The sequence below is a fragment of the Micromonospora sp. CNZ297 genome (assembly GCF_007827625.1).
On record NZ_VISU01000012.1, the window covers coordinates 1 to 53,848 of the forward strand.

61 protein-coding genes and 1 pseudogene (1 of these 62 cut by a window edge) are annotated in these 53,848 nt (G+C 73.0%); 42 read left to right on the plus strand and 20 right to left on the minus strand.

Going from position 1 to position 53,848, the window contains the following annotated elements; translation table 11 throughout:
- Positions 1 to 272 precede the first annotated feature (272 nt).
- From secA2 to FB454_RS20700, 4 genes are all read left to right on the plus strand, one after another.
- Positions 273 to 2,567, plus strand: coding sequence for an accessory Sec system translocase SecA2 (secA2, locus tag FB454_RS20685; RefSeq protein ID WP_145823298.1), 2,295 nt, complete (start codon positions 273 to 275; stop codon positions 2,565 to 2,567).
- A gap of 179 nt (positions 2,568 to 2,746) precedes the next feature.
- Complete coding sequence (locus FB454_RS20690) at positions 2,747 to 3,487, plus strand: GAF and ANTAR domain-containing protein (protein WP_013286038.1); 741 nt, start codon at positions 2,747 to 2,749, stop codon at positions 3,485 to 3,487.
- Between the two features lie 76 nt (positions 3,488 to 3,563).
- Complete coding sequence (locus FB454_RS20695; RefSeq protein ID WP_013286039.1) at positions 3,564 to 4,067, plus strand: DUF2231 domain-containing protein; 504 nt, start codon at positions 3,564 to 3,566, stop codon at positions 4,065 to 4,067.
- Between the two features lie 51 nt (positions 4,068 to 4,118).
- Entirely contained in the window at positions 4,119 to 4,871 is a 753-nt protein-coding gene (locus FB454_RS20700; RefSeq protein WP_145755613.1) for a class I SAM-dependent methyltransferase, read from the plus strand.
- On the opposite strand, the gene FB454_RS20705 is transcribed toward FB454_RS20700, so the two are convergent.
- Both FB454_RS20705 and FB454_RS20710 read right to left on the minus strand, forming a co-directional pair.
- On the minus strand, positions 4,849 to 5,829 hold the full coding sequence (locus FB454_RS20705) for a DUF3500 domain-containing protein (protein ID WP_049800121.1): 981 nt from the start codon (positions 5,827 to 5,829) through the stop codon (positions 4,849 to 4,851). The two genes, FB454_RS20700 and FB454_RS20705, sit on opposite strands and share 23 nt — an antisense overlap.
- 23 nt (positions 5,830 to 5,852) lie before the next feature.
- A complete protein-coding gene (locus FB454_RS20710) occupies positions 5,853 to 6,245 on the minus strand; it encodes an ankyrin repeat domain-containing protein (protein WP_145755614.1) in 393 nt (130 codons plus the stop codon).
- Between the two features lie 70 nt (positions 6,246 to 6,315).
- Here FB454_RS20710 and FB454_RS20715 point away from each other — a divergent pair, with 70 nt between their 5' ends.
- The 19 genes and pseudogenes from FB454_RS20715 to FB454_RS20805 all read left to right on the plus strand — a co-directional run bounded on the left by FB454_RS20715 (position 6,316) and on the right by FB454_RS20805 (position 19,152).
- Positions 6,316 to 6,693 (plus strand): cupin domain-containing protein, encoded by a 378-nt coding sequence (locus FB454_RS20715; protein ID WP_120570125.1) that lies wholly within the window; start codon positions 6,316 to 6,318, stop codon positions 6,691 to 6,693.
- Positions 6,694 to 6,797: 104 nt separating this feature from the next.
- A complete protein-coding gene (locus FB454_RS20720) occupies positions 6,798 to 7,250 on the plus strand; it encodes a cysteine dioxygenase (RefSeq protein WP_145755615.1) in 453 nt (150 codons plus the stop codon).
- A 38-nt stretch (positions 7,251 to 7,288) separates the two neighbouring features.
- Positions 7,289 to 7,780: a rhodanese-like domain-containing protein gene (locus FB454_RS20725; RefSeq protein WP_145755616.1), complete on the plus strand. Its 492-nt coding sequence runs from the start codon at positions 7,289 to 7,291 to the stop codon at positions 7,778 to 7,780.
- Between the two features lie 52 nt (positions 7,781 to 7,832).
- Positions 7,833 to 8,405, plus strand: coding sequence for a winged helix-turn-helix domain-containing protein (locus FB454_RS20730; RefSeq protein WP_145755617.1), 573 nt, complete (start codon positions 7,833 to 7,835; stop codon positions 8,403 to 8,405).
- Between the two features lie 293 nt (positions 8,406 to 8,698).
- Positions 8,699 to 9,310 (plus strand): winged helix-turn-helix domain-containing protein, encoded by a 612-nt coding sequence (locus tag FB454_RS20735; RefSeq protein WP_123110435.1) that lies wholly within the window; start codon positions 8,699 to 8,701, stop codon positions 9,308 to 9,310.
- Positions 9,311 to 9,408: 98 nt separating this feature from the next.
- Positions 9,409 to 10,039 (plus strand): annotated as a pseudogene (locus FB454_RS20740) (nucleoside/nucleotide kinase family protein).
- A 182-nt stretch (positions 10,040 to 10,221) separates the two neighbouring features.
- Positions 10,222 to 10,620: a TraR/DksA family transcriptional regulator gene (locus FB454_RS20745; protein WP_123110437.1), complete on the plus strand. Its 399-nt coding sequence runs from the start codon at positions 10,222 to 10,224 to the stop codon at positions 10,618 to 10,620.
- A 47-nt stretch (positions 10,621 to 10,667) separates the two neighbouring features.
- Positions 10,668 to 11,543, plus strand: coding sequence for a DUF72 domain-containing protein (locus FB454_RS20750; RefSeq protein ID WP_145823299.1), 876 nt, complete (start codon positions 10,668 to 10,670; stop codon positions 11,541 to 11,543).
- Between the two features lie 57 nt (positions 11,544 to 11,600).
- Positions 11,601 to 12,512 (plus strand): tyrosine-type recombinase/integrase, encoded by a 912-nt coding sequence (locus FB454_RS20755; protein ID WP_145823300.1) that lies wholly within the window; start codon positions 11,601 to 11,603, stop codon positions 12,510 to 12,512.
- Between the two features lie 69 nt (positions 12,513 to 12,581).
- Positions 12,582 to 12,887 (plus strand): hypothetical protein, encoded by a 306-nt coding sequence (locus FB454_RS34955; RefSeq protein WP_222433934.1) that lies wholly within the window; start codon positions 12,582 to 12,584, stop codon positions 12,885 to 12,887.
- Positions 12,884 to 13,123, plus strand: coding sequence for a hypothetical protein (locus FB454_RS20765; protein WP_145823301.1), 240 nt, complete (start codon positions 12,884 to 12,886; stop codon positions 13,121 to 13,123). Before FB454_RS34955 ends, FB454_RS20765 begins: the two co-directional genes overlap by 4 nt.
- A gap of 178 nt (positions 13,124 to 13,301) precedes the next feature.
- Complete coding sequence (locus tag FB454_RS20770) at positions 13,302 to 14,561, plus strand: AAA family ATPase (RefSeq protein ID WP_120568635.1); 1,260 nt, start codon at positions 13,302 to 13,304, stop codon at positions 14,559 to 14,561.
- Positions 14,562 to 14,689: 128 nt separating this feature from the next.
- A complete protein-coding gene (locus FB454_RS20775) occupies positions 14,690 to 15,115 on the plus strand; it encodes a hypothetical protein (protein ID WP_145823302.1) in 426 nt (141 codons plus the stop codon).
- A gap of 74 nt (positions 15,116 to 15,189) precedes the next feature.
- Complete coding sequence (locus FB454_RS20780; protein ID WP_120568637.1) at positions 15,190 to 15,603, plus strand: hypothetical protein; 414 nt, start codon at positions 15,190 to 15,192, stop codon at positions 15,601 to 15,603.
- Between the two features lie 299 nt (positions 15,604 to 15,902).
- On the plus strand, positions 15,903 to 17,333 hold the full coding sequence (locus tag FB454_RS20785) for a phage major capsid protein (RefSeq protein ID WP_145823303.1): 1,431 nt from the start codon (positions 15,903 to 15,905) through the stop codon (positions 17,331 to 17,333).
- Between the two features lie 5 nt (positions 17,334 to 17,338).
- Entirely contained in the window at positions 17,339 to 17,683 is a 345-nt protein-coding gene (locus FB454_RS20790) for a hypothetical protein (RefSeq protein ID WP_145823304.1), read from the plus strand.
- Positions 17,680 to 17,889, plus strand: coding sequence for a hypothetical protein (locus FB454_RS20795; RefSeq protein ID WP_145823305.1), 210 nt, complete (start codon positions 17,680 to 17,682; stop codon positions 17,887 to 17,889). Before FB454_RS20790 ends, FB454_RS20795 begins: the two co-directional genes overlap by 4 nt.
- Positions 17,890 to 18,054: 165 nt before the next feature.
- Positions 18,055 to 18,354 carry a hypothetical protein gene (locus FB454_RS20800; RefSeq protein WP_145823306.1) on the plus strand — a complete coding sequence of 100 codons (300 nt, stop codon included), beginning with the start codon at positions 18,055 to 18,057 and terminating at the stop codon, positions 18,352 to 18,354.
- A 54-nt stretch (positions 18,355 to 18,408) separates the two neighbouring features.
- Positions 18,409 to 19,152, plus strand: coding sequence for a hypothetical protein (locus tag FB454_RS20805; protein WP_145823307.1), 744 nt, complete (start codon positions 18,409 to 18,411; stop codon positions 19,150 to 19,152).
- 80 nt (positions 19,153 to 19,232) lie between these two features.
- On the opposite strand, the gene FB454_RS20810 is transcribed toward FB454_RS20805, so the two are convergent.
- Positions 19,233 to 19,487 (minus strand): hypothetical protein, encoded by a 255-nt coding sequence (locus FB454_RS20810; protein ID WP_145823308.1) that lies wholly within the window; start codon positions 19,485 to 19,487, stop codon positions 19,233 to 19,235.
- A gap of 408 nt (positions 19,488 to 19,895) precedes the next feature.
- Between FB454_RS20810 and FB454_RS20815 the strand changes: the two genes are divergently transcribed.
- The 4 genes from FB454_RS20815 to FB454_RS20830 all read left to right on the plus strand — a co-directional run bounded on the left by FB454_RS20815 (position 19,896) and on the right by FB454_RS20830 (position 21,944).
- The gene (locus tag FB454_RS20815; RefSeq protein ID WP_145823309.1) at positions 19,896 to 20,297 is read left to right on the plus strand and encodes a hypothetical protein; all 402 of its coding nucleotides are present in this window, start codon (positions 19,896 to 19,898) and stop codon (positions 20,295 to 20,297) included.
- A gap of 71 nt (positions 20,298 to 20,368) precedes the next feature.
- Complete coding sequence (locus tag FB454_RS20820; protein WP_120568645.1) at positions 20,369 to 20,704, plus strand: hypothetical protein; 336 nt, start codon at positions 20,369 to 20,371, stop codon at positions 20,702 to 20,704.
- 623 nt (positions 20,705 to 21,327) lie between these two features.
- Positions 21,328 to 21,510 (plus strand): hypothetical protein, encoded by a 183-nt coding sequence (locus FB454_RS20825; protein WP_013476990.1) that lies wholly within the window; start codon positions 21,328 to 21,330, stop codon positions 21,508 to 21,510.
- A 5-nt stretch (positions 21,511 to 21,515) separates the two neighbouring features.
- A complete protein-coding gene (locus tag FB454_RS20830) occupies positions 21,516 to 21,944 on the plus strand; it encodes a DUF2267 domain-containing protein (protein ID WP_120573804.1) in 429 nt (142 codons plus the stop codon).
- Positions 21,945 to 22,184: 240 nt separating this feature from the next.
- On the opposite strand, the gene FB454_RS20840 is transcribed toward FB454_RS20830, so the two are convergent.
- Positions 22,185 to 22,928, minus strand: coding sequence for a PIG-L deacetylase family protein (locus FB454_RS20840; protein ID WP_123110439.1), 744 nt, complete (start codon positions 22,926 to 22,928; stop codon positions 22,185 to 22,187).
- A gap of 185 nt (positions 22,929 to 23,113) precedes the next feature.
- On the opposite strand from FB454_RS20840, the gene FB454_RS20845 reads away from it, so the two are divergent.
- Positions 23,114 to 23,416, plus strand: coding sequence for a hypothetical protein (locus FB454_RS20845; RefSeq protein WP_013476987.1), 303 nt, complete (start codon positions 23,114 to 23,116; stop codon positions 23,414 to 23,416).
- Between the two features lie 3 nt (positions 23,417 to 23,419).
- On the plus strand, positions 23,420 to 24,697 hold the full coding sequence (locus FB454_RS20850) for a JmjC domain-containing protein (RefSeq protein ID WP_145755619.1): 1,278 nt from the start codon (positions 23,420 to 23,422) through the stop codon (positions 24,695 to 24,697).
- A gap of 97 nt (positions 24,698 to 24,794) precedes the next feature.
- On the opposite strand, the gene FB454_RS20855 is transcribed toward FB454_RS20850, so the two are convergent.
- From FB454_RS20855 to FB454_RS20875, 5 genes are all read right to left on the minus strand, one after another.
- Positions 24,795 to 25,466, minus strand: a complete 672-nt coding sequence (locus FB454_RS20855) for a hypothetical protein (RefSeq protein WP_145755620.1) — start codon at positions 25,464 to 25,466, stop codon at positions 24,795 to 24,797.
- The gene (locus FB454_RS20860) at positions 25,463 to 28,135 is read right to left on the minus strand and encodes an FtsK/SpoIIIE domain-containing protein (protein ID WP_114920279.1); all 2,673 of its coding nucleotides are present in this window, start codon (positions 28,133 to 28,135) and stop codon (positions 25,463 to 25,465) included. The genes FB454_RS20855 and FB454_RS20860 overlap by 4 nt, the downstream gene beginning before the upstream one ends.
- A complete protein-coding gene (locus FB454_RS20865) occupies positions 28,128 to 29,006 on the minus strand; it encodes a hypothetical protein (RefSeq protein ID WP_145823310.1) in 879 nt (292 codons plus the stop codon). Before FB454_RS20865 ends, FB454_RS20860 begins: the two co-directional genes overlap by 8 nt.
- Positions 29,007 to 29,014: 8 nt before the next feature.
- On the minus strand, positions 29,015 to 29,275 hold the full coding sequence (locus tag FB454_RS20870) for a hypothetical protein (protein ID WP_013286060.1): 261 nt from the start codon (positions 29,273 to 29,275) through the stop codon (positions 29,015 to 29,017).
- Positions 29,276 to 29,450: 175 nt separating this feature from the next.
- Positions 29,451 to 29,828, minus strand: a complete 378-nt coding sequence (locus tag FB454_RS20875; protein WP_013286061.1) for a hypothetical protein — start codon at positions 29,826 to 29,828, stop codon at positions 29,451 to 29,453.
- 112 nt (positions 29,829 to 29,940) lie between these two features.
- On the opposite strand from FB454_RS20875, the gene FB454_RS20880 reads away from it, so the two are divergent.
- The 3 genes from FB454_RS20880 (at position 29,941) to FB454_RS20885 (ending at position 33,073) form a co-directional block, all read left to right on the plus strand.
- Positions 29,941 to 32,490, plus strand: coding sequence for an ATP-dependent Clp protease ATP-binding subunit (locus tag FB454_RS20880; protein ID WP_013286062.1), 2,550 nt, complete (start codon positions 29,941 to 29,943; stop codon positions 32,488 to 32,490).
- A 62-nt stretch (positions 32,491 to 32,552) separates the two neighbouring features.
- Entirely contained in the window at positions 32,553 to 32,723 is a 171-nt protein-coding gene (locus tag FB454_RS34960; RefSeq protein ID WP_186461629.1) for a hypothetical protein, read from the plus strand.
- A complete protein-coding gene (locus tag FB454_RS20885; protein WP_013286064.1) occupies positions 32,723 to 33,073 on the plus strand; it encodes a DUF3140 domain-containing protein in 351 nt (116 codons plus the stop codon). Before FB454_RS34960 ends, FB454_RS20885 begins: the two co-directional genes overlap by 1 nt.
- A gap of 47 nt (positions 33,074 to 33,120) precedes the next feature.
- Here the strand turns inward: FB454_RS20885 and FB454_RS20890 are convergent, their stop codons facing one another.
- From FB454_RS20890 to FB454_RS20900, 3 genes are read right to left on the minus strand one after another with little or no spacing between them, the layout of a single operon-like run.
- Positions 33,121 to 33,357: a hypothetical protein gene (locus FB454_RS20890; RefSeq protein WP_013476980.1), complete on the minus strand. Its 237-nt coding sequence runs from the start codon at positions 33,355 to 33,357 to the stop codon at positions 33,121 to 33,123.
- A gap of 20 nt (positions 33,358 to 33,377) precedes the next feature.
- On the minus strand, positions 33,378 to 34,364 hold the full coding sequence (locus FB454_RS20895; protein ID WP_047893392.1) for a LysR family transcriptional regulator: 987 nt from the start codon (positions 34,362 to 34,364) through the stop codon (positions 33,378 to 33,380).
- 47 nt (positions 34,365 to 34,411) lie between these two features.
- A complete protein-coding gene (locus FB454_RS20900) occupies positions 34,412 to 35,029 on the minus strand; it encodes a hemerythrin domain-containing protein (RefSeq protein ID WP_145755622.1) in 618 nt (205 codons plus the stop codon).
- Positions 35,030 to 35,157: 128 nt separating this feature from the next.
- On the opposite strand from FB454_RS20900, the gene FB454_RS20905 reads away from it, so the two are divergent.
- Together FB454_RS20905 and FB454_RS20910 are read left to right on the plus strand one after the other, a co-directional pair.
- Entirely contained in the window at positions 35,158 to 36,486 is a 1,329-nt protein-coding gene (locus tag FB454_RS20905; protein WP_145755623.1) for a M20/M25/M40 family metallo-hydrolase, read from the plus strand.
- 61 nt (positions 36,487 to 36,547) lie between these two features.
- Complete coding sequence (locus FB454_RS20910; protein ID WP_013286069.1) at positions 36,548 to 37,201, plus strand: hypothetical protein; 654 nt, start codon at positions 36,548 to 36,550, stop codon at positions 37,199 to 37,201.
- A gap of 57 nt (positions 37,202 to 37,258) precedes the next feature.
- Here the strand turns inward: FB454_RS20910 and FB454_RS20915 are convergent, their stop codons facing one another.
- Positions 37,259 to 37,450, minus strand: coding sequence for a DUF5703 family protein (locus FB454_RS20915; RefSeq protein ID WP_030274256.1), 192 nt, complete (start codon positions 37,448 to 37,450; stop codon positions 37,259 to 37,261).
- Between the two features lie 70 nt (positions 37,451 to 37,520).
- The gene (locus FB454_RS20920; protein WP_013286071.1) at positions 37,521 to 38,489 is read right to left on the minus strand and encodes an aldo/keto reductase; all 969 of its coding nucleotides are present in this window, start codon (positions 38,487 to 38,489) and stop codon (positions 37,521 to 37,523) included.
- A 164-nt stretch (positions 38,490 to 38,653) separates the two neighbouring features.
- On the opposite strand from FB454_RS20920, the gene FB454_RS20925 reads away from it, so the two are divergent.
- Together FB454_RS20925 and FB454_RS20930 are read left to right on the plus strand one after the other, a co-directional pair.
- Positions 38,654 to 39,706 carry an LLM class F420-dependent oxidoreductase gene (locus FB454_RS20925; RefSeq protein ID WP_013286072.1) on the plus strand — a complete coding sequence of 351 codons (1,053 nt, stop codon included), beginning with the start codon at positions 38,654 to 38,656 and terminating at the stop codon, positions 39,704 to 39,706.
- Positions 39,703 to 40,539: an undecaprenyl-diphosphate phosphatase gene (locus tag FB454_RS20930; RefSeq protein ID WP_013286073.1), complete on the plus strand. Its 837-nt coding sequence runs from the start codon at positions 39,703 to 39,705 to the stop codon at positions 40,537 to 40,539. The genes FB454_RS20925 and FB454_RS20930 overlap by 4 nt, the downstream gene beginning before the upstream one ends.
- 69 nt (positions 40,540 to 40,608) lie before the next feature.
- Here the strand turns inward: FB454_RS20930 and FB454_RS20935 are convergent, their stop codons facing one another.
- Positions 40,609 to 41,196 carry a hypothetical protein gene (locus FB454_RS20935; RefSeq protein ID WP_145823311.1) on the minus strand — a complete coding sequence of 196 codons (588 nt, stop codon included), beginning with the start codon at positions 41,194 to 41,196 and terminating at the stop codon, positions 40,609 to 40,611.
- An 896-nt stretch (positions 41,197 to 42,092) separates the two neighbouring features.
- On the opposite strand from FB454_RS20935, the gene FB454_RS20940 reads away from it, so the two are divergent.
- The 4 genes from FB454_RS20940 to mshC all read left to right on the plus strand — a co-directional run bounded on the left by FB454_RS20940 (position 42,093) and on the right by mshC (position 45,596).
- On the plus strand, positions 42,093 to 42,806 hold the full coding sequence (locus tag FB454_RS20940) for a histidine phosphatase family protein (protein WP_041799019.1): 714 nt from the start codon (positions 42,093 to 42,095) through the stop codon (positions 42,804 to 42,806).
- 87 nt (positions 42,807 to 42,893) lie between these two features.
- Complete coding sequence (locus FB454_RS20945; protein WP_013286077.1) at positions 42,894 to 43,475, plus strand: DUF3090 domain-containing protein; 582 nt, start codon at positions 42,894 to 42,896, stop codon at positions 43,473 to 43,475.
- Complete coding sequence (locus FB454_RS20950) at positions 43,472 to 44,290, plus strand: SCO1664 family protein (RefSeq protein ID WP_013286078.1); 819 nt, start codon at positions 43,472 to 43,474, stop codon at positions 44,288 to 44,290. Before FB454_RS20945 ends, FB454_RS20950 begins: the two co-directional genes overlap by 4 nt.
- A 67-nt stretch (positions 44,291 to 44,357) precedes the next feature.
- Positions 44,358 to 45,596 (plus strand): cysteine--1-D-myo-inosityl 2-amino-2-deoxy-alpha-D-glucopyranoside ligase, encoded by a 1,239-nt coding sequence (mshC, locus tag FB454_RS20955; RefSeq protein ID WP_013286079.1) that lies wholly within the window; start codon positions 44,358 to 44,360, stop codon positions 45,594 to 45,596.
- A 391-nt stretch (positions 45,597 to 45,987) separates the two neighbouring features.
- On the opposite strand, the gene FB454_RS20960 is transcribed toward mshC, so the two are convergent.
- Both FB454_RS20960 and FB454_RS20965 read right to left on the minus strand, forming a co-directional pair.
- Positions 45,988 to 46,779, minus strand: a complete 792-nt coding sequence (locus FB454_RS20960) for a GntR family transcriptional regulator (RefSeq protein WP_013286080.1) — start codon at positions 46,777 to 46,779, stop codon at positions 45,988 to 45,990.
- A 115-nt stretch (positions 46,780 to 46,894) separates the two neighbouring features.
- Positions 46,895 to 47,764 carry a PAC2 family protein gene (locus tag FB454_RS20965; RefSeq protein WP_013286081.1) on the minus strand — a complete coding sequence of 290 codons (870 nt, stop codon included), beginning with the start codon at positions 47,762 to 47,764 and terminating at the stop codon, positions 46,895 to 46,897.
- A 241-nt stretch (positions 47,765 to 48,005) separates the two neighbouring features.
- On the opposite strand from FB454_RS20965, the gene metH reads away from it, so the two are divergent.
- A complete protein-coding gene (gene metH / locus FB454_RS20970; protein ID WP_186461630.1) occupies positions 48,006 to 51,521 on the plus strand; it encodes a methionine synthase in 3,516 nt (1,171 codons plus the stop codon).
- A gap of 303 nt (positions 51,522 to 51,824) precedes the next feature.
- Here the strand turns inward: metH and FB454_RS20975 are convergent, their stop codons facing one another.
- Positions 51,825 to 52,226, minus strand: coding sequence for a hypothetical protein (locus FB454_RS20975; RefSeq protein WP_013286084.1), 402 nt, complete (start codon positions 52,224 to 52,226; stop codon positions 51,825 to 51,827).
- A 216-nt stretch (positions 52,227 to 52,442) separates the two neighbouring features.
- Between FB454_RS20975 and FB454_RS20980 the strand changes: the two genes are divergently transcribed.
- Entirely contained in the window at positions 52,443 to 52,847 is a 405-nt protein-coding gene (locus tag FB454_RS20980) for a hypothetical protein (RefSeq protein WP_145823312.1), read from the plus strand.
- Positions 52,848 to 52,850: 3 nt separating this feature from the next.
- On the opposite strand, the gene FB454_RS20985 is transcribed toward FB454_RS20980, so the two are convergent.
- Together FB454_RS20985 and FB454_RS20990 are read right to left on the minus strand one after the other, a co-directional pair.
- Positions 52,851 to 53,549 carry a DUF6069 family protein gene (locus tag FB454_RS20985; RefSeq protein WP_013476964.1) on the minus strand — a complete coding sequence of 233 codons (699 nt, stop codon included), beginning with the start codon at positions 53,547 to 53,549 and terminating at the stop codon, positions 52,851 to 52,853.
- Positions 53,549 to 53,848: the final stretch of an RNA polymerase subunit sigma-70 gene (locus tag FB454_RS20990; RefSeq protein WP_071095217.1), read on the minus strand. Its footprint extends 699 nt past the window's final position; only the last 300 of its 999 coding nucleotides appear in the window; its start codon lies off the right edge, out of view; the stop codon is at positions 53,549 to 53,551. The genes FB454_RS20985 and FB454_RS20990 overlap by 1 nt, the downstream gene beginning before the upstream one ends.

Sequence of the window (53,848 nt, forward strand, 5' to 3'; positions counted from 1 at the left end):
CGCTGCCTCAAGCGCTACATCGTCCGCGAGATCCACACCGCCCTCCTCGCCGACTTCACCACCCTCAACACCGCTTGACTTCTATAGGAGCATCCCCCACCCCCACCCCACCCGCCCCCCTTTCCAGGGCGTCGATCATGAGGTTGGCGGCGACAAAACGGACGCCGGACGCCGCCAACCTCATGATCGACCGAAGCGGACGCGAAGGGCGGAACCCGGCGCGCGGCGGGCGGGGGTCACAATCGGCTCCGGTTCGCGTACCGTTGCCGCTCATGGGTGTGTCGCAACGGTTGAAGACCAGGTTCCGCCGGTTCCTCCAGCGCCCGGGGACGACTGTCGACCTGGCGCCGCTGGAGAAGCTGCTGCCGGCGATCGAGGCGCGCGAGGCGGACCTGGAGCAGCTCTCCGACGCCGAGCTGACCGAGGCCGCCGGCCGGGCCACAGGCTACGAGGAGATCTGCGCGATCGGCCGCGAGGCGGCCCGGCGCGGGCTCGACCAGCGCCCCTACGACGTGCAGCTGCTCGGCGCGATGGCGCTGCTGTCCGGCAAGGTCGCCGAGATGGCCACCGGTGAGGGCAAGACGCTCACCGCGACTGTCGCCGCGTACGGGCACGTGCGGCTGGGCAACGGCCCGGTGCACGTGCTCACCGTCAACGACTACCTGGCCCGCCGCGACGCCGAGTGGATGACGCCCGTCTACGACCTGCTCGGGCTGACCGTCGGCTGGGTCAACGAGGCGTCCACGCCCGAGGAGCGGCGCGCCGCGTACGGCTGCGACGTCACCTACGTGTCGGTCAGCGAGGCCGGCTTCGACTTCCTGCGCGACCAGCTCGTCACCGACCTGGCCGACCGGGTGCAGCCGCCGCTGAAGACCGCGATCGTGGACGAGGCCGACTCGATCCTGATCGACGAGGCCCGGGTGCCGATGGTGCTGGCCGGTGCGGTCGGCGGCGAGCAGGACCCGGTGCACGCCGCGGCCGCGCTCGTGCGCGGGCTGCGCAAGGGCAAGCACTACACGGTCGCCGAGGACGGCCGCAGCGTCGCCTTCACCTCGGTCGGCCTGGCCACCGTCGAGGCCAAGCTCGGCGGCATCGACCTGTACGACGAGGAGCACGTCGGGCAGCTCTCCGCGGTGAACGTGGCGCTGCACGCGCACGCCCTGTTGCACCGCGACGTGGACTACATCGTCCGGGACGACTCGGTCGAGCTGATCGACGAGATGCGCGGCCGGGTCGCCCAGCGCCGCCGCTGGCCGGACGGGCTCCAGGCCGCGGTCGAGGCGAAGGAGGGCCTGGACGCCACCGCCGAGGGCGAGGTGCTGGGCACGATCACCGTGCAGGCGTACATCGCGCTCTACCCGACTGTCTGCGGCATGACCGCGACCGCGGTGCTCGTCGGCGACCAGCTCCGCGAGTTCTTCGGCCTCGAGGTCGCGGTGATCCCGCCGAACACCCCCTGCGTCCGCGAGGACGAGCCGGACCGGATCTACGCCACCCGCGCCGAGAAGGAGGAGGCGCTGGTCGACGAGATCACGCGCTGCCACCAGGCGGGGCGGCCGGTGCTGGTCGGCACGCTCGACGTCAAGGAGTCCGAAGGGCTGGCCGCCGCGCTCAACGCCGCCGGCGTCTCCTGCGTGGTCCTCAACGCCAAGAACGACGACGAGGAGGCCGGCATCATCGCGGAGGCCGGCGCGTACGGCGCGGTGACGGTCTCCACCCAGATGGCCAGCCGGGGCGTGGACATCCGGCTGGGCGGCAGCGACCAGGCCGACCGGGACCGGGTGGCGGAACTGGGCGGCCTGTACGTGATCGGCAGCGGCCGGCACGACAGCCGCCGGGTCGACGACCAGCTCCGCGGCCGGGCCGGCCGGCAGGGCGACCCGGGCGGGTCGGTGTTCTTCGTCAGCCTGGAGGACGACCTGGTGGTCCGGCACGCCGGCGACACCGTGCCGGCCTCGCCCCGGATGAACGCCGACGGCCTGGTCACCGACCCGCAGGTCGACTACGCGGTCGAGCACGCCCAGCGCGTCGCCGAGGGCGTCAACCACGAGATCCACCGCAACACGTGGCGCTACAGCCAGGTGATCGAGCAGCAGCGCAAGGCGCTTGCCGAGCGCCGGGAGCGGCTGCTGACCAGCGACATCGCCGCGCTGATGCTGCTGGAGCGGGTGCCGGAGAAGGCCGGCGAGATGGACGAGGACCTGCTCGCCGACGTGGCCCGCAAGATCGCCCTCTATCACCTGGACCGGCTCTGGGCCGACCATCTGGCCGAGCTGTCCGAGGTACGCGAGGGCGTGCACCTGCGGGCGCTGGGCCGGCTCGACCCGCTCGACGAGTTCCACCGCAGCGCGGTGCCGGCGTTCAACGCGCTGGTGCCCGAGATCGAGACGCGGACCGTGGCCACGTTCGAGGAGACCGAGTTCGACGAGGGCTGGGAGCCGGACTCATCGAAGCTGGTGCGCCCGAGCGCCACCTGGACGTACCTGGTGCACGACAACCCGTTCGGCTCGGAGCTGGACCGGCTGATCGCCTCGGTGGGCCGGCGGCTCATCTCCGGGTCGCGCTGACCCGCGCCGAAGGCCCCTTCCGGTGTAACCGGGAGGGGCCTTTTTGCGCGGTTTCGCCCGCGGTCTGCGAGGGTAGTAGGCCGGGGCCCGGCCACAGGAGGGACGGACATGGGACAGGCAACGGTGCCGGACGGGGAGACCGCGTGGACGTACGCGGGGACGGTGGAGGCCCCGGCCCGGTGAACCTCGACACGCGCCAACCCATGATCGACAACCTCGGTGTGCTGGAGACGGCCGCGCTGCTGCGCGAGCTGACCGCCGGTCTGATCGGCGTGGCCGGGTTCGACGAGGCGCTCGACCGCCTGGTCCGGATCGCCCGCGACGCCGTGCCGGGCGTGGACTGCTGCGGCTTCACCGCGCTGCGCGCCGGTGAGCCCGCCGGGGTGGCCGCCTCCGACCCGGACCGGGCCGAGCTGGACGACCTGCGGCACGGCCCGGACACACCGGCCCTGACGGCGATCCGCCGACGGGAGATGATCATCGCGGGTGGGCTGTCCGACGAGACGCGCTGGCCGGCCTGGAGCGAGCGGGCCCGCGTGCTCGGCGTCCACGGGGTGATCTCCGCGCCGGTCGACGTGGACGAGCAGGTCATCGGCGCGATCAACCTGTACGCCGAGTCGCCCGACGCGCTCACCCCCCGGCACCAGCTCACCGCGATGCTGCTCGCCGAGCACGCCGGGCTGCTGCTGGCCGCCGCGCGCGACCGTGAGCGGGCCGCCAGCCGGGCCGGTGAGATCGACGACTCGCTGCTGGCCGAGGGAGTGGTCGGGCAGGCCGTCGGCGTGATCATGACGCAGCGCGGCTGTCCCGCCCCGGAGGCGCTGCGGGTGCTGCGCAGCGCCGCGTCCTCGCTGGACATCCCGCTGCGCGAGGTGGCCGAGCGGCTCGTGCTGACCGTCTCCCGGCCCCGGGACAACTGAGCGACAGTCGTTTCACCCCGCGGTGCCTCGGGTAGCACTCTGGACTGGTGAGCTGCGCCGACCTGGGGAGGAAGCGATGCAGAGCCGACTGCGGGTGCAGGGGCATCCCATCCAACCGATGCTTGTCACGTTCCCGTTCGGCCTGTTCGTCTGCGCCGCGGTCTTCGACCTGGCCGACGTGGCGGGCGGTCCGGCGTTCCTCGGTGAGGTGGGCTACTGGACCGCGGTGGCCGCGCTCGTCGCCGCCGGGCTCACCACCGTCGCCGGCCTGGTCGACCTGTGGGACGTCCGTGCCGGGCGCACCAGCCGGACCGTCCTGACGTTCAATCTCGTGAACGCCGTGATGGCGGGGCTGTTCCTGCTGTCCTGCCTGATCCGGGCGAACGCCCCGCAGCGCGGCGCGAACGGCGCCCTGCTCGCCGCCGAACTCGTCGCGCTCGCCGTCGGCGCGGTCGGGGTGGCCCTGGGCGCGCGGCTGATGCAGCAGTTCGACCGGGCCACCGAGCCGACCGGCTTCGAGACGTTCGGCGACGTGCCCCCCGGGTCCACAGTCGAGATCGCCCGTCCGCGCCCGTTCTGACCCGGCCGAAATCCGTTGCCGCGGCCGTCGGCGGGCGGCAGGCTCGCGGGCATGGTCCGCACGTTCTCCGAACTCGTAGCCGAGGCCGAGGCCGCGCCGGTGGAGGGCTGGGGCTTCGACTGGCTGCGCGGCCGCGCCACCGAGGAGCGCCCGCCCTGGGGGTACGCACGCCTGGTGGGCGACCGGATGGCCGCCGTGAGGGCGGCGCTGGACGTCGACACCGGCGGGGGAGAGGTGCTGGCCGAGGTGCCCGCGCCGCCGCCGCTGCTGGTCGCCACCGAGGCGTGGCCGCCGAACGTGCCGGTGGCCCGGCGCAACCTGCGTCCGCTGGGCGGGACAGTGGTACGGGTGGCCGACCGGCCGCCGCTGCCGTTCCGGGATGCCGCCTTCGACCTGGTCGTGAGCCGTCATCCGGTGCACACCTGGTGGGACGAGGTGGCCCGGGTGCTGCGCCCCGGCGGCACCTACCTGTCCCAGCAGATCGGCCCCGGCACGGTGCGGGAGCTGAGCGAGGCGATCCTCGGGCCGCTGCCGCCACCGGAGCACCGGCACCCGGAGGTGGCGGTCGCCGACGCGCGGGCCGCCGGGCTCACAGTCGTCGACCTGCGCGAGGCGACGCTGCGTACCGTCTTCCACGACGTCGGCGCGGTGGTCTGGTTCCTGCGCAAGGTGGTCTGGACGGTGCCCGGCTTCACAGTCGGCCGTTACACCGACGAGCTGCGCCGCCTGGACGAGCGGATCCGCGCCGAGGGACCGTTCGTCGCGTACGCCCGCCGTTTCCTCATCGAGGCGCACCGGGGCTGAGCGGGCCGGGCCGGTGCGCCTCGGCGTGGTGCGCGGCCAGCACGTCGGCGCCGAAGTCACCGGCGGGGCGGCGCAGCACGGTGTGCGCGTGGTTGCCGTCGTCGGTGGTGTTGTCGTACTCGATCAGCAGGTCGTCGCCCTGCACCCGGTAGTAGTGCCGCCGGCCCGGCTCGACCGGGCCGGCCCAGGCGAAGTGCAGCTCGCCGCCGTCGAGCCGGTCGGCCTCCCGGGCCGCCAGCTCCGGCGGCAGCCGGTCCAGGTAGAGCGCGACCAGCCGGTCGAGCAGCGCCCGGCCGGTGGGCCGCAGCCGCCCTCGGGGTACGCCGGGCGGGTCGAGCCGGCCCGGCGCGGTGGCGCGGGTGGCGCTGATGATGTCGGCCGGCGCCTCCTCGGCGATGATCGCGGCGGACCGGCCGGCCGGTCCGAGCACGTCGAGCAGTTCGCGGGCCAGGTCCTCCTCGGGGCCCAGGGGCCGGGAGACCGGGCGCCCGGAATGCCGGACGGTGGCCGGGTTGGCGCCGAGGAACACCGGCGCGGGGGAGACCCGGTCGTCGGCGACTGTCATGCTCACCGACAGGTGGTGTCCCTCGAACCGCCACGCCCAGTCGTCGTCGCGGGCCGGGTCGCCGAAGACGGCCACCCAGTAGTCGCCGCTGTGCCGGCCGCGCCGCCAGTCCTCGGCCCGGTCCAGCACCTCTTCCAGGGCCATCACGGCCATGGCCTGCGCGTACGCGGCCGGGCTGAGCGCGGTGGCGAGCAGCCGGTGCGCGGCCTTGCGGGCGGTGACGTCCAGGCCGGCGAGCGTGACGCCGGGCCGGGGCCGCGGCCGGTACTCCAGCCACCGGCGGGCCGGCTCGTCGTCGAAGGCGTGCCGGGCGGCGTCGCGGGCCGGCTCGTCCAGTGCCGCCAGGAACGCCGCGGCCGCCGTGCGCATCTGCTCGGGTACGGGATCCTCCACCGTCCCTGTATACCGCCCGCCGCTCACGCGCGGCCGAGCAGCGCCAGCATGTCGGGCAGCTCGAAGAACCGCGCGGTCTCGACCGCGGACGGGGCGCCGTGGTCCGGGTCGGCGCCGGCGTCGAGCAGCGCGCGGACCGCCGCCTCCTGGCGCCGGAACACGGCCGCGGCGAGCGCGGTCTGCCCCCTGTCGTTGACCCGGGCCGGGTCGGCGCCCCGGGCCAGCAGCGCGGCCACCGTGTCCGGGTGGGCGTGGTACGCGGCGAGGATCAGCAGCGTGTCGCCCTTGGCGTTGGTGAGGTTGACCGGCAGCCCGGCGTCCACGTTGGCCGCCAGCTCCTCGGTGGCGCCGGCCCGGGCCAGGTCGAACATCCGGTGGGCGAAGGCGATGGTCTCGGCGTCGAGTTCGTCGGGCATCCGCCCAGGCTATGGCGTCGCGGCCGGACGCGCCTGGTAGCTTGCGCAGCCGGGCACGGGAGGCGCGCGCATGGACGATCGGGTGTACGTGGGCAACGCGGCGGTGGACGGCGCGACCGACGCGGGCTGGCTGCTGGGCCACTTCAAGCCGGCCGGGGACGTGCGGCACAGCACCGACGTCGAGGTGAAGTGGGGCGTGCACCCGGCGGGGGAGACCCGGTCCCGGTGGGCCACCGGTGAGCGGCGTACCGCCCTGCTGGTGCTGATCAGCGGCGCGTTCCGGATCGAGTTGCCGGACCGGACGGTGGTGCTGCGCGCGCCCGGTGACTACGTGGTGTGGGGCCGGGGCGTGGACCACTCCTGGTACGCCGAGCGGGAGTCCACGGTGCTCACGGTCCGCTGGCCGTCGGTGCCGGGTTACAAGGTGGAGCCGCCGGTGCGGCGGTGAGTGCGCACCTCGTCCCAGCATTCGGTATTACCTACTAAACCGATAGGCTTTACCGTCTAAGCTGGGGGAGCACATCCGCTCCGCACCGTGAGGACGTCCCGCCGATGACCAGCACCGTTCCCGCCGACCTGCTCGCCGTCGCCGCCCGCTGGGCCGACCCGGACGGCTGGCCGGTGCCGCTGCGCTTCGGGGCGTCCGAGCGGTGGTACGCCCGGCTGGACGCCGGCGACGAGCACGAGGTGTGGGCGCTGAGCTGGCTGCCCGGACAGGGCACCGGCCTGCACGACCACGGCGGCTCGTCCGGCGCGTTCCTGGTCGTGGCCGGCGTGCTCACCGAGGAGACGGTGAGCGGCGGGCGGCTGCGCCCGCACCGGCTCGCCGCCGGAGCCGGCCGGCGCTTCGGCGCCCGGCACGTGCACCAGGTCACCAACCACGGCGACGAGCCCGCCGTCAGCGTGCACGTGTACCGGCCGGCGCTGACCCGGATGACCCGCTACCACCTCGTCTCCGGCCGGCTCCGGGTCGCCGAGGTGGCCCGAGCCGGTGTGGCCTGGTGAGCCGCACAAGCAACCCCGACGAACGGAAGGACGCCACGATGGCGCAGACCCCCACCCGCACCGAGCGCTGTCCGGTCCCGCCGCCCGGCTCGCGGGGCATCGACGAGATCCTCGCGGCCGCCCGCGCCCGCCTGCGCCGCCTCGACCCGGAACAGGCCCACCTGGCGTGCCGGGGCGGAGCGCTGCTCGTAGACATCCGCCCGGCCGCCCAGCGGGCCGCGCAGGGCACAGTGCCCGGCTCGCTCGTGGTCGAACGCAACGTGCTGGAGTGGCGCTTCGACCCGCGCTGCGCGGCCCGCCTGCCGCAGGCGACCGGCTACGACGTCCCGGTGATCGTGCTCTGCCAGGAGGGCTACACCTCGTCGCTGGCCGCCGCCGCGCTCCAGGACATCGGCCTGCACCGGGCCACCGACGTCGTCGGCGGCTTCGCCGCCTGGCAGATCGCCGGCCTGCCCACCCTCGGTCCCACCCCGCCGACCCGACCCTCGTCCGCCGCGCCCCCGGTCACCGCCGGCGGGGCGCTCCGCTGACCGTCCCGCCGCATCCGGCGGGGCGGGGCGACCGCCCGCACAGGAGGCTCCCATGTCCGTCGTCGCCCTCACCACCCGTCCGGCCCGATCGGGCCGCCCCGACCGGGCCGTGCCGCCCCGGCCGCGTACCGCACCGACGCTCACCATCACGCTCGACCTGGGTACCGGGCCGCTGACGCCGGGCCTCGCGCGCCTGGTCGACCTGCTCGACGAACTGGCCGCCTCCGGCGAGGGACTGGCCGCCTCCGCGGAGGGGCCGGCTGCCCGTACCGTGCTCGACCTGCGCCGCGGCGACGCCGCCGCCCCGGCGGCGCCCGTCCCCGGCGGCGTGCGCATCCTCACCGGCACCCGGCGGGTCCGGCACGGCGGCGCCGAGATCCCGCTGACCCGCATCGAGTACGACCTGCTGCTGTTCCTCGCCGAACATCCCCGCCGCGTGTTCACCCGCCTGCAACTTCTCGCGAACGTCTGGGGCTACGAGCATGCCGTGGCGCGCACCGTCGACGTGCACGTGCGCCGGCTGCGGGCCAAGTTCGGGCCGGACACGCCGCTGGTGACCACCGTGTACGGCGTGGGCTACCGCCTCGCCGACGACGCCGCGATCGTCGTGGACCGCGACGCCTGACCCCCGCCCGGCCGGCACGCGGCGCACCCCGGGATCGGGTGCGCCGCGTTCACGTTCGCCGCTGATCCGCCACTGTGAACCCCCGGGGAGACCCCCCGTACCACCGGCGAATCGGTGCTCTGCTGTAATCAACGGGCCTCGCACGCAGAGCGAGCGCACGGCTGCGATGTGTTCGTCAAATGTCACATTCATGCAACGCGGCCGCCCCTTGACCCTCGCAGAGACGCCGGGAAGCATCGATGAAGCGGCGTCCCGGGCCGTGGGGAGATACCCGGACCAGCCCAAGGAGGACCATGTCGGTCAGCCCCGCCTCGTCGCGCGCCGGATGGCATACGTCCCAACCCGCGGTCCCCGGTCGTCCCCCCGGCGGCCAGCGTCGTCCCGCCAACACCGCCGCCGCGCCCATGCTCACCGTCACCCTCAACATCCCCCTGGCCTGCGAGGAGTCGCTCACCCCGGCCGCCCGCCGGCTGCTCGACGCCGCCCGCGAGATGCTCGAACGCGGCGACGCGGTGGTCAGCGCGGGCACGGTCCCGGCCGAACGCCGGCCCGACGCCGTCCCGGCCGGCCGCGCTCCGGCGCGTCCGCTCGCCCCGACCATCCCGACCCTGCACATCCTCGCGTCGTCCCGGTCGGTGCTGCGAGACGGTGAGCCGCTGCCGCTGACCCGCCTGGAGTTCGACCTGCTGCTGCACCTGGTCGCCCACCCGCGCCGGGTGTTCACCCGGCTGCAACTGCTCAACGCGGTCTGGGGGTACGAGCACGCCGGCGTCCGCACCGTCGACGTGCACGTACGCCGGCTGCGGGGCAAGGTCGGTGTGGACGTCCCGCTCGTCACCACCGTCTACGGCGTCGGCTACCGGCTCGCCGACGACGCCCGGGTCACCATCGACCGCACCGGCTGACCACCGGAACCACCACCCGACGACCGCCGCCGGACGGAGCCCCGACCGCCCGGAGCGATCATGTGGTGACCGGCGCGCCCGCGCGGCACGATGGTCCGATGCGCGTGCGCCCGATCAGCCCCGACCTGCTCGTCATCGAGCTGGCCGGGCGTCTCGCCCGCACCGGGACGCCCGGCCGGCTGCGGGTCGCCGTGGACGGCCCGCCCGCCGCCGCGCCGGACGCGCTCGCCGAAGCGCTCGTCGACCCGGCTGCGCGCCGCCGGCCGGCCGGTGCTGCACGTCCGCGCCGACGACTTCCTCCGCCCCGCCTCGGTGCGCCTGGAGCACGGACGCACCAACCCGGACGCGTACTACGAGGGCTGGCTCGACGAACCTGGACTGCGCCGCGAGGTGCTCGACCCGGCCGGTCCGGACGGCTCCGGCCGGCTGCTGCCGTCGCTGTGGGACGCCGCCGCCGACCGGGCCAGCCGCGCCGCGTACGTGGATCTGCCGCCCGGCGGGGTGGTCCTGGTCAGCGGCGCGCTGCTGCTCGGCGGCGCGCTGCCCTTCGACGTCACCGTCCATCTCGTGCTCTCCCCGGGGGCGCTCGCGCGGCGCACCGATCCCGCGCTGCGCTGGACCCTGCCCGCGTTCGCCCGCTACGCCGACGAGGTCGACCCGGCGTCCTTCGCCGACGTGGTGGTCCGGGCCGACGACCCGCGCCGTCCGGCCCTCGTCGAGGCCGTCTGACCAGCCGCTGCGGACTCACCGGAAACACTCAGGAAACAGCCGGTTTGGCCCGCCGCGGACGGGGGTAATCGCCCGGCTCACAGAGCACGGGTGATCTCGTCGCCCGCGCTTGGACAGTCGGACCGGGTCCGGGGCGCCGGCCGCCCCGGTCCGGTATGAGGACGTAGGAAAGGCAGGCAGCGATGCTCGTCCACGACACGACAGCCACCGGCCGCTCCCAGGCGGAGGTCGACCAGATCCGGCAGTCCCTGCGGTCGCGGTACGACGAGCTGACCGCCGAGTACGAGCACACGCTGGCGCAGAGCCACGTGCTGCGGCTGGTGGAGGTCGGCGACACCGCCGGCGACGACCAGGCCGACAGCGGCACCAAGACCGCCGAGCGGGACACCGCCCAGTCGCTGCTGCGCACCATCCTTGAGCGGCGGGCGCAGTTCGAGCACGCGCTGACCCGTCTGGACGAGGGCACCTACGGCTTCTGCGAGGGCTGCACCGCGCCCATCCCGGTGGAGCGGCTGGAGATCTTCCCGTCCGCCACCTCCTGTGTGGCCTGCAAGCAGACCCGGGAGCGGCGGGCGGCCTGAACGCCGTTCCGGTTGCCGGTCGGTCCCCGACGCGGTGGACTCCTGCCATGGGTGAGATAAAGGTGGGCACCGCCTCGTGGACCGACCGGACCCTGCTCGACTCCGGCTGGTACCCGGCGAGCGCCGACACGCCGGAGAAGCGGCTGTCCTACTACGCCAGGCAGTTCCCGCTGGTCGAGGTGGACGCCACCTACTACTCGCCACCGGCCGAGCGGACCGCCCGGCTGTGGGCCGAGCGCACCCCGGCCGGGTTCACCTTCAACGTCAAGGCGTTCAGCCTGCTGACCGGCCACCCCACCCGCGTCTCCGCGCTCTACAAGGACCTGCGCCCCGAGACCGACAAGCGCAACGTCTACCCGGACGACCTGCCCGCGCAGGCGTACGAGGAGGTCTGGACCCGGTTCCTGTCCGCACTCGACCCGCTCGTCGAGGCCGGCAAGCTGGGCGCGTTGCTGTTCCAGTTCCCGCCCTGGTTCACCATCAAGCGGGCCAACAAGCAGTACCTGCTGGAGGTGGCGCGGCGGTGCGCGCCGCTGCGCCCGGTCTTCGAGTTCCGGCACGCCTCCTGGTTCGACGGCGACAACGCCGAGGAGACGCTCGGTTTCCTGCGCGAGCACGAGCTGCCGTTCGTCTGCGTGGACATGCCGCAGGGACACAAGTCGTCCATTCCCCCGGTGCTGGCGGCCACCGCTGACCTCGCGGTGGTCCGGTTCCACGGGCACAGCGACAAGTGGACCAGCAAGGACATCCACGAGAAGTTCGGCTACGACTACTCCGAGCGGGAGCTGCGCGACTGGGCGCCGAAGCTGCGCGAGCTGGCCGGCCAGGCCGAGCAGACGCACGTGCTGATGAACAACTGCTATCGGGATTATGCGCAGCGGAACGGGCAGCAGCTACAGGCCCTCCTATCTGCGGAAACATAGGTGGGGACACAAAATCGCCCTTGGTACATCGCTGATAGTGCCGATAGCTTCGCGCTCATGCCTCACCCTGATTTCAGCTCCCTCGCCGATTCTTGGGAACTGTCGTTGCGCGCCGACGCCTACTCCGACAACACGATTAAGTCGTACCTGCGGGCGCTGCGCAGCCTGGCTGCCTGGCTGCCGCCCGACACCGCCCCGAACGAGGTGACTCGCGATCACATCCGAGGATGGATCGTCCACCTCCGCGAGGCGACCTCATCCGGCACCGCCCGGTCCTGGTTCGCAGGCGTCCGGCACTTCTACCGCTGGGCAGTTGCCGAAGGCGAGTTCGACACCGACCCCACGGCGGGCATCCGTACCCCACCCCCGAACGACCCGGTGACGCCGACGCTGCCCGCCGACGCGATCAAGGCGCTGTTGGGCACCTGCACCGGGGGCGACTTCACCGCCCGCCGCGACACCGCGATCATCTACGTCCTGATCGACTGCGGCCTGCGGCTGGCCGAGATCACCGCGCTCACCGTCGATGACGTCGACATCCGATCCCGCACCATCACGATCGTCGCCGGGAAGGGCAGCAACAGGTCCGGGCCGCGCCGCCGCACCATCAGCGTCGGCGTCAAGGCCGCGCGGGCGCTCGACCGCTACCTGCGGGAGCGTCGGCGGCACCCGTACAGCGAGCTACCCGCGCTGTGGCTAGGGGGTAGGGGACGGCCGACGCTCACCAGCGACGGCATCAAGGCGATGTTGCAGCGGCGAGCCGCTGCCACCGGTATCGGCCACATCCACCCCCACCAGCTACGCCACACATGGGCGGCGGCGTTCCGCGCCAACGGCGGGGAGGAGGGCGACCTCATGGCGTTGGGCGGCTGGCGCTCCCGGGCGATGCTGGACCGCTACGGGCGGGCGACAGCGGCGGAGCGGGCACGCGCGGCCAACGCCCGACTTTCGCTTGGGGACCGCCTCTGAACCGATGTAGGGTCGCTGCGGCAGACCCGACCAGGAAGCCCTAGCCCCACAAGGAGGGGGGCACCCCTGGTGACGGCTGCGAACGATTCCAACATCGCCCGGATCTCGGGCCGCGCAGGCGGCTACGCATCATGGGCCAACACCGCTGACGCCGACATCCCGGCGCGCATGGCGGCTACCTGGCGCGGGCGATCCGCGCGCTTCGAACGCGAAGTTGATCCCGACGGCACCATGGACCCCGTCGAGCGTGCGCGGCGGGCACGGCAGGCAGAGGCCGCCTACATGGCGCGGCTGGCGCTGCGGTCCGCGCAGGCGCGGCGGGCGAAGGCCGCCGGTAAGCGGAAGCCCGACGCCGAAGGCGGGGCAGCCGCATGACGGCGCAGCGGCGACCCACCGCCACCGCCGACTCGGACGCCTTCCGGGCAGCCGCCTACCGGGCCGCAGCCGCCGTCCGCGACGCGCAGACACTAGCCGCCGACCGGAGCATCCGCCCCCCGCTGATCTTCGAGAGCGACAGGGCGGCGTGGGCGGACCTGCGCGAGGCCGCTGATCGGCTGGTCGCTCTGATCGCCGAGCACGAGCCGGCCGAGGTAATCCCGCAGGCCTCATGAGACACCGCCGCCCTCCCGGTTCACCAGGCCGGGAGGGCGGTCGGATCAGCAACACAGCAGGCGACCCCAGCAGCAGCACGGATCAAGCACTACGAACAGCGGGCGTCACGTCCCAGCGTACCGGCGTGACACCAAGACCAGGAGCTCCGATCGGTGCGCGGGAACGCAGGAGCTCAACATGATCGACTCGTTGCCAGATGATCTGCGCGCCGGGTTCGCTGAGGACGACGACGCCGCGTGGGCGGCGATCGAAGTGCAGGGGTACGCCGAGCTGCAGGCGTCGGAAGCCGCGACCCCGGCTGTGAATGGCACCCGCCCGCCGCAGGATCAGCAGCCGCCCGCCCCCGGCGGGCCGCTGGCACCCCGCCAGGTAGACCTCGGCCCGTACCTCGATGGCACCTACTCTCCGCCGCTGCCATCCGTAGGCGGGCTACGCGACGACAACGCCGCCCTGCTGTACCCCGGCATGTGGCACACCGTCATCGCCCTCAACACCGCCGGGAAGTCCTGGTTCGCCCTCTGGCACACCGTCGCCGTGCTCCGCGCCGGGCAGACCGTCGTCTACGCCCATTTCGAGGAATCGACGCCCGCAGGCACCCTTGATCGGCTGCGCCAGATAGCCCCGGACCTCACCGCCGAGGAGCTACGCGAGCGGTTTGTATGGCTGGACTGCACCCGGCGGTGGGAGCCCGGCGAGTTCGCCATCAACCTGCCCCCTGCCGCCGCCCTGGTCATCCTCGACGGGATCAACTCCGCCTGCGCCAAGCACGGCTGGCCGGTCGATAAGCCCGAGGCGGTAGGCGCATACCGGCAGTTGTTCGTATCACCCGCCGTCCGCCTCGGCGCTGCCGCCCTCAGCCTCGGGCACCCGCCCAAGGCCCGCGACCGGCAGGGAGAGCGGCACGGCTTCGGCTCTACCGCCTGGCTAGACGAGGTAGACGGCGTCGGCTTCCGGCTGGAAGCGTCGCGGCGGACGCCCATCCACCTCGGCGGGCGCGGTTACAGCCGCCTGTTCACCGTGAAGGATCGATACGGGCAGGTTGAGGTACGCGGCACCCTGGAGGCGGCCCGCGAGCCGGGCTGGTACTACATGGGCGCGTTCACCATCGACAGCTCACCCGGCATAGGCAACACCGCCGCGTACTTGATCGCCGCCGACCCGGCGCAGGTAGCCGAGCCGCCCACCGACGCCATCGATGCCCTCGGCGCGGAGGTGATCGACCTCCTGGCGGGCCTCGATGATCACCGCTTCGGGTCACAGCGGAAGCTCGGCGACCTCCTACGTGCCGCAGGGGTGCGCGTAGACGACAAGATCCTCGGCCCCGCCCTGGAACGCCTCGCCATGCGCGGGCAGATCGAGTGGCCGCAGGTGGAGGCCCGCCGCGCCCGCCCCGGCTGGCTGCCCAAGATCCGCACCGCAGTTCAAGTAGATGAGTAGGGCCTGTCGTGCTGCGGTGCTGCGGTGCACCTAAAGGCGTGCACCGCACACCGCAGTTCACGACCCTGCGGTGCACCGCAGCACACCGCAGTTTCACCGCACACCGCAGACGGAGAGGAAGGACCAACATGGCCACACTCACCCTGACGAAGCTGTGGATCAACCACGCCGGAACAGGCGCAGCCATCGCCGCACACAGCGCACCCGGCCGCACCCGCACCATCACCACACCCGGCCAAGTACAGACGTACGCCGCAGGCACCCGCCGCCCCATCGCCGCAGGCACCCGCGACGACACCTACACGTTCACCCTCCGGACCTACACGTTCACCCTCCGGCTGATCACCACCGCCCAGCTCGACACCCTCACTAGCTGGATCGGGCAGCCCGTCCAAATCCGCAACGACCGAGGACTACTCCTCCACGCCACCTACTTCGCCATCGACACCGCCGACATCCGAGGCGAACACCGCTACGACGCAACCATCACCGCCCACACCATCGGCCCACCCGACGAGCCAGGCCCTGGTTCTTTAGACCCCCGCCGGGCTTAGGCCACGCATCGCCTGAGGATTTTTTTACACGCCGCAGTTTTTGTAAAGCATGATCCACAACAAGAGGTTTGATCATGGTCACCATCGAAGTTCAGCTCCCGGAGGCGGTAGCCGCCCGCCTGGCGGATGCCGCCGCTACCGCAGGTGCGCCTGTAGACCGATTCTCGGCGGCGCTGCTGGCGATGCTGCTGGAGCAGGGGGTGTTCACCCCGGACGGGCCGCCACAGGGCGCGACAGGGCCGCGCGCCGGGGCGGGCGGGGCGGAGACGCCGGATGAGGCGACGGTCGCGGCGCTGGCGCTGGCCTTCCTACGCGACGACCGGGAGGGGGCAGCGGTGATCCTGCGGGATACGTCGCTGCCGCTGCTGATCGCCTGTGCGATGGGCTGGTGGAACGGGATCGGCGTCGAGGAGCACGGCGTCGAGGGTTGGGAGGCCCGCCTGGCGGCGTTCCTCGCGGAGGCGGCGGCGCGGCGCGCAGGCGGGTAGCCGCGCTCGCGGTCGGTGATCACTCGGCGTAACTTCGACATCGATCTCGGAGTCACAGCCGAGTTCACCCCTTTCCCGACTCGCTGGGACGGGCTGCTAACGCGGGTGAACGGACCCGCCCGGCCCGGCTGGTTGGGCATGTGCACGGAGCACCGCGTGGGCGACGGATGAGGCGTCGGGCGGGCTCCCGTTGAAGCGCTAGCACCTGGTCACCCACGGATGAGGGGGGTCGGCAGGCGGCAGCCGCTCCGGGATGGCTCGCGGCACACCTCGATCAACTACTCATCACGAGGTGTGACATGACACTGGACGACCTGATCCTTCAGATTGAGGTCGAGAAGGCGATGGCGGTGCAGCGCCGCGACACCGCGACTGCCGCCGTCAAGCGCATCCTGTCCCGGGCGCAGGCCGAGGGACGCGACTACCTGACCCCCGACGAGGACGACGCCATGAAGGCCGAGTCGGAGAAGCGGGAACGCGCCACCGCTGACATCAAGGGCATCGACGCCAAGCTCACCCGCGCCCGGCAGGCGCAGGCCGACGAGGCGCGTATCGAGGCCGACCAGGCGCAGCGACAGGCAGGCGCACAACCGAACGGCCGCGCCTTCGAGGAGACGATCGGCGGGCGGCGCAGCGGCCCGGCCGACACCGGACCGCGGTGGGTGCGCCGCACCGACGACAAGCCCGCCGTCGTAGCGCGCGGCCAGCGGTTCGCCGACCACACCATCGTCTCGGAGTACGCGGCCCGGCGGGCGATGCAGGATCAGCACATCGTCGGCCACCACGGCTCCCTCGGCGAGATGGTGCGCGCCATGTCCACCACGTCCGGGTCGGCGCTGGTGCCTACCGTGTGGGCGGGCAACATCATCGACCGCGCCCGCAACCAGTCGCGGGTGCTCCAGGCGGGCGCGCAGGTCGTCCCCATGGACGCGAAGACGGTGCAGATCGGCCGGCTCGCCGGTGATCCGACGGCGGCGTTCCGCGCCGAGGGGTCGCTGATCGCCACTTCCGATCCGACGTTCGACAACGTGACGCTGGAAGCGAAGACGATGTCCGCGCTGGTCGTCGGCTCGCTGGAATGGTTCCAGGACGCGGAGAACGTAGACGAGGTGGTGTCCAACGCCATCGCGCAGGCCATGGCGACCGAGCTGGACCGGCAGGCGCTGTTCGGTGGCCTGACGACCGGCGGCGAGGTAGGCGCTACCGGCTTCAACGCCACCTTTCCGACGCCGCCGAACCCGCGCGGTGTGCTGGCGACGCTGCTGGCCGTCGCTTCCTCGTCGGTGCTCGGTTCGGGTGCCAACGGAACGGCGATCACAGGCGCGACGCCGTGGAACGAGATCCTGGACACGATCTTCACCGTCCGCCAGTACAACGAGGAGCCCAACGCGATCCTGTGGAACGCGAAGATGGCGCAGAAGCTGGCGAAGACGTACGACACGACGGGGCAGCCGCTGACGATGGCACCCGACGTGGCCGGGCTGGAGCGGTACATCACGAACCAGATCCCCAGCTTCACGCAGGGCACCGCTACGGGCACCGCGACGGATGTGTTCGTCGGCGACTGGACGCAGCTCCTGATCGGGCAGCGCCTGGACGTGACGATTCAGACCCTGACGGAGCGGTACGCCGAGTACGGGCAGGTCGGCATCGTCGCGCACTGGCGCGGTGACGTAGCCCTCGCCCGACCGCGCGCCTTCTCCGTCTACCGCTACCTGATCGGGGCGTGATCAACATGGCTACGGACAACAGCGCGCCGAAGGCGGCGCAGGCCAGCACCGCCGCCGCCCGCGAGGAGCGGGCCGAGGACGCGCGGGCCGAGGAGCTGCGGGAGCTGGCGCAGGAGATGCACGACGCGACCATCCGCCGTCCCCGGGGCGGTGCGCCGGTCGCCCCGGCGCATGTGTACGCGGTGCACCCCGACACCGGCGACGAGGTCGTGTTCGTGCCCGGCGAGCTGCTGCCCGAATGGGCAGCGCAGGCAGCCGCCGGGGAGGGCCGCTACGAGCGCGGCGACGACGGCGTGGTGCGGGTGCACCTGGACGCCCGCAAGGGCGCGAAGGGCGGCGACGCCAAGTGATCCCGTGGCGGCTGGTCGACAAGGTGCGCGGCACCGGGCGCAGTGATCTCGCCGGGGGCCGCTGGCGCGACGAGGCCGTCGGTGCCAGCGGCACCACCGCGCACCCGGGCGGCGTTCTCGTCGATGGCGTGCTGTGGCGGCTGGACGGCGAGCCGCCCCGCGCGGTGTCGAAGGGATGGGGCGACCTGTCCTGGACGCGCCGGTAGGCGCGGGCGCGGCCTGGGCCGTCCTTCCTAGCAGGCTGCGCCCACAGCGGCGGCGTCCCGCCCCGACTTCCTCCCGGGGCGGGACGCCTCCACGTCGCGGAACACACCGCTACCGCCCGCCGTTGCGCGACGCCAGGTGTTGCCCGGCTGCGGGAGAATGGTGGCGTGACACCACGCCTTACCTGCACCATGCTCTGCGTCCTGCTCACTACCCACACGTCGCAGTTCGCCACCTACAAGGGGATTCCCGACCCTGATCCGTTCGACGGTGCCGTGATCATGGCGACCGCCAACGCCCCGAGGTGGCAGGCAGCCGAGTTCCCGGACATCTTCGACTCAGAGGTGCCGTCGCTCGGCGTGACGATCCCGCTGCCCACCAACGCCGCCCCTGCTGCCAGCGGCGCGGCGTTCACCCTCGGCCACGGCGAGCTAGGCCAGCTTGGTCGGAACCTCCTGGGAGGCTGATGTCCTAGCAGCAGCGGCATTTCGGACATAGACGTGGTGTCCTACCCTGGCGCGGTGCTTGCCGCTGAACTTCCGAAGGTCACCGACTGGATGCAGGCGTGGGGCAGTCTCATCGGTGTCTTCGTCTCCGCTCTCGCGGTCATCATCACTGGCCTGCTGCTGCGGCACGAGATGCGCGCTCGCCGCCAAGACAAGGAGGACCGAGACGCCGCGCAAGCCCGGCTGGTTTCAACCCGCCTTGAACTGCCGGAAGTGGGATTGAACGGCTATGTAGAAAACGCCATCGTGACGTTGAAAAACCACAGCGATGCCCCGATCCACGCGCTGACAGTGGTGCTGCGGGAGGGCGGTAGCGATGAGGAGAGAGGCTTTGTCGGCCTCGATGACGCTGACAGCCCTTATCGCTTTGAACCCTACGTGTCGCCCGGCGAAGAACTTCAGTTCGTGTACGGCTTTAACGTCGAAGTGGACCCCGGCGACTTGATGGTGTTCGGCGAAATACACATCACATTCATCGACGCGTCGGGGCTTTCCTGGTCGAAGGTGGACACGAAGGCCCCGGTCCGACTACACGGGCTGAACGGCAAGCCCCGCAGGGGAGACACGTTCTGGTCAGTGCTTTGGGTCTATCTGTGGCCGATATCTGCGCCGGTCGGTGCCGTCGCCCGCTTCCGCGACGGGCTACGTTTGCGGGCGCAGGAGAGCCGCCAGGCAGTGATGCGCCACATGGGGAACAGCATCAACAGGCGCAATTCGAAGCGATATGCGGCGCTCAATAGAAGAGCGGGCAAGTCTTGAGACAGGGCAGGGCGGCCCGCCGTCCTGCATCTCGGAGGCGCGCCGGGCCGACTTCTCTGATCCGAGCCGGACCCTGAGGATCAACCCTGCTGCTGCGTTGCCTTCCGCTTTGCCGCCTGCCGCCGGAACTCCCCGATGGTTGCTACTGCTACCTCCGCTGCACCCAGCCAGCCGTCCGCCTGGTCGTAGCTTGGCGCGGCATTGATCGGTATGCCGTCCACCTCCACCATGCCGTTGTCGTACGCGGTGACGGTGATGGTCAGCGTCAGACCCTTGTCCTTCTTTGTTGGCTGAACCCGCATGAATTCGCGGATGCGCTTGAGTGATGCAGGCATGATCCTCCTCTGCTCCTTATCCCACTCTGTCGGAGGCCCGCCTTCCCCGGCGCTAGGCGTCGCGCTCCCGAGCTGGGCTTGAGTCCTCGCCGGCTCGCTTGCAGTAGCCATGATCGATGTCCTCTCGACCAGCCCTACCGACGGGGGTTACGACAGTAACGCGAGCAGACGACAAGCGGCCGCCCGCTACGTCCGGGTCGCGGCCCGGATCACCTAGCGCTGGCCGGATGCCCTCCAGCACGAACGCCTTGTGATCGTTCTCCCGGCCGACCTCCCGATCGAAGGCCGCCCCGCGCCCGGTGCCGCAGATGGTGCGAAAGTGCGCGGTGCTCCCTTCTACGTCCAATCCGGACAGCCCCAAGCTCGGGACGCACGCACAGCAGCAGCCCAGATCAGGGAGATGACCGGATGGCTACCACGACCCGCACTCGCAAGACCGCCGCCGCTACCCCCGCGCAGGCCGAGACCGCCCCCAAGGCTGCGCCTGCCGCCCCGGCGCAGCGCACCCGCACCCGCAAGGCCAAGGCCGCCCCGGCGCAGCCCGAGACGCCCGCACAGGCCGCCGCTGCCGCCGCGCCCGCCGCCGACAAGCCCGCGCCGACGCCCCGGCTCAACCAGGCCGAGATGGTGCTGGCCTTCCTCACCGCGCACCCCGACGAGAACTTCGGCCCGGCTGCCGTCTCCAAGGCCATCACCCCCAACGGCCGCAAGCCGCTCGGGGTGCGGGACTGCCTGGCGCGACTGGCGCGCGACGGCAAGGTCACGCAGACCGCCGACAAGCCGCTGCGGTACCGGATCACCGCAGCCTGACCCACAAGGCGGCCCCGGGGTAGCGGTGCAACGCCGCCCCGGGGCCTTGATCGCCGCTAGGAGGCGACCCAATGCAACACGCTACGTCCCCGCCCACAGGGCCGGTACCCCGCGCCTACCCGCTGCCCCGCCCCACCAGCCTCGCCATCGACGGGCCGATCCTGTCCTTCGGATTGCTGGTCGACATCGCCGACGCCTTCACCGCCCACGGCTTCCCGCGCCCGCAGGGCCGCGACTTCGTAGCCCTGCGCGAGTGCGTCGCCTGGTTCGCATACGCATCCGACGAGCCCGGCGACCTACGGGACGTCCAGATGCCCGACGGACCGCCGCCGCCCCTGCCCGCAGGCGTTGAAGGCGTGCCGGTAGGGCAGCGGCACCCCAGCAACGAGAGGGGGTACCGGCAGTGATCGCCCTCACCGACGAAGAAGCCCGGATCGTCGCCTGCGCCCTATCCGACTACCTAGAGGAGGTAGTCGCGGAGGGGGATTACCTGGCAGGCGCAGACGACCCCGCCATCCGGGGGAGGGGGCGGGATGTGGACACGCGAGCGCAACAGGTCCGCGACCTGCTGATCAAGCTCGGTGCCCCCGACGAGCACTGGCGCTGGTTCCCGCAGGCACCCGACACCCTGCCCGACAGCCTGGTCTAGCCCCACCCCTGCGGCCCGGTGTGTTCGCGCCCCTGCGGCGCGACCGCCGGGCCGCAGCGCGTGCGCCGCGCACCTGCGGGTACCCCGGCGCGCAGCTACCCGGGATTACCCCGCGTGATGGTCGGGCGGGTAGCGCCGAGCATGGTGCCGATAAATGAGCCGCTTTCGCTGGTCAGCGAGCTGCAAAAAGCCTGATCGCTACATCGCTAGATCGGGCGTACACAACTGCTACCAGGACTACGCGCAGCGCAACGGCACCACACTCGCGGGCCTGCTGGACGCCTGATCGTCTCACCCGGTGCGGGTGAGGCCGGCTCACCCGCACCCGCCGCAGCATGGGTAGTGGGCGCCGGCTCGGGCGCCGCGACGAGGAGGTGGGTCATGACGGTACGGGTGGTGGCGGACCGACGCCGCGGTGGCGTACTGCACGTGGTCGGCAGCTCCGAGGCGGCACGGCGGGGCGAACGGCCCGGCCGGTTCAGCCCGACCCGGCTGTGGCGGGGCCCCAGCGGCCCGCCGCGCCGCGCCGACGACCGACGCTGGGAGACCGAAGCACGGGGGTGAGCCCGATGGCCGAACAGCTTTTGTCCGCGTTCGAGTCCTCGCTGGACAAGACGAACGTGATCCTCAAGGAGATCGAGTCCGCGTACGGCTGGCCGAAGGAACGGCGCAACCAGTCCTACGCCGCGCTGCGTACCGTGCTGCACCTGCTGCGGGACCGGCTGCCGGTGCAGGAGAGCACAGAGTTCGCCCAGCAGTTGCCGGTGCTGGTGCGCGGGATCTACTTCGACGGCTGGCAGCCGGAGAACGTACCGATCAAGCTCAACCGCGACGACTTCCTGTACGAGGTGCGCCAGGGCTTCCCGTACGACGCCGAGGGCGGCGCGCAGCGGGTGGTGCAGGTCGTGCTGGACACGCTGCGGCGGCACGTCACCCAGGGCGAGTGGGAGGACGTGAAGGCCACCATGCCGGGTGACCTGCGTCAGATGATTCCCTGATCCGGCACCGGACCGGCCCGTCCCGCCCCCGGGGGGGGGGGGGCCGCCGGCGTCCGGGACACCGGCAGCCCGCCCCGCCGGGCCAGGAAGCGGGCCACCGGCTCGGCCGGGTCTTCGCAGCCGCTCGACGTGCGTGAGGTAGCGGCTCATCTTCACCGCCACGCAGACGTCGCCGGGCGTACGCTCCCGCCAGTCCCGGTACTGCCAGCCCGACGTGCCGACCAGGAACGTCGCCGCGCCCTACTGAAGGTTGATCTGGAAGACCTCGAACGTGGCGCCGAACCGCGTGCCGAGCCGGCTGCCGGCCGGCCGGGCCATGCCCTCCAGGAACTCCTCGGCGTCGAAGCCGCCGTCGCCGAGCCCGCTCAGGTACGCCCCGTGCGCCCGCAGCGACGCCACGCCCCGGTCGAACGTGCCGGTCACGTCCACCCCGTGCCGGGCCGCCGGCGACCCGGCCGCCCACACCTCACGCACCCGCGACCACGGCTGCGTGCCGTCGGTGAGCTGCTCCGGGAAGATCCACCGGTTGCCGGCGTCGCGGACCGCGTCCAGCGTGGCCCGGCCGCAGGCGATGTGGTCGGCCTGGTTCAGCGCGTACGCCCCGTCCCACGTCTCCCGGAAGTTGTTCGTCAGCACCACGTCCGGCCGGTGCCGGCGCACCACGGCGGCGATGGCCCGGCGCAGCGGCACGCCGTACTCCAGCAGCCCGTCGGGCAGGCCGAGGAACTCGACCTCCGACACCCCGACCACGGCGGCGGAGGCCCGCTGCTCCTCCTCGCGCACCACCCGGGCGCGTTCCGGCGTCATCCCGTCGATGCCCGCCTCGCCGCTGGTGAGCAGGCAGTACACGACCTCCTTGCCCTGCCCGGTCCAGCGCGCCACCGCGGCGGCGGCGCCGAACTCCAGGTCGTCGGGGTGGGCCACCACTGCGAGCGCCCGCTGCCAGTCCTCGGTCAGCGGGGTGAGCGGCTCCGGCTGCGTCACGTGCGTCTCCTCGCGTCGTCCTCCCGCCATCCTGGCATCCACCCGTCCCGGCCGCTTGCCCCGCGAACCGTCCGTACGGCGGCGTCCGGGCGTCTACGGTGTGGTTAGAGAAGATCGGGCGTGGGGTACCACCCGCTGCACACGGACCCCGGCACCACGCGGGGCGGCACACCGAGGGAGCACCCATGGCATTGAACGACGACGACATCCAGAGCAGCGGCGGCAGCGGCCTGGAAGGCCCGGCCGACGGCGGTGCGACCCCGGGTCAGCACGACGGTGGCGCGGACGGCGGCGCGGAGGGTCCGGCTGACGGCGGCGCGACCCCGGGTCAGCACGACGGTGGCGCGGACGGCGGCGCCGAGGGCCCCGCTGACGGCGGCGCGACCCCGGGTCAGCACGACGGTGGCGCGGACGGCAGCGCGGAGGGTCCGGCCGACGGCGGCGCGACCCCCGGCCAGCGCGACGGCGGCGCCGACGGCAGCGCCTGACACATGAGCACCACGCACGTCGACCCGCCGGGTGGCCACGGCCGCCCGGCGGTTCCGTTCTCCGCGACCGAAGCGCTGGCCCGGTGCGTGGCGGTGGAGCCGGCCAAGTTCGCCGCCGACCACTGGGGGCGCAGCCCGCTGCTGTCCCGCGCCGCCGAACTGCCCAACCCGGACGGCTTCACCGACCTGCTCAGCCCCGCCGACGCCGACGAGCTGCTCAGCCGCCGCGGCCTGCGTACCCCGTTCCTGCGGGTCGCCAAGGACGGCCAGCTCGTGCCGGCGGCGCGGTTCACCGGCGGCGGTGGCGCCGGCGCCGAGATCGGCGACCAGGTCGTCGACGAGAAGGTGCTGGCGCTGTACGCCGACGGCGCGACGCTGGTGTTGCAGGGCCTGCACCGCACCTGGCCGGCGCTCGTCGACTTCGCCCGTGACCTGGGCACCGCGCTGGCCCAGCCGTTGCAGGTGAACGCCTACCTGACCCCGGCCGGCAGTCAGGGCTTCGCCACCCACTACGACACCCACGACGTGTTCGTGCTCCAGGTGGACGGGCGCAAGCACTGGCGGATCCACCCGCCCGTGCTGGCCGACCCGCTGGAGCGCCAGCCCTGGGGCGGCCGGGCCGACGAGGTCTCCGCGACCGCCGACGGGCGCCCCGAGCTGGACGTCGTGCTCGAACCGGGCGACGCGCTCTACCTGCCGCGCGGCTGGCTGCACAGCGCCCAGGCGCAGGAGTCCAGCTCGCTGCACCTGACCGTGGGCATCCGGGCGCTGACCCGGTACGCCGTGGTCGAGGAGCTGCTCGCGCTCGCCGCCGAGGACGCGCGGCTGCGCGCGAGCCTGCCGTTCGGGCTCGACCTGGCCGACCCGGACGCGATCGAGCCGGAGCTGACCGAGACCGTCGAGGCGTTGCGCGACTGGCTGCTGCGGGCCGACCCGGCGGCGGTGGCCGGCCGGCTGCGCGCCCGGGTCTGGCCGGCCGCCCGCCCGGCGCCGATCCGGCCGCTGGCCCAGGCGCAGGCGCTGGCCCGGCTCACAGCGGACAGCGAGGTGGCGGTGCGTGGCGGCCTGCGCTGGCAGCTCGCCCCGGCCGCCGACGGACGGGTCACGCTGCGCGTGCCGGACCGGACGCTCACGCTGCCCGGCACCTGCGAGGCGGCGCTGCGCGCGCTGCTGACCGGCGAGGTGACCCGGGTCGGCGACCTGCCCGGCCTGGACGACGACGCCGACCGCCTGACCCTGGCCCGCCGCCTGCTGAAGGAGGCGGTCCTGACCCCCGCCTGACGGGCGCGATCATGAGGTTGACCGGCGGTGCGACGTGGCGTGTCGCGCCGCCAACCTCATGATCGACGGCCCGAGAGAGGGCGTGGGGAGGGGGCGGTCAGCGGGTGTAGGTCACCGTGAGCAGGAGCAGGGTCGTGACCAGGCCGGAGGCGGCCACCAGGATCATCGGGCGTGGGGTCAGCACCGCGTGGCGGCGGTCGGCCAGCAGCCGGGCCGGCGCCAGCCCGATCACCGGACCGAGCAGCGTCACCACCAGCGCCAGCACCGGCAGGCCCACCGCCAGGTCACCGCTGGCACCGGCGGCGAGCGCCCGCGCACCCACCCCCAGCGCGTACGCCAACAGCGCCCCGCCGATGCCGCACGCGACCAGCAGCGGGTTCACCGAGCCGGGCAGCTCGCCCGGCGCCCCGGTGCGGTCCAGCAGCTCCCGGACCGCCCGCAGCAGCGGCACCGGGTCACCAGCCGCGCCGCGTACCGGGCCGGGCGGGTCGCCCAGCCGCCGGGCGCCCACGCCCAGCCGGGCCCGCAACTGCGTCCACAGGTGAGTCACCTCGCCGTCGACGCGCTCCACCAGCAGGGACGCCTCGGCCACCTCCGCCTCGGCCTGCCGCACCTGCTCGGCGGCCTCCGCCACCGCCCGTTCGGCGGCGGCCACCTGCTGGGCGTACCAGGTGTGCGCCTCGGCCCGCTGAGCGGACACCCGGGCGGTCAGCTCGGCGAGCCGGCGGATCTGCGCGTCGTACGTCTCACTGGCAACCGGTTCGTTCATCGGGAGGGACCATAAGGGATGATCACCTGTCCGGTGCGGTGCACCGCCCGGTCGAAGTAGAGACCGCGCCACGGCCGGGGATACCAGTCCGGCCCGCCGCTGCCCGGATACAGCGAGGAGCCCAGCTCACCGCCCTGCACGTCCAGCGCCACCCAGGCGCCGATCTGGTCGGTGCGCGCGCCCGCGCCGCCCAGGTCGACGCGCATCCGGGCCACGCCGCGCCACCACGCCAGCACGTGCGTACGCCGCTCCGGCCCGTCGTGCAGGATCCGGCGCAACTGCTCCAGCCCGGTGCGCGTACCGGCCTTGCCGGCGAGCGCCGCGGCGGCCGCGTCCACCGCGTACAGCAGCAGGAAGTGCGGGGTACGCGCCGCACCCGGCGCGCCGAGTCCGTCGCCCACCTCGGCCATCAGCTCCGGCACCGTCTCCTCGTCGTACCAGGAGGCGTCGCCTTCCAGATCCTCGTACAGGGCGCGGGCGGCCGGGTCGGCGTCCGGGTCCAGGCAGGCGATGGAGAACCGGGCGGTGCCGGGCCGGTACTGCCGGGCCAGCGACCGGGCGGCGGCGTCGAGCACCGCGCACGCCTCGTCCACCCGGGTGCCGAGCACCGCCAGGTTGCGGCCGGGAGCGCGGGGCAGCCGCAGCGCCGCCGAGCGGGACTGCACGTCGATGATCTCGCCGAGCAGCGCCACCGGGCTGCGCGGCACGCCCTGCTCCGGCGCGGTCAGCGCGCGGAAGTCCGGCGCGTCGGCCAGCTTCGGGATCGCGTCGCCGTCGAACAGCCGGGCCGGCGCGGCGTCCTGCGGGCGCATCCGCCACAGCCGGTGCTGAAGCTCGCTCCACGTCTCCCAGTCGCTCGCCGACGGGATCCGGGCCACCTCGTTCCCCTCGGCCAGGCCCGACTCGGCGTTGATCACCGCGTGGTGGCGGGGCAGCGATTGCGCCGCGTCGTTGCGCTCGGCCAGGATGCGCAGCGCCTTCGGCAGCGCGATCCGCAGCGTGAACTGGGCGACCAGCGCCGGCCGCCCCCACAGCGCCTCGATGCCGCGCACGTCCTGCGAGGCCAGCACCAGGTGGATGCCCTGCGACCGGCCCCGCCGGGCCAGGTCCTCCAGCAGGTCGGCGGCCTCCCGGGCGACCACGTCCCGGCCGGCGAGCAGCGCCTGGAACTCGTCGACCACCGCCACGATGCGCGGCCAGTGCCCGTCCGGGTCCACCGCGCGCAGCTCGGCCAGCTTGGTGACCTCGTGCTTCTTCGCGGCGTCGGCGCGCCGGCGTAGCTCCTCGGCGAGGAAGCGCAGCAGCGCCAGGCCGAACTCCCGGTCGGTGTTGACGTTGATGCCGACCAGCCGCATGTGCGGCAGCCAGCTCGGGTCGCGCCGGCCCTGCGCGAACCGGGCGAAGGACACGCCCTCCTTGAAGTCGAGCAGATAGAACTCCAGCTCGGCGGGGGAGTAGCGGGCGGCGAGCGCGCCGATCCAGGCGAAGATCAGGTTCGTCTTGCCGGTGCCCGACGGGCCGCCGATCAACGCGTGCGGCGGGTAGTCGCCGAGCGTGAGCAGCACCTGCCGCCCGTGCGGGCCCTCGCCGATCGGGGCGCTGAGCCCGTGCGCCGAGTCCTCCCGCCAGTACTCGTCCGGCGGCGGGAGCAGGTCGGTGAACGGCGTCGGCGGCGGGCCGGCGGCCACCCGGGAGGCGACGGTGCGGCAGGTCTCGGTGACCAGGGCGGGCGGCGGCGGCGCGTCGAGCACCACCGGCAGCCCGGCCACCCGGGCGTCGTCCGGCTCAACGGTGATCCGGGTGACGGTCGGGTCGTCGGGCAGCTCGATGCCGCGGACCACCAGGTGCACGCCGCAGGCCGCACCGGTACGCACCACCCGGTCGAGCTGGCCGCGCTCGTGCCGGGACAGCTCGTCGCCGCCGAGCAGCACCGCCACCCGCCACGGCTCCGGCCGGCGTCCGGTGGCGGCGGCCAGTTCGCGCAGCGAGCCGTACTCACCGGCGAGCACCGTGGCGTTGATCCGGCGGATCTGCTCCACCAGGTCGTCCAGCAGGCGGCCCAGCCCGCCCGGCCCGACGAACGTGAGCAGCCCGGCCGTGCCCAGCGGCGCGAATCCGGCCAGACCGCCGCCCAGGTGCTCCGGGTCGTACCCGTACAGCCGCACCGCGCCCGGGTCGGCCCGCCCGACCGAGCGCAGCAGCAGCGCGGGGACCACGGCGGCGAGCCCGTCCCGGTCGCCGCCGGCCAGGTGCGCGTGCCCGGCGTCCAGGAGCGGGACCAGCGCCGGCACCGGTTCGGCGCCGTCGAGGCGTACCGTGCCGACCCGCAACGCGCCGGGCGGCTCGGACCGGCCGGCGGACGTGGCCTGCCAGCGGTCCCAGGGCGCGGACGCCGCGCCCGGCGCCTCCCGCTGTGCCGCGGCGGCGGCCCGCCGGGCCAGCTCGGCGAGGCGGGCCGTGTGCCGGGCGTCGATCTCGGCCAGGCGCCGGTCGCGGGCGGCGCCCACCCGGGCGGGCACGGCCGCGGCGGCCCGGCGGGTACGCGCCAGCCGCTCCCGGCTCGCGGCCAGCTCGGCCTCGGCGGCGGTGAGCCGGGTACGGGTGGCGCCCAGGGCCTCGGAGAGCATCCCCCGGACCCGCGTCACCAGTTGAGCGCGGACGTCAGCCACGGGACGGCTCCCGATCGTCGGTGTCCTTGGGCAGGTCCCGGCCGAGCCGGTCGAGCAGCACCCCCGTGAGCACACCCGCGGTGACCGCCGGGTCGGCCGCGTGCGGCTGCTCCGCGTCGTCGTCGCGGCGCGGCGGGGGCATCCGGCACACCCGGGTCAGCAGCGTGTCCAGCACCGGCCGCGGCAGCCCGGGCAGCAGGTCGCGGACCCGGGAGTCCAGCGCGCCGCGCAGCCGGGGCAGGTCGTCCGCGCGGGGCGGATGGCCGAGCAGCTCACCGGCCAGCTCGCGCAGCAGCGGCGGGGTGATCGCGGCCAGCCCCAGCCCCACGTCGGCGTGCGCCCGGTGCAGCTCGCGGTGCAGCCGGTCCCGGTCACCGGAGCGGATCCCGGCGACCACCCGGTGCAGCAGCTCGTGGGAGTCCTCGACGCGTTCGTCCGGCTCGTCCGGCGCGCCCTCCCGGCCGCCGGTCAGCTCCGCCACCCGCACCGCCCACCAGCGCCGTACCGCCGGCTGCTCACCCGGCTCGGCGGCCGGGCCGGCCGCGGGCGGCTCCTCGCCGCGCGGCGTGTCGTGCTTCGGCGGCCGCTCGCCCGGCGGCGCCGGCCGCGCCCCGTCCGGCGCCAGCCCGATCGCGGCCAGGTACGCGGTGAGCTGCTCCTGCGCCACGCGCAGCGCGTAGCCGGCGGTCTCGGCGTGCTCGGTGGCCGAGGACAGCTCCGGTACCCCCATCGGGTCGGACGACTCCTGGCGCACCCAGCGCAGCCGCTCCTGCGCCTGGCCGAGCTTCTCCAGCGCGGCGGCGAGCTGCGCCAGCGGCAGTTCCTCGGCGGCGGCGCGCACCTGCGCGCCGATGTCCTCGACTATGGACACGGCCGGCCTCAGAGCGTCGCGACGTAGAGCTGTGCCTGTTCCACCGCGACCAGTGTCGCGGCCAGACACTCCTCCAGTTCCTGGCCCGCCTGTGTCAGCGAGGCCTGGGCCGCCTCGACCGTCTCGTGACCGCTGCCCTCCAGCGCGCCGGCCAGCGTCTGCTGCGCCTCGGCCAGCTTCTCGCCGGCTGCCTGCACCGCTGTCTGGCCGTCACCGATCTGCTGGAGAGCGACATCGATGGCGGCCTTCAGCTCGGCGACGCTCGCCACGGGGACCTCCTGGGGGCGGAAGAGATCTCCATTACAACCCATCGGAACGGGTGGACGAACATCCACCCTCGCGTGGTTGCGGCCCTCGTGTCCGGTTCCCGCGTTGACGTGCGCGAAGACCCGGCCGGCGGTCCCGCCGGCGGACGCCGTGGTCCCGCTCGCGGGACCGGCCGGGCTAAGGGCGCAGCCAGCGCGGGCCGCGTACCTCCGCGCCCAGCGCGGTCACCCGCTCGCGCAGCTCCCGGTCGGCGGTGACCACCACCCGCCGCCGATCCGGTGCCGCGGCGACCAGCTCGACCATCGTGTCGTCGCCGGAGCCGGGCGCGGAGACCACCTCCACGCCGGGCGCGGGTGCCACGTGCCGGGCCGCGCCCTCCACCACCAGCACCACCTGCACCGGTGGCGGCAGCTCCGGCGGCACGCCCGCCTCGCCGACGGGCGCCAGCGCGTCGCGCAGCCGGACCGCCGCGCCGGCCCGGTCGCGCCACCAGCCGTCCGGGCGCGAGCCCACCACGTTCGCGCCGTCCACGATCAGCAGCGGTCTGCTCTCCATGCCCCCCAGCCTGCCATCCGGTCGCGTTTGTCGCGCCGACCGCCGGGTAGCCACCGCCGACCGTGCCGCGCGTGCCGGGTGCCGGTCGTGCCGACTGACTGCGGAGGACGAGATGATGGGACCGGGTGACTTCGGCAACGACCCCTGGGACGAGTTCCTGGCCCGATACTTCGGCCGGGGCGAGGGGGGACGCCGGCCGGCGCACCGGGTCGACATCACGCGCCTGATGACCGCCGACGCCCGGGAGATGCTCGCCGACGCGGCCCGCCGCGCCGCCCAGAAGCACAGCAACGACCTGGACACCGACCACCTGCTCTGGGCGGCGTTGCAGCGCGAGCCGTTGCGTGACCTGGTCCGTCGGGCCGGCGCCGACCCGGACGCGCTGCTGGGCGCGCTGGGCGGGCGCGGTGAGGGCGCACCGCGCGGCGAGGTGCCGCCGAACCTGTCGCTGACCCCGGCCGCGAAGCGGGCGCTGCTGGACGCGCACCAGCTGTCCCGCGCCATGGGCGCCAACTACATCGGTCCCGAGCACATCCTGATGGCGTTGCCGCTGAACCCCGAGTCGCCGGCCGGCCGGATGCTCGCCGCCGGCCGGATCCAGCCCGAGTCGTTGCAGGCGGCCAGCGCCGAGCGCGGCGCGGCGAACGCCCCGCGCCCGGACCGGGGCACCCCGACGCTCGACCAGTACGGCCAGGACCTCACCGAACTGGCCCGGATGGACCAGATCGACCCGGTGATCGGCCGGGCCGACGAGATCGAGCAGGCGGTGGAGATCCTGTCCCGGCGGACCAAGAACAACCCGGTGCTGATCGGTGAGGCCGGTGTCGGCAAGACCGCGATCGTGGAGGGCCTGGCCGAGCGGATCTGCGACGGGGACGTGCCGCAGACGCTGATCGGCAAACGGGTGATCCAGCTCGACCTGTCCGGCCTGGTCGCCGGCACCCGCTACCGGGGCGACTTCGAGGAGCGCCTGAAGAAGGTGATCGACGAGATCCGCGCCCACCGCGAGGAGCTGATCATCTTCCTGGACGAGATCCACACGCTGGTCGGCGCGGGCGGCGCCGGCAGCGAGGGCGGAATGGACGCGTCGAACATGCTCAAGCCCGCCCTGGCGCGCGGCGAGCTGCGGGTGATCGGCGCGACCACGCTCGACGAGTACCGGCGCAGCATCGAGAAGGACGCCGCACTGGCCCGCCGGTTCCAGCCGGTGCTGGTGCCCGAGCCGACGGTCGACGACACCATCGCGATCCTGCGCGGCCTGCGCGACCGGTACGAGGCGCACCACCAGGTCCGGTTCACCGACGAGGCGCTGATCGCCGCCGGTGAGCTGTCCGACCGGTACGTCACCGACCGGTTCCTGCCGGACAAGGCGATCGACCTGATCGACCAGGCCGGCGCGCGGGTGCGGCTGCGCACCCGTACCCCCGCCGAGGACGTGCGCGAGCTGGAGCAGCAGCTCGACGAGACGCGCCGGGACAAGGAGCAGGCGGTCTCCGACGAGCAGTACGAGCGGGCCTCCGCGCTGCGCGACCGGCTCGCCGAACTGGAGGACCAGGTCCGCCGCGCCCGCGGCGACGAGGGCCCCAGCCACGTGCCCGAGGTGGGGCCGACGGAGATCGCCGAGGTGGTCTCCCGGGCCACCGGCATCCCGGTCACCCAGCTCACCGAGGAGGAACGCGACCGGCTGCTGCGCCTGGAGGGGCACCTGCACGAGAAGATCATCGGCCAGGACGACGCCGTCAGCGCCGTCGCCGAGGCGGTACGCCGCTCCCGCACCGGGCTGGCCGACCCGGACCGGCCGATGGGCAGCTTCCTGTTCCTCGGCCCGACCGGCGTCGGCAAGACCGAGCTGGCCCGCGCGCTCGCCGAGGCGCTGTTCGGCGAGGCGGACCGGATGGTCCGGGTGGACATGAGCGAGTTCCAGGAACGGCACACGGTCAGCCGGCTGGTCGGCGCCCCGCCCGGGTACGTCGGCTACGAGGAGGCCGGTCAGCTCACCGAGGCGGTCCGCCGCCGCCCGTACGCGGTGGTGCTGCTTGACGAGATCGAGAAGGCGCACCCGGACGTGTTCAACATCCTGCTCCAGGTGCTCGACGACGGCCGGCTCACCGACAGCCAGGGCCGCACCGTGAACTTCAAGAACACCGTCCTGATCATGACCAGCAACCTCGGCTCGGAGCTGATCACCGGCACCCAGCGCACCGTCGGCTTCGCCACCGGCGGGCCCGGCGAGCAGGAGAGCGACGAACTGCGGGAGCGGCTGATGCGCCGGCTCCAGGAGAACTTCCGCCCGGAGTTCCTCAACCGCATCGACGAGGTGATCATCTTCCAGCGGCTGGAGGCCGAGCAGCTCCGCCAGATCACCGGGCTGCTGCTGGAGGAGACCCGCCGCCGCATGCACGCCCAGGACATCCAGGTCGACTTCAGTACGGCGGGCGTCGACTGGCTCGCCGAGCACGGCTACCAGCCGGAGTTCGGCGCCCGGCCGCTGCGCCGGGTGATCCAGCGCGAGGTCGACAACCGGCTGTCCCGGATGCTGCTGGAGAACGAGGTCTCACCGGGGCAGAAGGTCACCGTCGACACCCGTGACGACCAGCTCGTCTTCGACGTCGCCGCCGGTGAGCGGGGCTACACGCCGGCCACCACGTCCCATCCCCGATGACCGGCCGGGGCCCGTCCCGGCCGGGCCGGGACGGGCCGTCACCGAAGGACCGGAGGGCGGACATGACCGAACCGGAGGAAGTCCCCGACGACGACGCCGGGGCCGGTGAACCGATCGAGGCGGCCCCGACGGCGAACCCGTCCCGGGTCCGGGTGCCGCCGGAGGGTCTGAAGCAGCACACACCGAACGAGGGCGAGCCGGCACCCGGGCCGCCGCCGGGAGAGGAGGCGTGATGGTACGCGAGGCGCGACTCGACCCCGAGGTCGAGGTGATCTGGGACGACTTCCACGCCGAGGTGAACGTGTCCTCCGAGACGCTGCGGCAGTGGCTGCTGACCCGCGGCTCGGGAGAGGAGGCGTTCGGTCCGGGCCCGGACCTGGACCTGCCCGAGCCGGGCCGGCAGATCCTCGCCGTGCTGCGCAAGCGCAAGGTGGACCTCACGCCGGAGGACATCGAGGTGATGCGGGAGGCGATCAGCCGGATCCGGGAGCTGACCGCGCAGCGGCCACGCCGGGGCAACGCCGACGACGAGTGGCGCCACGCCCTGCTCGACCTCGGTCACGACGTACTCGTCGAACGCTGAGCCGGTGCGGCGGCGCCCGGGCGGACCACCCGCCCGGGCGCCGCGCGCTACTCCGACTCCAGGCTGGGCAGCCGCAGCCCGGCCGCGTCCGCCGCGGCCTGCCGGTCGGCCCGGGCGCGTTCCTCGCGGCTGAGCAGGTTGGCGTACTCGGTCACGTCGGCCGGCCCCGGCACCTCCGGCAACCGGCGCAGGAACGCCTCCACCTCGGCGGAGGCGGTGGTGTGCGCGGTGGCCGCCTGGCGCAGCAGCTCCCGCTGGTCGGCGGCCGGATACAGATCAGTCATGTCGCCGGTGATACCCGGGTTCAGGCGATTCGCACCCCGCCCGAGCCGTTGGGCTGCACGCCGAACTCCGGGTGCGCCAGCAGCCAGCCCAGGTATTCCGGATGGTTCGCCAGCGCGTCCGTGTACGCGGCGACCGCCGCCGCCAGCACCGGCTCGGCCACCGCCGCGGCCGGCACGTCCGGATGCCAGCCCAGCAGCAGCCGCCAGCGCAGCGGCGTGCCGGCCAGCCGGCGGGTGACCAGCCCGGCCACCGGACGGAACGTGGCCTGGCACAACGCCACCGCCTCGCCCGCGTCCACCAGGTCCAGCGCGGCCCGCACGTCCGCCTCGTACACCTTCTTCGGGGTGAAGCCGGCGCGGGCGCAGGCGGCGGCGAAGCAGTCGCCGAAGCAGCCGTCGCCCGGCGCGGCCACCCACCGCTCGCGCCGCAGGTCGACCAGGTCGACCTCGGCGTGGCCGGCCAGCGGGTGGGTCTGCGGCAGCAGCACGCAGATCGGCTCGACCGCCACCTCCCGCCAGCTCAGCCCGAACCCCGCCGACGGCGTCGAGTCGCCGCACACGCCGGTCAGTGCGAAGTCGAGCCGGCCACCGGCCACCATCTGCGCCAGCTCGTCCACCGACCAGGAGCCGTACGTGGTGATCTGCGCGTCCGGCCGCTCGGCGGCGAGCCGGTGCACCAGCCGGCCCAGGATCGGGCTGTTCACCCCGCCGAAGCGGTACCGGCGCAGCGGATCGCCCGCACCGGCCATCCGGGCCGCCTCGTCCCGCAGGCCCTTCATCGCCGGCAGCAGCACCCGCGCCCGGTCCAGCACCAGCTCACCCAGCGCGGTGGGACGGGCGCCGCGGCGGTCCCGTTCGAACAACGGCCCGCCCAGCGCCCGTTCGATCCGCTGAAGCTGGGCGGTCAGCGCCGGCTGGGCCAGGCCGAGCGCCGAGGCGGCCTTGGTGACGCTCCCCGTCTCCGCGATCGCGCAGACCACACGCAGGTGTCGCAGCTCCAGATCCATACCGTGACGGTAGGACCACGAACCGATACACGGAAGGGGCGATCGGCTCACCCCTCGCGCGGATGCTCCAGGTCGCTCAGCCGGGTACGCCGTCCGGTGACCGCGTCGCGCACCTTGTCCAGCACCCCGACCGCCGGTTCGACGATCTTGTTCCAGGGCGGGGTGGCGGGCGTGCCGGGGTGCGGGCGGGTCGGCGCCGCCTCCTCCGCGATCTCCCACCGGTTGCCCAGCCGGATCAGATCGGCGTCGCTGGCCACCTCGCGCAGCGGCGTGACCAGCGCCGCGACACGGCTGACGTGCCGGCGGACCCGCTCGGCCACGTCCGCGACCGCCGGGTCGTCCGCCCCGGACAGCTCCTTGAGCGCGGTCAGCAGCCCGGCGTCGGCTTCGATCTCCCGCTCGACCAGCTCGGCGGCGTCCGGCATCGCGGCGCGGGCGGCCGGGAAGAGGTACTGCTCCTCGGCGGACAGGTGCCGGGACACCGCGGCGGTCAGGACGTCGAGCACCTCGCGCCGGCCGGCCGCGTCCAGCGCCGGATCGGTGACCCGGTCGGCCAGCCCCAGCAGCGCCCGGTGCTCGGTGTCCACGAGGTCGGCGACGCTGCGCCCACCCGGCCGGTACGCGTCGTCGGCGGTGGGCGGCAGCGGCGGCAGGGGGACGGTCATGGTGCCCTCCTCGTGACGGCCGGAGTCGATGTCCGGGCGGTCCGGCGGTACCCGGCGCGGCGATCCGCGAAACCGCCGCCGTGCCACCGGCGGCCCGCGACCACCTCACCTGCTGGTATAAGGAAGCGATGACGAGCGACGCCGCCCCCGCCCGACCCGACGCCACCGACGAGGTCGTCGACCTCTGCCGCGACCTGCTGCGCATCGACACCACCAACACCGGCGACAACGACACCAGCGCAGGGGAGCGGCGCGCCGCCGAGTACGTGGCGGAGAAACTCGCCGAGGTCGGCGTCGACGCCGAGATCCACGAGTCGGCGCCCGGCCGGGCCAACCTGGTCGCCCGGATCGCCGGCACCGAGCCCGGCCGCGACGCGCTGCTCGTGCACGGCCACCTCGACGTGGTGCCCGCCGACCCGGACGAGTGGTCGGTGCACCCGTTCTCCGGCGAGATCCGCGACGGCTACCTGTGGGGTCGCGGCGCGATCGACATGAAGGACTTCGACGCCATGGTGCTCGCCGTGGTCCGCGACTGGCAGCGCACCGGCGTACGCCCCCGGCGCGACGTCGTGCTCGCCTTCACCGCCGACGAGGAGGCCGGCAGCGACTACGGCGCGCACTTCCTCACCCAGCACCACCGCGACCTGTTCGACGGCTGCACCGAGGCGATCGGCGAGGTCGGCGGCTTCTCCTACTCGGTCGACGAGCAGCGCCGCCTCTACCTGATCGAGACCGCCGAGAAGGGCATCGACTGGCTGCGCCTGCACGCCAGGGGCCGGCCCGGCCACGGCTCGATGGTGCACGACGACAACGCCGTCACCGCGCTCGCCGAGGCGGTCGCCCGGATCGGCCGGCACCGCTTCCCGGTGGTGATGACCGACACCGTGCGGGCGTTCCTGGCCGAGGTGTCCGACGTGCTCGGCATCGAGATCGACCCGGACGACCCGGAGACCGCGATCGCCAAGCTCGGCCCGATCGCCAACATCATCGGCGCGACCGTCCGCAACACCGCCAACCCGACCCGGCTGGCCGCCGGCTACAAGGACAACGTCATCCCCGGCCGGGCCACCGCCACCATCGACTGCCGCAGCCTGCCCGGGCAGAGCGAGGAACTGGAGCGGCAGCTGCGCGAGCTGGTCGGGCCGGACATCGCCATCGAGTACGTCCAGCGCCAGCCGGCCCTGGAGACCACGTTCGACGGTGACCTGGTGGCGCGGATGTCGGAGGCGCTGCGCGCCGAGGACCCGGGCGCCCACCCGGTGCCGTACATGCTCTCCGGCGGCACCGACGCCAAGGCGTTCTCCCAGCTCGGCATCCGCTGCTTCGGTTTCGCGCCGCTGCGGCTGCCCGCCGACCTCAATTTCTCCGGCCTGTTCCACGGCATCGACGAGCGGGTTCCGCTGGACGGACTACAGTTCGGCGTGCGGGTTCTGGACCGCTTCCTCCGTACCTGCTGACCGCGCCCGCCGCGGCGCCGCCGGCGCGGAACCTCCCCCCATCGCGAAGGGACTGCCACACATGACCGACCAGCACGGTGAGCTGGACGCCGCCCTCGAGCGGGTGATCGACGCCGCCCGCGCCCACCTGGCCGCCGTCCGGGCCGCCCAGGGCCGGATCGACGACGACGCCGTCTGGCAGGCGTACGTCGCGTTGAACAACGCCTCGTTCGCCTACGACGAGCAGCTGCTCGACGCGTTCGGCGAGGTGACGCCCTGGGACGTGGAGTCGATCGACCCGGACGAGGCCGACGAGCGCTTCGGCGCCGTCGAGGGCGGCGAGCCCACCGACCCGCACCCGCGGGTCATCTCGGTGCGGCAGCGGCGCGACTACCGGGTGCCGAGCGTCGCAGCGCTGCTGCGCGCGGCCGAGGCGGCCCGCCGGGAGGGCACCCCGGAGGAGGACGAGCCGGCGCCGGTCGAGGGCGTCGGCGAGGCGGTGCTGGAGCTGCTGCAGAGCGGCGACGGCTCGCTGTCCGCGCTCGACGTGCCGGAGCTGGAGCCGCTGGACGGTGTGGTGATGGTCAGCGAGGTCGGCACCCCCGTCGACCTGGAGTCGTTCGACGACGACGACCCGGTCGGCCCGTTCCAGCCGGCCGCCGACGACCGGCTGGTCGGCCGGCTCGACGAGCACCCGTTCATGGAACTCGACGAGGAGCACGACCACGCGCACTAGGCCGTGCGCGGCCCCGGGGCGGCGCCGCGTCGCGCGGCCCCGGGGACGGGCCCCTCGTCAGTACGACAGACCCGGCTGCGACTGGTTGACCAGGCGGCGCCGCAGCACCACCTGCCGCGTGCCGTCCCGGTAGAGCCGCACCCGGGCCAGCTCCCAGCCGGAGAACTCGGCCTGGATCGCCAGCTGCGCCGCGGCGGTCAGCCGATCGACGTTCGAGGGCAACCGCAGCGGCGCGTATTCGTAGTCCATGCCCCTATGCTGCCCAGGTCGCGGGCCCTCCGCCACCCCCTGCGGTTGACCCGGATCGCCCTCGTACGGCTCAGCCGTCGCGCTCCGGATAGCCCACCGGCACCGCCGACACGTCGTCCAGCGCCGTGACGATCTCCTCCGGCAGCGTCATCCGCTCCACCTGCAACGCGCCGAGCAGCTGCCCGACGGTCCGGGCGCCCAGGATCGGCGCGGTCACGCCCGGCCGGTCCCGCACCCAGGCCAGCGCCACCTCCAGCGGCGACACGCCGAGCCCGCCGGCCGCGATGGCGACCGCCTCCACGATGCTGGAGCAGCGCGGCTCCAGGTACGTCGCGACGAACCGCTCGAAGTGCGGCGACACCGCCCGCGAGTCGGCCGGGCGGCCGTTGCGGTACTTGCCGGTGAGCACGCCCCGGCCCAGCGGCGACCAGGGCAGCACGCCCAGCCCCATCCCGGCGCAGGCGGGCAGCACCTCCCGCTCCACGCCGCGCTCCAGCAGCGAGTACTCCACCTGCGCGGCGACCACCGGGGCGCGCCCCGGCCAGGCGGCCTGCCAGGCGGCGGCCCGGGCGGTCTGCCAGCCGGAGAAGTTCGACACACCCACGTAGCGGGCCTTCCCGCTGGACACCGCGTGGTCCAGCGCCGAGAGCGTCTCCTCCAGCGGGGTGTCCGGGTCGTACCCGTGCACCTGCCACAGGTCGACGTGATCGGTGCCCAGCCGGCGCAGCGAGGCGTCCAGCGTACGCAGCAGGTGACCGCGCGATCCGTCCCGGCGGCGGCTGCCCGGCCGCAGGCCCGCCTTGGTGGCGATCAGCAGCTCGTCGCGGTCCACCAGGCTGCCCAGCAGCGAGCCGATCACCGACTCGGCGTCGCCGTCGGCGTACACGTCGGCGGTGTCGACGAGGTTGCCGCCCGCGTCGAGGTAGCTCTTCAGCTGGGCGGCCGCGTCGTCGGCGTCGGTGTCCCGTCCCCAGGTCATGGTGCCGAGCGCGAGCCGCGATACCGCCAGCCCGCTTCGGCCGAGCGGTCGCTGTTGCATGCGTGAACCTTATTTCGAACCCGGCGTCACGGATATCCTCGCCGCAGTCAACTTCCCGCGCGAGCTCCACCCGGTGTGACATGTTCGGGGCGAGCCGGACGTCGAGGGCGCCACGCTCATTGCGTAACCTGATGCGACCTGTGGTGCGGACGGTGGGAGGATCAGTGCGACTCGGGCTCAACCTCGGATACCAGACGGCGTGGAGCACGCCCTTCGACCACCTGGCGCTGGCCCAGGAGGCGGACCGGCTCGGCTACTCGGTGGTCTGGGCCGCGGAGGCGTACGGCTCGGACTCGCCGAGCATGCTGGCCTGGATCGCCGGTCAGACGGAGCGCATCGACGTGGGCTCCGCGGTCATGCAGATCCCGGCCCGTACCCCCGCCATGACCGCGATGACCGCCGCGACCATCGACACGCTCTCCGGCGGCCGGTTCCGGCTCGGCCTGGGCGTGTCCGGCCCGCAGGTCTCCGAGGGCTGGCACGGCGTGCGGTTCGCCAAGCCGCTGGCCCGCACCCGGGAGTACGTCGACATCGTCAAGCTGGCGGTGGCCCGCAAGGAGGTCGCGTACGACGGCGAGCACTACACGCTGCCGCTGCCCGACGGCCCCGGCAAGGCGCTGCGGCTGGGCTTCCACCCGCCGCGCGACCACATCCCGATCTACCTGGCCGCAGTCGGCCCGAAGAACCTGGAACTGGCCGGCGAGATCGCCGACGGCTGGCTGGCCGTCTTCTACTCACCGGAGTTCGCCGAGGAGCACCTCGCCTCGGTGCGCGCCGGGCGCGCGGCGGCGGGCAAGGAACTGGCCGGCTTCGACGTGGTGCCGTCCGTGCCGGTCGTGGTCGGCGACGACATCGCCACCTGCGCCGAGCTGGTGCGCTGGTACGCCGCGCTGTACGTGGGCGGCATGGGCAGCCGCAAGCAGAACTTCTACAACCAGCTCGCCACCCGGATGGGCTACGGCGACGCCGCCCGCGAGGTCCAGGACCTCTACCTGGCCAAGCGGCAGCGCGACGCGGCCGCCGCCGTACCGATGGAGTTCATCGACCGCACCTCGCTGCTCGGCCCGAAGGAGCGCATCGCCGAGCGGATGCGGGAGTACGCCGCCGCCGGCGTGACCACGCTGTCGGTGTCGCTGTTCGTGGCCGACCGGGACAGCGGGGTGCAGACCCTGCGTACCGTCGCCGAGGCGCTGGAGCTGTCCGGAGTCGGCGAGTGACCTGGATCGAGGCCATCGTCCTGGGCCTGGTCCAGGGACTGACCGAGTTCCTTCCGGTGTCCTCGTCCGGGCACCTGCGGATCACCTCGGCCCTGTTCTTCGGCCGGGACGCGGGCGCGTCGTTCACCGCGGTGACCCAGCTCGGCACCGAGGCCGCCGTCCTGATCTACTTCGCCAAGGACATCTGGCGGATCGTCCGGACCTGGTTCGTCGGCCTGGTCGACCGTTCGGTGCGGTCGAGCCTCGACTACCGGATGGGCTGGTACGTCATCGTCGGCACCATCCCGATCGGCATCTTCGGGCTGATCTTCAAGGACCAGATCCGCACCGCCGGCCGGAACCTCTGGCTGATCTCCTGCACGCTGATCATCGGTGCGATGCTGCTGGCCTTCGCCGAGTACTGGGGCCGGCAGACCCGTACGCTGGAGAACTTCCGGATGCGCGACGGCGTCATCATGGGCTTCGCCCAGGCCGCGGCGCTGGTCCCCGGCGTCTCCCGCTCGGGCGGCACCCTGACCGCGGGCCTGCTGCTCAACCTCACCCGGGAGACCGCGGCCCGCTACTCGTTCCTGCTGGCGATCCCGGCCGTGGTGATCTCCGGCGTGTTCAGCCTCCCCGACGTCTTCGAGCCGTCCGCGCCGGGCACCGCGGCGCCGAGCGTGGCGCAGATGGTGATCGCGACGCTCATCGCGTTCGCCGTCGGCTACGCGGCCATCGCGTGGCTGCTGCGCTACGTCGCACACCACACGCTGTACGTCTTCGTGCTGTACCGGGTGGCGCTGGGCAGCCTGGTGATCTGCCTGCTGGCGACCGGCACGATCAGCGCGACCTGACGCTGTCTCCTGGTACGCGAAAGGCCGGCACCCCGTTGGTTCGGGGTGCCGGCCTTTCGCTGTTCTTACTCAGCTGTTCCAGTGCTGGGCGACGAGGTCGGCGGCCTGCTGCTCCCACTGGGCGTAGTGGTCGGGGTAGGCGGAGACCTGGACGGTCTGGGCGGCCTTGGTCAGCGGCATGTCCTGCCAGCCGTCGACCTGCTTGAGGCCCTTCAGGAAGGCGGTGGTGGAGTATTCGGGGTCGGTGATCTGCTCGACCGTGCCCCAGCCGGAGGAGGGGCGCTGCTGGAACAGGCCCTGCGAGTCGTGGTCGTTACGGTCGCCGAGGTGGCCGAGGTTCTCCAGCTTCGACTCCTGCAGTGCCGTGGCGATGGAGACGACGGCGGCGCGCTCGTCCATGCCGGCCTTCTTGGTGGCGGCGATGATGGCCTTGACGTTGGCGGTCTGCTCGTCGTTGAGGTCGATGTGGGACTGGGTGCCCTGCACGCCGTGCGGGATGAGTGTGGCGGTGTCGAGCTTCGCGGCGGCGTGAGTGGTGGTGACCGCTGCGTCCCGCGTGGGGGTGGTGGTGTCGTGGTTGAGGGGGCCGGCGGCGAGGCCACCGGCGACGGTCAGACCGGCGATACCGAGGATGCTCTTACGCAGGATCGTGTTCATGAGGGGGCTCCATTCGGGGGTCGACGCCCGCGCCGAAAGGGGATTCGGTGCGGGTGCGAGCACCGTCAGGCGCTCAAGAAAGGTTCTTGGGGGGATCCGGCGTCCTGCTCACACGCGGCCCGCAGCACGCCCGGGGGTGGCGTGCGGGGGTTCGGCTGGGTGGCGCCGGAGACATCCACAACGACCGCGGGCCCAGGATGCATTCCCGGACCCTGCCACCCGCGCTCGCGTGCTGCCGGGGGTGCTGCTGCGGTCGTTCACCAGGTATAACGCCCCGGCCCGGTCCCCGATTCCGCCAGCCGGGTGTCCCCGACCACCCCGAAACCGGACACCCGACGCAGCCCGGACACCGCCCCCATCCACCCGGGCCCGCCATGTCCCCCCGCCACCGACGTCGCGCCCGCCCGCGTCCCGCCCGCCCGCGTCGCGCCCGCCCATGTCGCCCGCCCCGCGTCGCGCCCGCCCGCGTCCCGCCGCGTCGATCATGAACTTAGCGGCATCGTCTGTCCGGTTTGTCTCCGCCAACCTCATGATCGGCCGAGTGGGTGGGTCCGCGAGGGTGGAGCTGGTGGCGCGAGCCCGGCCGGAGCGGGGCACCCGGCATCCGCCCACGCTCGACGGGAGATCTTGGTACGAGAAGGCCCCCAGAGGGGCGCAAACCTTCCAAGTTCTCCGCCGCCACGCACCTGATCCCGGCGAGGCCCGGGCGTCGCCCACGGGACGCCTTCCGTCGGTCGATCATGAAGTTGGCCGGGATTGCCGTCCGATTTGTCCAGGCCAACCTCATGATCGACGCCGAAAGGGGGGCGGAGGGGGCGGAGGCGGGCCGGGAGCCGGGAGCGGGCGGGAACGAGCTGTCGTGGCGGGACGATCATCGGGGGGACGTACCGCCTAGGGTGGTCAGCGTGGCGACCCTTCTGCTTCTGCGACACGGCCGGACCACCGCGAACGCCGACGGCGGCCTGGCCGGGCGGCAACCGGTCGAGCTGGACGACACCGGCCGGGCGCAGGCCACGGCGGTCGGCGGGCGCCTCGCCGGGCTGCCGCTGGCGGCGGTGGTGACCAGCCCGCTCATCCGCTGCCGGCAGACCCTCGACCTGGCGCTTCCCGGCGCCGAGCCGGTCGTCGACGAAGGGCTGATCGAGTGCGGGTACGGCGACTGGGAGGGGCAGTCGCTGAAGAAGCTGGCGAAGGAGCCGCTCTGGCCGGTGGTGCAGCAGCACCCGAGCGCCGCCGCGTTCCCGCAGGGCGAGTCGATGGCGGCCATGTCGGCGCGCGCGGTCGCCGCGGTACGGGCGTGGGACGCCCGGGTCACCGCCGAGCACGGGCCGGAGGCCATCTGGCTGGCGTGCAGCCACGGCGACGTGATCAAGGCGATCGTGGCGGACGCGCTCGGCGTACACCTTGATCTTTTTCAGCGGATCGTGGCCGACCCGGCGTCGGTGACGGCGATCCGCTACACCCCGTTGCGACCGTTCCTGGTCCGGCTCAACGACACCGGCGGTGACCTGTCGGCGCTGGTCCCGCCGCCGCGCAAGCGGCGCCGGCGACCGGCGCGGGCGGCCGAGTCCGACGCGGCGGTCGGTGGAGGCGCGGGCGCGGCCGGGTGAAGCGGGCGTACGCGGCGCGTTCGCTCTGGGCGGATTCGGCGTCGGTGGGCTGCGCGGTGCTTCCACACGCCGGATAGGGTCGTGGGTATGACGCACCAGGTGCACGCCTTCGAGCCGCCGGAGCGGTTCGTCGCCGGTACGGTCGGCCCGCCGGGGGAGCGCACGTTCTTCCTCCAGGCGCGCGGCGGCGGCCGGCTGGTCAGCGTGTCGCTGGAGAAGGTCCAGGTGTCGTTGCTCGCCGAGAAGCTGGAGGAGCTGCTCGCCGAGGCGCAGCGCCGCTTCGGCGTGAAGCTTCCGGAGCCGGTCACCACCGTGACCGGCGACAACGAGCCGCTCGACACGCCTGTGGACGAGGAGTTCCGGGTCGGCACGCTGGGCCTGGCCTTCGACGTGGACACCGCCACCGTGGTGATCGAGGCGATCGCCGTCGGTGAGGCCGAGGTCGAGGTCGAGCTGGGCGACGCGGACGACGACGCCGACGAGGACCCGGACGAGCCGGACGACGACCTCGACCGCCTGCGGGTGCGGCTGACCCCGGAGGCGACCCGCGAGTTCATCGAACGGGCCAAGCGCGTCGTGAACGCCGGCCGGCCCCCCTGCCCGCTGTGCGGCCAGCCGCTCGACCCGGCCGGTCACCTCTGCCCCCGGCACAACGGCTATCACCGGTGACCTCGTCGGAACTGCAGCCCCGACAGGACGGCGCCGAGGCACTGCGGCTGCTCGCCGACGGTGAGCTGACCCTGGAGGGGCGGCTCGTCGACGCCTCCAACGCGACGCTGCGCGGCGTCATCGCGCTCGGCGACGTGACAGCGCACTGTGTCTACAAGCCGGTACGCGGCGAGCGCCCGCTCTGGGACTTCCCGGACGGCACGCTCGCCGGCCGGGAGGTGTCCGCCTACCTGGTGTCCCGGGCCACCGGCTGGGACCTGGTTCCGCCCACGGTGCTGCGCGACGGCCCGTTCGGCCCCGGCTCGTGCCAGCTCTGGATCGACGAGCCGGACGACGCCGAGCCGCTCGTTGGATTCGTGCCGGCGCGGGAGATCCCGCCGCGCTGGTTCCCGGTCGCCGCGGCGCGCGACGACGACGGGGCGGCGTACGCGCTGGCGCACGCCGACGACCCCCGCCTGGCCCGGCTCGTCGTGCTCGACGCGATCATCAACAACGCCGACCGCAAGGGCGGGCACGTGCTCGTCGGCCCGGACGACCGGATCTACGGCGTCGACCACGGCGTGAGCTTCCACGTCGAGGAGAAGCTGCGTACGGTCCTGTGGGGCTGGGCCGGCCGCGAACTGCCGCCGGACGCGGTGGAGATGCTCGACGGCCTGGCCGGGCAGCTCCGCGGGCCGCTCGGTGAGGAACTGGCCGAGCACCTGACCATCGGTGAGCTGGCCGCGCTGGCGGAACGGGTCGAGCGGCTGCGCGAGAGCGGCCGGTTCCCCCTGCCGCCGCAGGAGTGGCCGGCGATGCCCTGGCCACCCATGTGAGCTGCTGTCGCGTTGATCACCCGTAGGGCGGCACCCGAGCGTCTGACGGATCGTTAGGCTGGCGGTCATGGAGTCTTGGGCGGGACATGACGTGCCACGGCTGCCCGGCGAGGGCGTGTCGCTGAGGTTGTACGACTCGGCGCGGCAGGGCGCCCATCCCAGCCGGCCCGAGGGCGCGGCCTCGATGTACGTCTGCGGCATCACCCCGTACGACGCGACGCACCTCGGGCACGCCGCCACCATGATCACGTTCGACCTGGTGCAGCGGATGTGGCGCGACGCCGGCCTCGACGTGCGGTACGTGCAGAACGTCACCGACATCGACGACCCGCTGCTGGAGCGCGCCGAACGCGACGGCGAGGACTGGAAGGTCCTGGCCATGCGGGAGACCGCGCTGTTCCGCGAGGACATGGAGGCGCTGCGGATGATCCCGCCGGCGCACTACGTCGGCGCGGTCGAGTCGATCCCGGACATCGCCGAGAAGGTGCTGATGCTGCTCAAGGACGGCGCGGCGTACCGGCTCGACGACGGCACCGGCGACGTCTACTTCGACATCTCCGCCGCGCCCCGCTTCGGATACGAGTCCAACCTGACCCGCGAGCAGATGATCGAGCTGTTCGCCGAGCGCGGCGGCGACCCGGAACGCGCCGGCAAGCGCGACCCGCTCGACCCGCTGCTGTGGCGCGGCGCCCGCGAGGGCGAGCCGTCCTGGCCCGGCGGCGACCTGGGCCCGGGCCGTCCCGGCTGGCACATCGAGTGCACAGTCATCGCGTTGAACCTGCTCGGCGACCGGATCGACGTGCAGGGCGGCGGCAACGACCTGATCTTCCCGCACCACGAGTGCTCCGCCGCGCACGCCGAGCGGCTGACCGGCGAGGCACCGTTCGCCGACCACTACGTGCACGCCGGCATGATCGGCCTGGACGGCGAGAAGATGTCGAAGTCCCAGGGCAACCTGGTCTTCGTGTCCCGGCTGCGGGCCGACAAGGTCGACCCGATGGCGGTCCGGCTGGCGCTGATGAGCGGGCACTACCGCAGCGACCGCTCCTGGACCGACGACCTGCTCACCGAGGCGCAGGAGCGGCTGGGCCGCTGGCGGCGGGCCGCCGCCGCGCCGGCCGGGCCGTCGGGGGCGGCGTTGCTGGCCGCGGTACGCGAGCGCCTGGCCGACGACCTGGACACGCCGGGTGCGTTGGCGGCGGCCGACCGTTGGGCCGAAGGAACCCTGAACGGCGTCACGGACGACGAGACCGCTCCGGCCCTCTTCCGAGACACGGTGGACGCCCTCCTAGGCATCGCCCTCTAGCCCCGCCCTGTCCTTCCGCCGCGTCTCATCGCCCTCGCGCCGCGCCTTCTCGCGCTGCTCGCGCGTCGATCTTGCACTTGCGGCCCACGTTCCGGCGCTTTGCCCGGTTCGCGGGGGCCGCAACCGCAAGATCGCGCCGTCCGGGGGCGGGTGTGGCGTGGGTGGAACGTGGTGGGTGCGTCGAGGACGGTTTGACACACGTGATGTTCCACTCGGGCGTGGCCGGCCCCGGCTGCTCCGTGCGCTGGCGACCCGACCGCTGACTCGGCGATCTTGCAGTTGTGGCCCCGTGGGTGTCGTGAATGTCCCTTTCGCCGGGGCGGAAAGTGCAAGATCGCCGGGGTGCCGGGGTGCCGGGGTGCCGGGGCCGGGGCCGGGCGTCGAGGGCGGGTCAGCCCAGGACCAGGCCGGGGTCGGGGTCCTGGTCGGGAGCGGGGGCGGGGATCTTGTACTCCTCGGTCAGCGTGGTCATCGGGCCGGGCCAGGTGGCCTGGGCGACCTCGATCGGCTTGTGCCGCTCGTCGTACGCGACGTGCAGCAGGTGCAGCACCGGCGTGTCCGGGCGGATCTGGAGGATCTCCGCCTCCTCCCGGCTGGGCTGGCGGGCGCTGATCGTGTCGGTGGCGGTGACGTACCGCCGGCCGGTGACCTCCTCCGCCTCCTGGTACAGCGGCCGGCCGAATGCCTCGGCCCGCTCCAGTGACGTGCCGGCGGTGTCGGCGGGCAGGAACCAGGACGCGCCGACCTCGACCGGGGAGTCGTCGGTGCGTACCAGGTGCCGCCGGCAGAGCAGCTCGGTGCCGTCGGCGACGCCGAACGCGTCGGCCACCTCGGACGGGGCGGGGGAACGGCCGACGGAGACGAGCTGCTGGCGGTACCGGGCGGCCAGGTCGGTGTGGTAGCCGCGGAAGCCGCCGTACCGGCCCCGGGACAGGCGGTTGAGGCGGCGCCGGGTGCCCCGGACGTACGTACCGGAGCCGGGTTTGGTGATCAGGATGCCCTCGACCCGCAGCTGGTCGACGGCGCGCTGCACGGTCTGCTTCGCGACGCCGAACATCTCGGCGATGGCCGGGATGGACGGCAGCCGCTCGCCCGGACCCCAGTCGCCGCGGCGCACCTGGGCCTTGAGCTGCGCGGCGATCTGCCGGTGCGGGAACTCGGCCGCGCCGGGGTTGATCTGCATGCCCGCCTCCTCACAACAGCTAGGTTCCTAGGATGCCCTAGCGGGTGTGACGGCGCCACCCCGGACACGAAGAAGCCGGGCCCCGGCAGGGGAGCCCGGCTTCGACGGAAGGGTGCTACCAGGAACCCGCTGTCGGCCCGGCGGAACCACCGCGGCGACGCAGGTACTTCTCGAACTCCTGGGCGATCTCGTCCCCGGTCAACGGGGTGATGCCGGCGTCGCCGACCCGTTCCTCCAGCTCACGGACGTACTCGCCGAGTTCGGCGTCCTGCTCGGCAGCGCTGCGCACCCGCTGCTCCCACTCGGCTGCCTCCTCGGCCAGGTCGGCCATCGGCACCGGCAGGTCGAGCACCTCCTCGACCCGGTGCAGCAGGGCGAGGGTGGCCTTCGGGCAGGGCGGGTTGTTGGCGTAGTGCGGCACGTGCACCCAGAACGACACCGCGTCGACCTCGGCCCGGGTGCAGGCGTCGTGCAGCACGCCGACGATGCCCGTCGGCCCGTCGTACCGGGTGGGGGTGAGCTGGTAGCGTTTGGCCGCGTCGGCGTCCGACGCGCTGCCGCTGATCGGCAGCGGCCGGGTGTACGGCACGTCGGCCAGCAACGCGCCGAGCAGCACCACCCGCTCGACCTCCAGGCTGTGGCAGATCTCCAGCACCTGCTCGCAGAACGTACGCCAGCGCATGCTCGGCTCGATGCCGCGGATCAGCACCACGTCGCGCTCGGTGCCCTCCGGGCTGGCCACCATGAAGCGCGTGGTGGGCCACTCGACGCGCCGGGTCTCCCCGTCGGCCATGGTGATCGTCGGGCGGCTCACCTGGAAGTCGTAGAAGTCCTCCGGGTCCAGCTCGGTCACCTCCCGGGCCTGCCAGACCTGTTCCAGGTGTTCCACGGCGGCGGTGGAGGCGTCGGCGGCGTCGTTCCAGCCCTCGAAGGCCGCGATGGCGACCGGCGAGCGCAGTACCGGCAGCCCGTCGAACTCGGTCACGCCGTCACCTCACCCTGCTCGTCGGGCGCGGCGCCGCCCCGTCGCACGGTCGCACCCCAGTTGTCCTTCACGTCCGTCAGCCTACGTGCCGCCGCCGGGCCCGGCCCGTCGGCCGCGCCGGTCGCCGGGCCGGACCACTCGGGCGAACCGGCGGAAAGGTGTACGCCGGCCCGGTGGGCAGAATGTGGGAAGGCCCGGTTCGGGTGACTCTGCCGCACTCGGGCGCACTAACCTGGGGCATGTGCCTATTTCGTTGCGTGACCTGCTGGCCGATCGGATCCTGATCGCGGACGGCGCGATGGGGACGATGCTCCAGGCCGCCGACCTCACCCTCGACGACTTCGACGGCCTGGAAGGCTGCAACGAGATCCTCAACGTGACCCGCCCGGACGTGGTCTGCGGCGTGCACGACGCCTACCTGGCCGCAGGCGCCGACTGCGTGGAGACCAACACGTTCGGCGCGAACCTGCCCAACCTCGCCGAGTACGGCATCCCCGGCCGCATCCGGGAGCTGTCCGAGGCGGGCGCGCGGATCGCGCGGGAGGCCGCCGACGCGTACGCGACGGAGGAGCATCCCCGGTTCGTGCTCGGCTCGATGGGTCCGGGCACCAAGCTGCCCACCCTCGGGCACGCGAGCTACGCCTCGCTGCGCGACGCGTACCAGGAGAACGCCGCCGGCCTGATCGCCGGCGGAGCGGACGCGCTGATCATCGAGACCTGCCAGGACCTGCTCCAGGTCAAGGCGGCGGTGGTCGGGTCGAAGCGGGCCCGCGCCGAGGCCGGCCGGGACGTCCCGATCATCTGCCAGGTCGCGGTGGAGACGACAGGCACCATGCTGCTCGGCAGCGAGATCGGCGCCGCGCTGACAGCGATCGAGCCGCTGGGCGTCGACCTGATCGGGCTGAACTGCTCCACCGGCCCGGCCGAGATGGGCGAGCACCTGCGCTACCTGGCGCAGCACTCGCGTATCCCGATCTCGGTGATGCCGAACGCGGGCCTGCCGGTGCTGACCGCCGACGGGGCGTACTTCCCGCTCAGCCCGGACGAGCTGGCCGACGCGCTGGAGCAGTTCGTCACCGACTACGGCGTTGCCCTGATCGGCGGCTGCTGCGGCACCACCCCGGAGCACATCCGGGTGCTGGTGGAGCGACTCGGCGGGCGGGCGCCGGTGGCGCGAGAGCCGAAGCCGGAGGCCGGGGTCTCCTCGATCTACCACCACGTGCCGTTCGCCCAGGACGCCAGCATCCTGATGGTGGGGGAGCGGACCAACGCCAACGGCTCGAAGGCGTTCCGCGAGTCCATGCTCGCCGGGGACTGGCAGGCCTGCGTGGAGGTCGCGCGCAGCCAGGCCCGCGACGGCTCGCACCTGCTGGACCTCTGCGTCGACTACGTGGGCCGTGACGGTACGCAGGACATGCGGGAGCTGGCCGGCCGGTTCGCCACCGCCTCGACGCTGCCGATCGTGCTGGACTCCACCGAACCGGCGGTGATCGAGGCCGGGCTGGAGATGCTGGGCGGCCGGTGCGTGGTCAACTCGGTCAACTTCGAGGACGGCGACGGTCCCGACTCCCGCTACGCGCGGATCATGCCGGTGGTCAGGGAGCACGGCGCCGCCGTCGTGGCGCTGCTCATCGACGAGGAGGGCCAGGCCCGCACCCGCGAGTGGAAGGTACGGGTGGCCTGCCGGCTGATCGACGACCTGACCGGCCGGTGGGGGATGCGCCGGGAGGACATCCTCATCGACGCGCTGACGTTCCCGATCGCCACCGGGCAGGAGGAGACCCGCCGCGACGGCATCGAGACGATCGAGGCGATCCGGGAGATCGCCGCGCGTTACCCGGGCGTCAACTTCACCGCCGGGATCTCGAACGTCTCGTTCGGCCTCAACCCGGCGGCCCGGCAGGTGCTCAACTCGGTCTTCCTGCACGAGTGCGCCCAGGCCGGGCTGAGCTCGGCGATCGTGCACGCCAGCAAGATCCTGCCGATGTCGCGGATCCCGGACGAGCAGCGCGAGGTGGCGCTCGACCTGGTGTACGACCGCCGCCGCGAGGGCTACGACCCGGTGCAGCGGTTCATCGAGGCGTTCGAGGGCGTGGACGCGGCGTCGGCGCGCGCGACCCGGGCCGAGGAACTGGCCGCGCTGCCGCTGGACGAGCGGCTCAAGCGGCGGATCATCGACGGCGAGCGCAACGGCCTGGAGGCCGACCTGGACACCGCGATGGCGCAGGGGCGTACGCCGCTGTCCATCATCAACGACCTGCTGCTGGACGGCATGAAGGTGGTCGGCGAGCTGTTCGGCTCCGGTCAGATGCAGTTGCCGTTCGTGCTCCAGTCCGCCGAGGTGATGAAGACCGCGGTGGCCTACCTGGAGCCGCACATGGAGAAGACCGACGACGACGGCAAGGGCCGGATCGTGCTCGCCACAGTGAAGGGCGATGTGCACGACATCGGCAAGAACCTGGTCGACATCATCCTGTCCAACAACGGCTACGACGTGGTGAACATCGGCATCAAGCAGCCGATCAACGCGATCCTCGACGCGGCCGAGGAACACCGGGCCGACGCGATCGGCATGTCCGGCCTGCTGGTCAAGAGCACAGTCATCATGAAGGAGAACCTGGCCGAGATGGCCTCCCGGGGCGTGGCCGAGCGCTGGCCGGTGCTGCTCGGCGGCGCGGCGCTGACCCGCGCGTACGTGGAGGACGACCTGCGGTCGATCTACCCGGGCCAGGTGCACTACGCCCGCGACGCGTTCGAAGGGCTGTCCCTGATGGACCGCGTGATGGCGGCCAAGCGCGGCGGCGCGCCGATGGTCGACCCGGAGCGCGAGGCGGCACTGGCGGCCCGCCGGGAGCGCCGCGAGCGGCAGCGGGCGCAGGTGCGCGAGGCGCTGCCCGAACTGGACGACGCGTCGGTCCGCTCCGACGTGGCGGTGGACGTGACGGTGCCGAAGCCGCCGTTCTTCGGCACCCGCGTCGTCAAGGGTGTGCCGCTGGCCGACTACGCGGCACTGCTCGACGAGCGGGCCACGTTCCTGGGCCAGTGGGGCCTGCGCGGCGCCCGTGGCGGGAAGGGACCGTCGTACGAGGAACTGGTGGAGACCGAGGGCCGGCCCCGGCTGCGGTACTGGCTGGACCGCCTGATCTCCGACCAGGTGCTGGAGGCGGCCGTCGTGTACGGCTACTTCCCCGCGTACTCCGAGGGCAACGACCTGGTGGTGCTGGACGAGAACGGGCACAGCGAGCGGGCCCGGTTCTCCTTCCCCCGGCAGCGGCAGGAGCGGCGCCTGTGCCTGGCCGACTTCTTCCGGCCCAAGGGCGACCAGCTCGACGTGGTGGCGTTGCAGCTGGTCACCGTGGGGCAGCCGATCAGCGAGTACACGGCGAAGATGTTCGCCGGCAACGAATACCGCGACTACCTGGAGGTCCACGGCCTGTCCGTGCAGCTCACCGAAGCCCTGGCCGAGTACTGGCACCGGCGGATCCGGGCCGAGCTGGTGCTGCCCGGCGGCGGCACTGTGGCCGACGAGGACCCGGCCGATCTGGCCGGCCTGCTGCGCACCGACTACCGGGGCTGCCGGTACGCGTTCGGCTACCCGGCCTGCCCGGACCTGGAGGACCGGGCGAAGATCGTGGAGTTGCTGGGCGCCGAGCGGATCGGGGTGCAGTTGTCGGAGGAGTTCCAGTTGGTGCCGGAGCAGGCCACCGACGCGATCGTGGTGCACCACCCGGAGGCGAACTACTTCAACGCCAAGTAGCCAAGGTGAGCGCGCTTGCTGCCCTGCCCTGCGGTCCAATTGATCAGGGCGGGCGAGTGAAGACTGCTCGATGACCTGAGTCATGTGTGCCGACGGCGCGTACCTGGAAACGGTCTTCTCCGGTGCGGACACGGCCGACCTCGAACGGGCCTTCGACGCCTTGGCGTTCGGTGACTCGATCGGTTGACGCTTGAGCGGACGACCTGTCTACCGGCGGCCCTCGCCGCCGGTTACCCGTCTCGGCGCGGACGAGCGCGGGGCGCCCGCCGGGATGGCGGACGCCCCGAAGCGTCGACGCGTCGGTCAGCCGATCAGCGTGACCGAGTAGTCGTACGTCGTCCCGGTCACCGAGTACGTCGCGGTCTGCCCGTTCTCGCAGTACGACACGAAGCTGCTCGGGGTCCGTTGCGCTCCGGCCACCGCGTCCACCACCGGCCGCACATCGGACCCGACCGGCAGCGCGGTGGTGGTGAGATCGATCGTCCGCGACTGGTTGATCGGGTAGGTGTCGGTGTTCGCCGTCTCCAAGCCGTTGCTCGCCGCGACACTGAAGGACATCACGAAGGCGGCGTTGTTCACCACGGCGATGCGCTGAACGCAGGGTTCGGCCTGCGCGCTGGCCGTAGAGGCCGTGGCCAGTGCCGATGCACCGGCGGCGAGCGTCCCGGCGAGTGCGGCTCCGACGAGCCTGGCGCGGAAGGTCATGGTGTCACCTCTCGGTCGTACGTGGCGCCGGGCGCCGACTGGCGGCGCCCGGCGTATGGTCCGTATCGAAGTGCCCGAGTGATCTCGATCGAATCCTGTGGATCGCATCATTCTGTGTCGGGCCTGCGGCTCCCGGTCGATCTGGCGGCTCGACCGGTGCCAGACTGAGGGATCGATTTCGATGGCGTGCGAGCGTCCCGGTGCGAGGAGTCCGAAGTGGTGAACTCCGCCCTCTCCGCTGTCGTCCACGCGGTCGGAGCCGGCCCGCCACCGCTGGCGGACCCGGCTCTCGACCCCGGTGCGACGTACTACACCTTCGTCGTCCTGTCCGGTATGTACCTCGCCCCCCTTGTCATGTCCGGGCTCGGGTTTCTCTGCGCCGCGGGCATCGGGCTCAGCCGCCGGATCGGTACGGCCGCCGCGATCGTGATCGTCCTGTTCTACGCGTTGTCGCTGCTCGGCAGCGCCTTCACCTGGCCCGGCCTGGAGCATCAGGGAAGACCGGGTGAGACGCTGTGGCTGATCGTGATCGGTTGCGGCGGCTTCCTGGTGTTGCCCTGGCTCGTCGCGTTCGGCGGCACCAAGGTGGCCCTCCGCCGTCGCGGAGCCACGACCCGGTAGCCGTCAGGCACCTCGCGAAGGGTCTGCGCGCAGGCTCCGCGTCAGGGCGGGGATCATCACCGCCGCCGCGACCAGGTGCAGCCCGACCAGCGCGACAGTGGTGGCTGCGTCGCCCCCGGCGATCAACGGCGGCACCATCGACAGCGCGGTCAGGGACACCGCCGTCCACACGAACCGCCGCGCGGGGTAGGCGCTGAACCGCAACAGGACGGCGGCGATGACGACGCCCACGAGCGAGAAGAACCCGGTCACCACGGCGAACCCGCCCAACGGGATCGTCTCGCCGCCGTCAGGGATCTCGAAGTCCACACCGGCGGCCCGGGCGAGCGCCGCCGCGAGCGTGGTGACCGCCATCGCGGCGATCGTGGCGACCAGGCCGGTGACGGCGAGCCGCCGGAAGCCGTGCGGACGGCCCGAGACGGTGCCGGTGTCGGTGCTGCTGATCATGTCGTTCCTCCGAGCTTCGAGGTGAGGGGTGAGGATCCGCACGGTCGCGGTGCGACGGCCGGGGTTGCGCAACGCGCGTACGCCGGTGCCGCGCAGCCAGAAGCCGGCGTCACGGCCGAGGACCGGCCCGGGGGTGCCGTCGCGCAGCTCCAGCTGCACCCGGCCGCGCGTGACCACGCCGTACGCGTGACGCCACTGGGCCGCGACCACCGGAACTCGCGCGCCGCCGGGCAGCGCGAGCGTCCGCGCGGGCACTACGGCGTACGGTCGGCCGGCAGGCGCTCCGGCAGCCCGAGCCGCGGGAACTGGTCGGCGTGGAACGTGACGATCTCGGTGATGGCCCCGCCGGTGATGCGCAGGGCGTCGACTGTGAGCGGCAGGTACGCGCCGTCGCTGTCCTGCCAGAGGTAGAACGCGACGGCGGGCTGCCGGTTCACGGCGGTGGGCACTGCTCGCAGGCTGCCCAGGCTCTCGAAACCGTCTGCGATCCAGTCGTTCACCACGGCGTCGCGGCCGATCTGGAGGCCCGGGGTGGGCGGCATCGAGCAGCGCAC

What these genes read in the sequence shown, in the direction of transcription:
- secA2 (WP_145823298.1), top strand. Translation starts at nt 273, where the DNA reads ATGGGTGTGTCGCAACGGTTGAAGACCAGGTTCCGCCGGTTCCTCCAG.
- FB454_RS20695 (WP_013286039.1), top strand. Translation starts at nt 3,564, where the DNA reads ATGCAGAGCCGACTGCGGGTGCAGGGGCATCCCATCCAACCGATGCTT.
- FB454_RS20700 (WP_145755613.1), top strand. Translation starts at nt 4,119, where the DNA reads ATGGTCCGCACGTTCTCCGAACTCGTAGCCGAGGCCGAGGCCGCGCCG.
- FB454_RS20710 (WP_145755614.1), bottom strand. Translation starts at nt 6,245, where the DNA reads ATGCCCGACGAACTCGACGCCGAGACCATCGCCTTCGCCCACCGGATG.
- FB454_RS20715 (WP_120570125.1), top strand. Translation starts at nt 6,316, where the DNA reads ATGGACGATCGGGTGTACGTGGGCAACGCGGCGGTGGACGGCGCGACC.
- FB454_RS20720 (WP_145755615.1), top strand. Translation starts at nt 6,798, where the DNA reads ATGACCAGCACCGTTCCCGCCGACCTGCTCGCCGTCGCCGCCCGCTGG.
- FB454_RS20725 (WP_145755616.1), top strand. Translation starts at nt 7,289, where the DNA reads ATGGCGCAGACCCCCACCCGCACCGAGCGCTGTCCGGTCCCGCCGCCC.
- FB454_RS20730 (WP_145755617.1), top strand. Translation starts at nt 7,833, where the DNA reads ATGTCCGTCGTCGCCCTCACCACCCGTCCGGCCCGATCGGGCCGCCCC.
- FB454_RS20735 (WP_123110435.1), top strand. Translation starts at nt 8,699, where the DNA reads ATGTCGGTCAGCCCCGCCTCGTCGCGCGCCGGATGGCATACGTCCCAA.
- FB454_RS20745 (WP_123110437.1), top strand. Translation starts at nt 10,222, where the DNA reads ATGCTCGTCCACGACACGACAGCCACCGGCCGCTCCCAGGCGGAGGTC.
- FB454_RS20750 (WP_145823299.1), top strand. Translation starts at nt 10,668, where the DNA reads ATGGGTGAGATAAAGGTGGGCACCGCCTCGTGGACCGACCGGACCCTG.
- FB454_RS20755 (WP_145823300.1), top strand. Translation starts at nt 11,601, where the DNA reads ATGCCTCACCCTGATTTCAGCTCCCTCGCCGATTCTTGGGAACTGTCG.
- FB454_RS20765 (WP_145823301.1), top strand. Translation starts at nt 12,884, where the DNA reads ATGACGGCGCAGCGGCGACCCACCGCCACCGCCGACTCGGACGCCTTC.
- FB454_RS20770 (WP_120568635.1), top strand. Translation starts at nt 13,302, where the DNA reads ATGATCGACTCGTTGCCAGATGATCTGCGCGCCGGGTTCGCTGAGGAC.
- FB454_RS20775 (WP_145823302.1), top strand. Translation starts at nt 14,690, where the DNA reads ATGGCCACACTCACCCTGACGAAGCTGTGGATCAACCACGCCGGAACA.
- FB454_RS20780 (WP_120568637.1), top strand. Translation starts at nt 15,190, where the DNA reads ATGGTCACCATCGAAGTTCAGCTCCCGGAGGCGGTAGCCGCCCGCCTG.
- FB454_RS20785 (WP_145823303.1), top strand. Translation starts at nt 15,903, where the DNA reads ATGACACTGGACGACCTGATCCTTCAGATTGAGGTCGAGAAGGCGATG.
- FB454_RS20790 (WP_145823304.1), top strand. Translation starts at nt 17,339, where the DNA reads ATGGCTACGGACAACAGCGCGCCGAAGGCGGCGCAGGCCAGCACCGCC.
- FB454_RS20810 (WP_145823308.1), bottom strand. Translation starts at nt 19,487, where the DNA reads ATGCCTGCATCACTCAAGCGCATCCGCGAATTCATGCGGGTTCAGCCA.
- FB454_RS20815 (WP_145823309.1), top strand. Translation starts at nt 19,896, where the DNA reads ATGGCTACCACGACCCGCACTCGCAAGACCGCCGCCGCTACCCCCGCG.
- FB454_RS20820 (WP_120568645.1), top strand. Translation starts at nt 20,369, where the DNA reads ATGCAACACGCTACGTCCCCGCCCACAGGGCCGGTACCCCGCGCCTAC.
- FB454_RS20825 (WP_013476990.1), top strand. Translation starts at nt 21,328, where the DNA reads ATGACGGTACGGGTGGTGGCGGACCGACGCCGCGGTGGCGTACTGCAC.
- FB454_RS20830 (WP_120573804.1), top strand. Translation starts at nt 21,516, where the DNA reads ATGGCCGAACAGCTTTTGTCCGCGTTCGAGTCCTCGCTGGACAAGACG.
- FB454_RS20845 (WP_013476987.1), top strand. Translation starts at nt 23,114, where the DNA reads ATGGCATTGAACGACGACGACATCCAGAGCAGCGGCGGCAGCGGCCTG.
- FB454_RS20850 (WP_145755619.1), top strand. Translation starts at nt 23,420, where the DNA reads ATGAGCACCACGCACGTCGACCCGCCGGGTGGCCACGGCCGCCCGGCG.
- FB454_RS20855 (WP_145755620.1), bottom strand. Translation starts at nt 25,466, where the DNA reads ATGAACGAACCGGTTGCCAGTGAGACGTACGACGCGCAGATCCGCCGG.
- FB454_RS20875 (WP_013286061.1), bottom strand. Translation starts at nt 29,828, where the DNA reads ATGGAGAGCAGACCGCTGCTGATCGTGGACGGCGCGAACGTGGTGGGC.
- FB454_RS20880 (WP_013286062.1), top strand. Translation starts at nt 29,941, where the DNA reads ATGATGGGACCGGGTGACTTCGGCAACGACCCCTGGGACGAGTTCCTG.
- FB454_RS34960 (WP_186461629.1), top strand. Translation starts at nt 32,553, where the DNA reads ATGACCGAACCGGAGGAAGTCCCCGACGACGACGCCGGGGCCGGTGAA.
- FB454_RS20885 (WP_013286064.1), top strand. Translation starts at nt 32,723, where the DNA reads ATGGTACGCGAGGCGCGACTCGACCCCGAGGTCGAGGTGATCTGGGAC.
- FB454_RS20890 (WP_013476980.1), bottom strand. Translation starts at nt 33,357, where the DNA reads ATGACTGATCTGTATCCGGCCGCCGACCAGCGGGAGCTGCTGCGCCAG.
- FB454_RS20895 (WP_047893392.1), bottom strand. Translation starts at nt 34,364, where the DNA reads ATGGATCTGGAGCTGCGACACCTGCGTGTGGTCTGCGCGATCGCGGAG.
- FB454_RS20900 (WP_145755622.1), bottom strand. Translation starts at nt 35,029, where the DNA reads ATGACCGTCCCCCTGCCGCCGCTGCCGCCCACCGCCGACGACGCGTAC.
- FB454_RS20905 (WP_145755623.1), top strand. Translation starts at nt 35,158, where the DNA reads ATGACGAGCGACGCCGCCCCCGCCCGACCCGACGCCACCGACGAGGTC.
- FB454_RS20910 (WP_013286069.1), top strand. Translation starts at nt 36,548, where the DNA reads ATGACCGACCAGCACGGTGAGCTGGACGCCGCCCTCGAGCGGGTGATC.
- FB454_RS20915 (WP_030274256.1), bottom strand. Translation starts at nt 37,450, where the DNA reads ATGGACTACGAATACGCGCCGCTGCGGTTGCCCTCGAACGTCGATCGG.
- FB454_RS20920 (WP_013286071.1), bottom strand. Translation starts at nt 38,489, where the DNA reads ATGCAACAGCGACCGCTCGGCCGAAGCGGGCTGGCGGTATCGCGGCTC.
- FB454_RS20935 (WP_145823311.1), bottom strand. Translation starts at nt 41,196, where the DNA reads ATGAACACGATCCTGCGTAAGAGCATCCTCGGTATCGCCGGTCTGACC.
- FB454_RS20945 (WP_013286077.1), top strand. Translation starts at nt 42,894, where the DNA reads ATGACGCACCAGGTGCACGCCTTCGAGCCGCCGGAGCGGTTCGTCGCC.
- mshC (WP_013286079.1), top strand. Translation starts at nt 44,358, where the DNA reads ATGGAGTCTTGGGCGGGACATGACGTGCCACGGCTGCCCGGCGAGGGC.
- FB454_RS20960 (WP_013286080.1), bottom strand. Translation starts at nt 46,779, where the DNA reads ATGCAGATCAACCCCGGCGCGGCCGAGTTCCCGCACCGGCAGATCGCC.
- FB454_RS20975 (WP_013286084.1), bottom strand. Translation starts at nt 52,226, where the DNA reads ATGACCTTCCGCGCCAGGCTCGTCGGAGCCGCACTCGCCGGGACGCTC.